Here is a 54118-nt window from a genome sequence, read left to right as displayed (position 1 = left end):
TCGGGCCCCATCTCTTCGGCGGCCTCGCGGATGGCGAGCATCGACGCCTCGCGAACCACCGCTTCCAGTTCCGCCCCGGAGAACCCCTCCGTCTCGGCCGCGAGGGCAGACAGGGAGATGCCGTCGGCGAGCGGCTTGCCGTCCGTGTGCACGTCGAGAATCGCCTCGCGGGCGTCGTGGTCGGGGTTCGGCACTTCGACGTGCTGTTCGAGACGGCCCGGCCGGAGGAGGGCGTCGTCTATCATGTCCCGCCGGTTCGTCGCCGCGAGGACGACGAGGTTCGGGTTCTCGGTGATGCCGTCCAGTTCTGCGAGCAACTGGGAGACGACCCGTTCGGTCACCTCGTTGCCCTGTCCGCGGTGGCTGGCGATGGCGTCGATTTCGTCTAAGAAGATGATGCTCGGTGCGGTCTGACGGGCGCGCTCGAACAGTTCTCGCACCGCTTCCTCGCTCTCGCCGACGTAGCGGTCCATTATCTCCGGCCCGGCGACGTGGATGAAGTTCACGTCGCTTTCGCCCGCGACGGCGCGCGCGAGCAGGGTCTTCCCGGTTCCCGGCGGGCCATAGAGCAGGATGCCGCTCGGCGGGTCCGTCTTCGTCACGGAGAACAGGTCGCCGTACTCGAGGGGCCACTCGATGGCCTCGGTGAGCGTCTGTTTGACCTCGCCGAGTCCGCCCACGTCGTCGAACGACACCGCCGGCGACTCGGCGACGTACTCCCGCATCGCGCTGGGTTCGACCGTCGCCAACGCCGCGTCGAAGTCGCTCTGTGTCACCTTGGCGTCCTCGCTACGTTCGGTGTCATCGCCCTCCCGGTCCGAGCGCTCACGCGGTTCGCGCTCGCGTTTGGCCCGCAGCGCCGACATCGCGGCCTCCGTCGTCAACGACGCGAGGTCGGCCCCGACGAAGCCATGGGTCTGGGCGGCGATGCGGTCTAGATCGACGCCGTCGTCGATAGGCATATCCCGCGTGTGGACGTCGAGAATCTCCCGCCGGCCGCCCTCGTCGGGGACGCCGATTTCGATCTCGCGGTCGAAGCGGCCGCCGCGGCGCAGGGCGGGGTCGACGGCGTCGACGCGATTGGTCGCGCCGATGACGACCACCCGGCCCCGGTCTTCGAGGCCGTCCATCAACGTCAGGAGTTGGGCGACGACGCGGTTCTCCATGTCGGCGTCGTCGTCCCGGGAGCCAGCGATGGAGTCGATTTCGTCGACGAACAGAATCGCGGGGGAGTTCTCCTCGGCGCGGTCGAACGCCTCGCGCAGTCGCTCCTCGCTCTCGCCCTTGTACTTCGAGACGATTTCCGGGCCGGAGATAGTATCGAAGTACGCGTCCACCTCGTTGGCGACGGCGCGGGCGATGAGCGTCTTCCCGGTGCCCGGCGGGCCGTGCAGGAGGACGCCGCTGGGCGGGTCGATACCCAGCCGTCGGAACTCGTCGGGTTCCGAGAGGGGCATCTCTATCATCTCCCGGATGCGGTCGAGTTCCTCGTCTAAGCCACCGATGTCCTCGTAGCTCACGCCGGTCTCCGTCGCCGCCGGTCCGGCGTTTTGTGGCTCCGTAGCGCCCGTCTGGTGGTCGCTCGTGTCACCGCCGGAGTCCTCGGTACGTGGGAGAAGGGAGACGTCAGTCCGGTCGGTGACGCGGACCGGCCCGTCCGGGTCGGTCGAGAGGACGCGGAACGTCCCGAGGCCGTCGATGTGGGTCCGCTCGTCGGCCTGCACCATCTGGTCGACCAGTCGCGTCCGCACCATGTGTTCGTACTCGTCGGTACCCGGCAGGGGTTCCATCGGCTGGATACTGATGGTGTTCGCCTCGGTGACAGAGCCGGCTCGAACCGTCACCGTGTCGCCGATATTGACCCCGGCGTTGGCCCGCGTATCGGAGTCGATGCGGACCGTCGACCCGTCGTCGTCGCCGGGCCACACCTTGACGACGGTCATCCGCTCGCCCTCGATGATGACCGGCGACCCGCTCAGCACGCCGAGTTCGCTCCGCACGGACTCGGGGAGGCGCGCGATGCCGCGGCCGGCGTCGCGTTTGTGCGCTCCCTCGACAGTGAGTTCGATACCGCCGTCGCTGGACCCGCTCATGCCGTCGGCTAGCCGTCCGGTCCTCTTGAGGGTTCCCGTTGTGTCGCGGGAAAACAATTTACGCTCGGCCGTCGGACAGACTCACATGGTTGTCACTACCGAGCGCGACGAGATGACATGGTACAAATGCGAGACGTGCGGGCTAATGTTCGACGACCAAGACGACGCGCGACAACACGAAGCCAACTGCGACGACGAGGACCCGTCGTACATCCAGTAGCGACCGAGTCGGTTTTGCAGCGGGCAGGCCCCGACGGGCCGTTTCGGTTCGAGTAGCGGTGTCCGGAGACGCTGTGTTCGTCCGGGTTACGAGCCCTCCGGAACGATTTCGTAGCTCCGCTCGCCCATCTCGTCCTCTTCGAAGACGAACACGCGGCCGTCGGCCACCGAGAAGTCGACGTCGACCTCGACGCGCATCTGGTGGTCCCGCACCGTCACACCGGGGAACAGTTCGTCTTCTTCGCCGTCCGTCAAGATGACCCGACCGACGCCGCTCTCCTCGATGATGTCGTCGTGGGTCCGCAGGTCGTTGACGTAGACGAGGATGCCCGACGTCTCCGTCGAGTCGGTGATGAGGACGTGCGTGTCTTTGCCCGGGGACGTCCGGACGCGCTCCTCGGCTTTCGCGGGAACGCCGTGGTAGAAGGCGGTCCGTCCGTCGAGGTACTCGACAGCGATGCCGTCTTCGCTCAGTTCGACAGAGAGGGTGTCCGGCGGCACGTCGGAACGGTTGCTCATACGCCCCCTTGCCCTCGCCGGTGGAAAAACGGCTCGTTGTCGTCGTGGCCGGTTCCGCAGATGGTAAATAGCCCCGGACAGGAGAACTGAGCGATGGAAGGCACGGCAGCAGCACCGGCCGCTGGGACGGTGCTCAACGCGCTGGCGACCGGCCGCGGGTCGGCGTTCGCCATCGACGAGTACACGACGGCGACCGTCGAAGTGTCGACGGACGACGAGAGCGTGACCGGCGAGGTAGCCGGTGCCCCGGACGCCGATACGCGCCTCGTGGAACGCTGCGTCGAGTACGTCCTCGACGCCCACGGCGGCGCAGTCGGGACCCCGCCGGCCGTCGGCGGCCACGTCCGCACGGAGAGCGAGGTGCCGATGGCCTCCGGGCTCAAGAGTTCGAGCGCGGCGGCCAACGCCACCGTGATGGCGACGCTCGACGCTCTCGGCGCCACCGACCGGATGACACGGGAAGACATGGCGCGGCTCGGCGTGATGGCCGCCCGGGACGCGGGCGTGACTATCACCGGCGCGTTCGACGACGCCTCGGCGTCGATGCTCGGCGGCGTCACCGTCACCGACAACGACGCCGACGACCTGTTGGCCCGCGACGAGGTGGACTGGGACGTGCTGGTCTGGACGCCGCCGGAACAGTCGTTCTCGGCGGACGCCGACGTGGAGCGCTGTCGCCAGATAGCGCCCATGGCCCGCCTCGTCGAGGACCTCGCGCTGGACGGGGCATACGAGCGGGCGATGACGGTCAACGGCCTCGCGTTCTGTGCGGCGCTGCAGTTCGACACCGAACCGCTCGTCGAGGGGCTGCGACACGTCGAGGGCGTCTCGCTGTCTGGGACTGGCCCCTCGTTCACCGCCGTCGGCGACCGCGACGCGCTCGAACAGGTACGCGAATACTGGGCGGAACGACCCGGCACGACGCTGTTGACCACCACACAGACGGAGGGAACCCACACAGTATGAGTTCGAACTCGAATACGAGCCCGGAGGATATGTCGCTAGATGAACTGCGCGACGAGATTCGCACTATCGACCGCGAGATAGTCGAGAAGATAGCCCAGCGGACCTACGTGGCCGACACTATCGCGGAGGTCAAAGCCGAGAAGGACCTGCCGACCACCGACGAGGAGCAAGAACAGGCCGTGATGGACCGCGCCGGCCAGAACGCCGAGCAGTTCGACGTCGACGCCAACCTCGTGAAGGCGATGTTCCGGCTCCTCATCGAGTTGAACAAGGTCGAGCAGCGCGAGAATCGGTAGCCGGAAACGGCTCCCGCAGTCCATCTATCCGCGGCTTACTGTTTCGCCTCTTCTGGCGACCGGATACGGGTGAACCGGTCCACGAAATCCGTCGCGGTACGATTAGCAGCGAATCAGTTGCTCGCAGGAAAATCACTCCATAGCTCGAGCGTGAGAGTCCCGACTCTCGACCGACCAACCCGTCGTCCGGCTAGGACGGTGACGCCCGCGAGCGTAGCGAGCAGTACAGTCACGCCCCACCCGACCGGGAGACCTCCGTCGGGTCTGCCAGTCGCTGTTCTGACGCTGCCGCCGTGACCGTCGTGGCGACCAGCCCGAAGACCAATCCGCCGAGGCCGTCTTCGAAGCCCTCACTGAACGCCGGCCCGTTATCGCCGCCGAGACAGCCAGCGCCGGCGACTACACCGGCAGTCGCGCCCGCTCGGAGGACATCACGTCGTAACACACTCCGTCGTGACAGCGAAGCTGTATAAAATCGAGGGGCACGCGCATCGGAGTGTAGTTCGGCAGCGACCGCTTCGGCGGACCAGTACGCCCCGTTTTCCGGGTATTCGGTCTCCGTCCTTCTCGAAGACACGCGTCTAGCGATTGCAAGGGGAGTTGCGGACCGCGTTCAGTACTCCCAGAGGCGATGCACTCGGTCCGCGATGTCGGGGTACTCCGCCTGCAGGGTCTCGACGCTCGTCTCGCCGCCGACGTTGACGACGTGGACTTCCCCACGCTGGCCGCCGTAGACGTCCTGGAAGTCGTAGACGACGCCGACGACGTCCACGTCGTCGTCCACGTCGTCGCTCTCGACGAGGAACTCCACCTGTCGGTCGACGTTGTACTCGACGAGGCGGTTGATAGCGCCCTCGCGGTCCACGTCCGCTGGCAGCGCCTCGACGCCGCCTTCGAGGTGTGGTTTCAGGAGGCCGATGCAGTGTTCGATGCCCGGCGGTTCCGAGAGCCCGTCGGTCAGGTCGTCGTACGTCGCGGTGACGGCCCCACACCCGGTGTGGCCGACGACGACGGCCGTCTCGGTGCCGGTGTGTGCGAGGGGATAGAGGACGTCGCCGGAGACGACTTCGCCCGCGTCGGTCCGTTGGACGACGCGGTTGCCGATGTTACCACACGTAAAGAGATGACCGGGGTCGTCGTTCCCGAAGATAGCGTCCTGCAGCACCCGGGAGTCAGAACAGCAGACCGTGACTGCCTCGGGGTGCTGTGCGTCCTGTACGTCGTCGAAACGGTCGTCGAACCTCGCGGCGTGGTCCGCGTTCCCCTCCAGCAAACCGAGAAGCGTGTCGTTCATACAAGATATCGCAACGGCCGTCTGTATAGTAGTTCCCTCTCGTGCAACCGTCTGACCGGTGGTGTCAGTATGAGCGAGCGCCCGGTCGAGTATTAACAACCACTAAGCGCCACATCGTCCAACCACAGACGATGCCATTACACGGCGATGCCCTCGGGTTGTTCCTCGGCGCGGTCGCGCTCGGCGCCGTCCACGGTATCGAACCGGGACACGGGTGGCCAGTCGCCGCCTCCTACGCCCTCGACCAGTCGAACAAGTGGCTCTACGGCCTCGCGGCGAGCGTCATCATCGGCGTCGGCCACCTCGTCAGCAGTATCGCGATGGTGGCCGTGTTCTTCTACGCGAAGTCGTACTTCCGACTGACGCAGGTCAACGAACCCGTGGTGGTGGCACCGGGCGTCGAGATAGGCGGTCCGGTGAGCATCGTCGCCGGCGTCCTCCTGCTACTCATGGGAGTCCGTGAGTACCGACACGGCCGCCCACGCGGCCACGGAGGGGACGGCCACGACCACGAGGGCCACACGCACGACAGTGCCGGTGCGCTCTCGAAATTCGACGACGGGCACGCGCACGTCGACGAGGACCACAGTCACGCAGGCGGGCACGCCCACGGCGGCGGCGGTCTGCTCGGGAGACTGACCGCCAGACTCCCGTTCCGCGGCGGCCACAGCCACGACCGCGACGACTTCGAGGACGCGACCGACCGCGGCCTCCTCGGTATCGCGTGGTTCGCCTTCCTGCTGGGGTTCGCCCACGAGGAGGAGTTCGAGATAATCGCACTCTGCTACGGGTCGGCACACTGTCTCGAACTGATGACGGCGTACGCGGTGACCGTCGTCGTCGGCATCGTCGGCCTGACCGTGCTCTTGCTCGCCGGCTACCAGCACTTCGAGGAGACGGTCGAGCAGTACACGGGGTACCTCCCGGTGTTCTCGGCCGTCGTCCTCTGTGTCATGGGACTCGGGTTCGTGACGGGGCTGTTCTGACTACGCCGTCGCGAACCGGTAGGTGTCGTAGCCGGCGTAGGAGACGAGAAGGACGCTCGCGAGGACGGAAGCCAGTCCCACGACCAGCCCCAGCCGCCAGTAGGTCCAGATGCCGGCCCCCAGCAGTGTCCCGGCGACGAGAAACAGGACGGTGAGTCGGACGACGCGGAGGATGTCGGCGTTCACGGCTATTCGTTCACTGGACGCGGACAAATAGCTTGCCGGGAAGCGGGATCGACTCAACGGCCGGGGAGCAGTCCCTCGACCCGGTCGAGGACCGGCGACAACTCCGTCGCGAGTGCGTGCCGTTTCAGCAGGACGAACCCGGTGAAGATGACCACGAAGCCGGCCACGTCCAGTAGTTCGAGCGTCTCGTCCAGCGCCAGCCACCCCGAGACGGCCGCGAATATCGGTGCGGCGTAGGAGACGAGGTTTATCTCGATAGCGCCGAGGCGAGCCAGCAGGTCGAAGTAGACGACGTAGCCGATGGCGCTCGCGAACACTGCCAGATAGACGAGGGCGGCGACGCCAGCGAGAGAGAACTGTGCGTCCGCGAACGACTCGGACGGCAGGCCGAGACTGATGGTGTGGAGCAGGGCGGCCCCGATGACGTTCGACCACGCCACCATCCCCTCGGGCGAGATGTCGCCGTCGAGACGCTGGACGAGGACGCTCCCAAGCGCGACCGAAGCCGCCGCGAGCAGGACCAGCCCCGGCCAGACCGCCTCGCTTCCCAGCGGGTTCGACGACGTCGGACGGGCGACCATCGCGACGCCGACGAACCCGAGTAACAGGCCGATAGTGCCGACGACGGTCAGTCGCTGGTCCGGGAGGAACAGCCGGGAGAACACCGTCGAGAGGATGGGGCTCATCCCGACGAGGATGGCCGCGACGCCGCTGGTGACACCCGTCTCGCCGACGAAGAGGAACGCGTTGTACAACGCGATGATGAGGACCCCCTCGACCACCAGCGTCAGCCAGTCCGCGCGGGTCCGCGGGAGCCAGTAGTCGCAGGTGACCGCGGCGTAGCCGACCATCAGTACGGCGGCGAGGTCGTATCGAAGGGCGGCAAACAGCACCGGCGGGAACGCTTCCAGTCCGGCCTTGATAGCCATGAACGACGTGCCCCACACCGCGGCGAGGAGGACGAACAGCACTGCCGACCGTCGCTCGCTCATATCGGGGAGTACGACGGCGAGAGCATAACGCTGGTCATCACCCTCCTCATACTGGTGGCTGTAAGTTCGTAACGATATTCGCCACCCCGGGGTGGCGAAGTACTTCAGTGCCACCAGTATCAGTCGAGTGCGTGCCACACCGTCGCCGAGAGGTACAGCGAGGAGAGGGCGCCCACCGAGACGACCAGCCAGTACGTCGCGAGTCGGTAGACGACGACGCCAGCGGCGGCCAGTTCCGGCGGCGCACCGGTCAGGACGGAAAGCACCGCGGTGAGTCCGATTTCGGTTCCGCCCAGCCCACCCGGCGTCGGGAGAAGCGTCGCGAGACCGCTGGCCGGCGACAGGAACAGGGCGAGACCGATCGGGAGCGCGACGCCGACGGCGCTACAACCGAGGAAGAGCGCAGACGAGAACGCCAGCCACCCCCCGACGGCGAGCGCCGACGCGAGGACGAGTCGTCGCGTGTCACCCGTCGCGGTACCGAAGGACACGAGAAAGGAATCGACGCCGTTGGTGACGCGGCGGGGCGCCAACGAGCGGTGCACGCGCATCGAGATGCGGCCGACGGTTGCCCTGACGAGTGCCGCCGTCCGTTCGACGAGCGTCGCGACCACGTGACGCCTGTACGCGAGAACGGCCCCACCGACGACGAGGGCGAAGACGACGAGCGCCAACATCGCGAGGACGACGGGGCCATCGAGGCCGGGGAGCGGACTGACGAGCAGCGCCACCAGTCCAAGCGTCGCGACGCCGAGCGACCCCGCGAACACGAGCAGTTCACTCGCCGTGACGGCCGCGAACACCTCTCGAAACCGCCGATCGAGGTCTTCGGCGAGGACGTACGCCAGAATCGCCGACCCGCCGACGTTGCCCAGCGGGAGCACCTGCTTCCCGAACGTCCCCGTGAGATAGCCCAACTGGACGCGTCGTCGCGGGAGCGACCCGTCGATGCCGTCTATGACGGCCACGGTGGTCAGGCTCCAGCAGAGCTGTGCAAGCAGTGCCATCAGGCCCGCGAGCGCGACGAACCGGACGTCGGCACCGGCCAGGGCCGCGACCGTAGCGGAGACGTCGAGCGACAGGAACAGCAGGCCAAACAACGCGAGTGCGACACCGGCGCCCAGCGCCAACCGTTCGTACCCCGCTCGTTCGGCTCTGGCAGTCGCCATCGCGTTGTGTTGGGCCGCCGATCCGTATCAATCTACGGGCACTCTTCGCTCTCGTAGGTCTCTGCCAGCGCGTCCAGCGCCTCGTGGTGCTCGGTCGTGTGGGGTGCGGTAAGCGGCGAGACGCTCACCTTGCCGTCGACGACGGCGCGGCGGTCGGTCCCCTCGGGATCGGGGATGTCGCCGTCGGCCATGTGCTCCCAGATGCGGTCGTGGAGCGTGACGGCGTCGTCCTCGCGGACGGCGTCCATCTCGTACAGTCGCGAGGGGCGCGTGACTTCGAGCGGGGCCGGCCCCCACTCGGCGACGGGCGCGTTCACGTTGAGGTAGTCACACTGCTCGAAGACGCCGGCACCGAGTGCGTGATCCGCGAGATACGAGGTGGCACTGACCGCCTCGCCGTAGCTCTCGCCGTTGGCCTCGATGTCCGAGAACGCGGCGTCTTCGCGGACCGGGATGTACATCGAGACGGCGATGGCCGGCACGTCGAAGAACGTCGCCTCGACGGCGGCGCTCACCGTGCCCGACCGACCGAGCACGTACGCGCCGAGGTTCGCACCGCGGTTACAGCCGGCGACGACGAGGTCCGTCTCGGGGACGAGCGCCTCCAGTCCGGCGACGACGCAGTCGGCCGGCGTCCCGTCGACGACGTAGCCCATCTCGTGGTCTCGAACCTCGACTTCGTGAGAGATAGCGCGGCCGACGGCGCTCTGGTCCTCTGCGGGCGCCACCGCGGTCACGTCGCCGACCTCGGAGAGTCCGTCGTACACCGCTCGCAACCCGACGCTCTCGATGCCGTCGTCGTTCGTCAGCAGGATGGTCGGCTCGTCCATACGCCGTCTGGGGCCGTCGGCGAGAAAAACCCACTGCCCGGGCGTTCCGCCTGCCGATTGCTTGTAATTCGCCTACGCCTCGCTATCGCGCCCGGTCGACGGTCGTCTCGCCGTCGACGACGACGTTGTACGCGCCCTCGTCGTCGTTCCAGAGGACCAGCGCGTTCTGTAGCGAGAGTAGGTCACCGTAGTCGGCGTCCCGCAGGTCGTCGTTCAGCAGCGAGGGGTCGGTGACGACGGCGAAGTGGTCGACCTGCTGGCTCCCGTCACCCAGCAGATACAGCGGGTTCGAGTCCCCTTCGGAGAGGTCGCGACTGAGTTTGATTGCAAGCAGGTTCACCCGGTCGGTGACGTAGTTCTCGGCGTCGGCCATCGGTGCGTGCGTGCCGCGGTCCGGCGCCATCTCGATGGCCCGTTTGCCGTCTTTCCGGAGGACGCTGTAGGCGTACTGGACGTCGACGTTGACGAACTCGCGGGTGCCGCCTGCGGCGTCGTCCAGCCGTTTCTGCATCGACGGGATTTCGAGGTCGGGCTTGCGGTCGAACGACCACGACTCGCTCTCGGGCGTCTGGTGGGGCCACAGGCGGACTGTGGGCGCGTACACGTTCGCCGGACCGTCGTCGGTGACGGCGCGCTCTATCTCGCGCAGGCCCGTCGCGGTGTTCCGGTCGGCGGGTTCCAGCGCCACCACCGTCCCGTCGTCGGCAAGCGCGTCGAGGTAGCGTTCCACGACGGCCACCGGGTCGTCGAGTTCGTTGAGGACGTTGCCGAACAGCACGAGGTCGAACGGGCCGCCGTCCTCGACGGCGGCGTCGAGGTCGAACGCCTCCGCTGTCTCCCGGTGTATCGAGACGTCGACGTTCGGCCCGGGGTCGTCGAGCATCGTCTCGAGTACGTCGGCGGCGGCGCTCGGTTCGACAGCGTGGTAGTCCACGAGCGCCTCGTCCGGCAGGAGGTCGAGCAACCCGAGCGCCGGCCCACCGACGCCGGCACCGACGTCGAGAACGCGGAGTCTGGTGGGGAGCAGGCCCTCGGCCAACAGGTCCGCGAGGACGTACTGCGTGACCGCGTAGTAGTCGGGCAGGTGGTAGACGGCGTAGCCGTGGGCCGTCAGGTCGTCGTAGGCCACGTCGTCGCGCCGGAGGTACCGCTCTTTCACGTCGCGGATGCGCTCGCGGAGGCGGTCCCCGCTGTCGCCGCGCTCCCAGTCCGGGCCGTAGGCGTCGGTGAGCAGACTCTCGACCCGCCGGTCGTACGCCTCGGGGAAGCGCTCGACGCCGTGGAACGGGCCCGCTGGGGAGAGCGCTCCCTCCGGCGCCGGGACGAACGTGCCGTCGTCTTGCTCGACGAGCGCGAGGTCGACGGCCTCCTCGCGGAGCACCTGTCGGACGACGGCCGGGTGTGGCTGGCCGTCCACGTACTCGAATATCTCCTCGGGGTCTATCGGCCGGACGTTCCGGAGGTACTGGGCGTTCTCGCGTATCTGCTGGCGCGTCTCGGGGTTCATGAGAGCTCCTCGTACAGCGCGGTGAACGTCTCGGCGTCGGCGTCCGCGATCTCTCGGGCGGCCTCGGCGACGCCGTCGGCGCCCTCGAAGGTCGCCTGTATGTCGGCGTAGACGTGGGCGTCGCCGCCGGTGACCTGTCCGACGAGGTCGGCGAGTCCGCCAGAGACCGGCGTGTGGAACCGGTCGGGCACGTCGTCGGCGGCCATCGCGTAGGCGAGGACCGCCGCGTGAGCGCCGGCCTGTACCGTCTCCATCGCCTCGTCGTGTTCGGCCGCCGTCGTCTCGAAGGTGTCGTTGCCGGCCGCTGTGAGGGCACCGAGGACCGCGTCGACGGCGTCGCCGCCGGCGTCCGTGACGACGGCGACGTTACCGGGAGCGTTCTCCGGGGCGAACAGGGGGTGGAGGCTCGCCCGGCCGAGGTCGGGGGCCACAGCTTCCATCGCCGCGAGCGGCCCCGCCATGCTGCCGGTCACGTCGACGACGGCGTCGGTCGCCAACGGCGCGTATTCGCCGACGGTCTCCTCGGCGACGGGCATCGGCACGGCGACGCAGATCACGTCGAATCGCTCCGCCGTATCACTGGGGACGGCGCGGCCGCCGACGGCGTCGGCCGCCCGGCGTGCCGCGTCCGCATCGAGGTCCGTAAACGCGAGTGTCGCGTCGGCGTGGTCCCGGAGGGTCCGGCCGAACCAGCGGCCCATAGACCCGGCGCCGACGACGAGACAGTTCATGCGACGAGCGTAGCCCGGCGCCTCTCAAAAGCCGTTCGGTCACTGCCGGCACGCACGTATATGACGACTGACGAAGGTGGCGTAGACGGCCGTCGAATCGCTACCCGGAAGGCGACTCATCCCTCCTAAACGCTTATCCGTCGGCCCCGAGTCGTCCGAGGCATGAAGCGCGTTCGATTCCGCGACACCGCGGGGAACGTCCGTGGCGGCCGATGGACCGTCGAGGACGGGGAACCGGTCGTCACGGCGGCCGCCGGTCCGTACGGGCGAATCGCCTTCGGCGACGAGACGTACGCTCCCGACGAGGTGGACATCCTTCCACCGTGTGAGCCGACCAAGATCGTCTGCATCGGCCGCAACTACGCCGACCACGCCGACGAGATGGGCAACGACCTGCCGGACCGGCCGATGCTGTTCCTGAAGGCGCCAAACGCCGTCGCCTCCCACGGGAGCCACCTCACCCTGCCGTCGGGGAAAGAACGCATCGACTTCGAGGCGGAACTGGGCGTCGTCATCGGCGAACAGTGCAAGAACGTCAGCGAGTCCGGTGCGATGGACGTCGTCGCGGGGTACACCTGCCTCAACGACATCTCGAACCGCGACGATCAAGAGATCGAACAGAACTGGGTCCGCGGGAAGGCATTCGACAACGCCTGTCCCATCGGCCCCCTCGTGGCGACGCCGGAACACGTCCCGGAGGACGCCACCATCGAAAGTCGCGTCAACGGCGAGGTCAAACAGTCCTCGTCACGGGACCACCTCATCTTCTCCGTCGAGGAACTCATCGCCGAGATCACCGAGTACATGACGCTAGAACCCGGCGACGTCATCGCCACCGGCACCCCCGAGGGCGTCGGTCCGCTCGAAGACGGCGACGAGGTGGAGATAGAGATAGAGGGCATCGGGACGCTGAAACACTCCGTGAAGATCCCCTGACCCGCGATTCCCCGATTCTGTCGGCCGTACGGCGATGGTAACGCCTAAGTTTAGGGTCGCCTAATCGACGCCGAGATGGATCGGACGCCGGCATCACGGGCGGACGTTTGCGTCGTCGGCGCGGGGCCGGCGGGCGCGCTCGTCGCGAGCAGACTCGCCAGCGACGGCCACGACGTGGTCGTTCTAGAGGCCGGTCCACGGTTCGACTTCGCGGAGCGAGAGCGGCGGATGGAGGCGGCAATCCGGCCCGCCCACGACGGGTCAGTCTGGGATATGGGCGGCGAGCGCGACGCTTTCTCGGCCAGCGGCGAGCAGTACTATCCGCTCAACGTCGCTCGCGTGAAGGGCGTCGGCGGGTCGACGCTTCACTGGCAGGGGATGGTGATGCGCCTCCACCCCAGCGACTTCGACGGGGGCCACGACAACGACGACCCGGCGTGGCCCATCGACTACGACGACTTGCGGCCGTACTACGCCGACGCCGAACGGGCGATGGGCGTGGCCGGCGACGCCGACAACCCGTTCGCACCGCCGCGGGACGGCCCGTACCCGCTGCCCGGGTTCCCGCCCTCGTACAGCGATTCGCTGTTCGCCGAGGCCTGCGAGTCGCTGGGCGTCTCGATGCACGGCGTCCCCAACGCTCGCAACTCGGAGTCCTACGACGGGCGGGGTCCGTGTGTCGGCTACGGCACCTGCCAGCCAGTGTGTCCGTCCGGCGCGAAGTACGACGCGAGCGTCCACGTCGAAGACGCCGAGGCCGAGGGCGCGACGGTCCTCGACCGCGTGCCGGTCCAGCGCCTCGAAACCGACGCCGACGGCCGTGTGAGCGCGGCCGTCTACGCGACGCCGGACGGCACCGAACACCGACAGGAAGCGCGCGAGTTCGTCCTCGCGGCGGGCGGCGTCGAGATCCCGCGCCTCCTCTTGCTCTCCCGTTCGGAAGACGATCCCGACGGCCTCGCGAACTCCTCGGGTCTCGTCGGGCGGTACTTCATGGATCACCTCTTTGCCGGCGCGGGCGGCACGCTGGACGAGCGAACGCGCCAGAATCACGTCGGCTTTCTCACCAGCGAATGTCACCAGTTCTACGACGACCCGGGACAGGCCGTCCGGCGAGTCGACGACGGTGAGACGGTCGTTCCGGCCACCGACGAGCCACTGTCGCCCATCAAACTGGAGTTCCTCAACTACGCCGGCCCGTCACCGGTGGAACTCGCCCTGTCGGCCGACGAGTGGGGCGATGCCCTGCTGGACGGTCTCAGAGACGCCTACGGCACCAGCATCGCGATGGGCGGACTGGTCGGCCAGCCACCGCGAAAGGAGAACCGGGTGACCCTCGACACCTCGACCACCGACGACCACGGCAACCCCGTGCCCGACATCCAGTGGTCGTGGGGACCACGCGCCGAGCGCTCCATGCGGCGGGCCAACGACATCCAGCACGCGATTCTCGGCGAGTTGGGCGTCGACGTCTCGTGGACCGCCGGCCCCGACGGCGAGGGGTCCGGCCCGGCCTACCATCACATGGGAACGACACGAATGGGCACCGACCCAGAGACGAGCGTCGTGAACCCGCAGTTACGGGCCCACGACGTCGAGAATCTCTCGGTGGCGTCCTCGTCGGTGTTCGTCACCGCCGGGTCGATGAACCCGACGCTGACCATCGCCGCACTGGCGCTGAAGTGTGCCGACCACGTCGGCGAACGGCTCTAGTAGTAGAGGCCGAGGATGGCGCCGGCGTTGACCAGCAGGAGGACGGCGACCAGCGACGCGCCCAGCAGGAACGGTCGGGCGTTACGGGCGGGTTCGCGGACTTTCTTCTGGGCGAACCCGTCGGCGAGTTTCGAGGCCCCGACTTCGACGAGGCCGGCCAGCGCGAACCAGAGGACGACCATCGTGACGACGAGGTGGCCGCGGCCGGTCCCGGTCAGCGACTCGGTGGTGTACCGCGTCGCCGCGAGGTGCCCGCCCGTGACGAACAGGAGCAGTGCGCTCGCCCGCGAGACGGTCTGTAGTTTCCCGGTTATCGCCGAGAGCGGACCGGGACGGGTGTCGCCGTCCATCGCCGTCGGGAGGACGGCGTAGGTGGTGAACAGGACGCTGCCGGACCAGAGGCCCGCGAAGAGAAGGTGTGTCGCGAAAATCGCGGCATCGACTGTGCTCATGCCCGTGGGTTGGACGCGGGCCTCTTGAACGCCCCGAAACAGGCAGGCGACGGTGCGTCAGGAGCCGTCGAACGCGTCCTCGAACGCCTGCACCTCGCTGGACGTGTCCAGTTCCTTTGCGTCCGGTGAGTCGACGCTCGTCGGTTCCCCCGTCTCGGCGTCGCGGTCTAACTGGTCGATGAGGTGGACGAACGACCCGGGGTCTGGGACGAGGAAGATACGGAGCGAGAAGGCCACGTCGCTGTCCGCGATGTCGACCAGCGAGTCGAGGACGATGGTCAGCGAGTCACGGCGGACGTGTGAGAGCGCGTCGTCGGCGACGGTCATCGCTTGGGCTTGCTCGATGGTTGGCGTCCCCATGTCGATGGTCGTCTCAAGCGTGTTCGCGATGCCGTCGATGAACCCGGAGGTGAGGATGTTACACATCTCCTGTAAGGCCGACTCGTGGAGTTGCGTGAACTCGGACTCGACGTCCATCCCGGTCATCAACTGGGCGATCTCGGCGGCCGTCTCCGTCGAGAACGTCATCATGAAGACGCCGTAGGGTGGTTCGGCGAGTCTGACGCGAGCGCTGTATATCTCGCCAGTACCCATCTCGGTGGGGATGTCGCCCGGTTGCACGAACGAGAGGCTCTTTATTTCGACGGACGCGTCGACCCCGGCCAGCGTCGAGAGAGAGTCCGCGACGCTCTCCGACCCCTCCTTGATGAGCCGGTTGATGACCGTCAGTTTGCGGATGTCGATGAGAAGTGGCATCGCCTACCGACACGTCATAGCACACCGTATTATTACTTTTCGGTGGTAGTGAACCGAATCCCAGCGGCGGTGTGCGCCCGACTGAACGCCTTCCCGGCCTCTGTAGGTGGGCACGCTTAAGCCGCCCCACCCGCTTGGCACATCCATGCAACCACGAGACCTCTCCGCTCACACTGTCTATAGGGCGGGTCGCGGTATCGAGGAAGTCGCCCGGGAACTCGGTCTCGACCCGGACGAGATGGTAAAGCTCGCGTCGAACGAGAACATGTTCGGCCCGAGTCCGCTGGCCGTCGAGGCCATCCGGGACTCGGCCGAGCGCATGCACTCCTATCCGAAGTCCTCCCACGCCGACCTCGTCGAGGCACTGGCGTCGCTGTGGGACGCCGACCCCGAACAGGTGTGGTTGGGCAACGGCGGCGACGGGGCCCTCGACTGTCTCGCTCGCGCGATGCTGGAACCCGGCGACGAGGTGCTCGTGCCGAAACCCGGCTTCGCCTACTACGCGATGAGCGCCCGCTACCACCACGGCGAGGTCAACGAGTACACGCTCTCGAAGGCCGACGACTTCGCACAGACCGCAGAGACGGTGTTGAAAGACTACGACGGCGAGCGTATCGTCTATCTCACCAGCCCGCACAACCCGACCGGCGCGGAGTTCACCACCGAAGCCGTACGGACCATCGCCGAGGAGACGGACGAGGAGACGCTGGTCCTCGTCGACGAGGCCTACGGCGAGTTCGCCGACTCGCCGAGCAAGCGGCCCCTCCTCGACGAACGTGAGGACGTAGCGCTCCTGCGGACGTTCTCGAAGGCCTACGGCCTCGCGGGAGTCCGTCTGGGCTACGCCCTCGTCCCCGAAGAGTGGGCCGACGCCTACGCCCGCATCAACACCCCGTTCTCGGCGAGCGAACTGGCCTGTCGGGCCGGCCTCGCGGCGCTCTCCGACGACGACCACGTCGACCGCTCCGTCGAGACAGCAGCGTGGGCGCGCGAGTACATCCACGACGAACTCGCGGCCGATACGTGGGACAGCGCGGGCAACTTCGTGCTCGCCGAAGTCGGTGACGCCGCCGCCGTCGCCGAGGCCGCACAGGAACAGGGCGTCATCGTCCGCGACTGTTCTTCGTTTGGCCTCCCCGAGTGCATCCGCATCACCTGTGGCACAGAGGAAGACACCGAACACGCCGTCGCGGTCCTGAACGACGTCATCGAGGTGGTCGAGGCGTGAGAGTCGCAGTCACCGGGACGCCCGGGACGGGCAAGACCACCGCGACAGCGCGACTGGACACCGGCCTCGACGTCGTCCACCTCAACGACGTCATCAAATCCGAGGGGTTCTCGACCGGCGTCGACGAGGAACGCGGGAGTCTGGTCGCCGACATGGACGCCGTCGCGGAGTGGCTGGACGGCCGCGACGACGTCCTCTTCGAGTCACATCTGGCCCACAACTTCGAGGCCGACCGCGTGGCCGTCCTGCGGGCCCATCCCGACACCGTCGTCGACCGCCTGCGCGGGCGCGGCGACTCGGACTCGAAGGCGTACGAAAATGCGGAGTCAGAAGCCCTCGACGTCGTCCTCTCCGAGGCCGTCCACCACCACGGCACCGACAGCGTCTACGAGATAGACACGACCGACCGGGACCCGGACGCGGTGGCCGACGCCGTCTCGGCCGTCGTCGCCGGCGAGGTCGAACCGAGCGCTGGCACCGTCTCCTACGTCGACTGGCTATGACGTTGGACAGGTTCCGCTCGGTCGCAGACCGGGCGCTCGGGCCGTTCGTCGGGGCCGCAAAGACCGTCGGTCTCTCGCCCAACGGCGTCAGCGTCCTCGCGTTCCTGCTCGCCGGGGCGGCCGGCGGCGTCTACGCCGTCGCCTCGCAGGACCCCCTGCTGTACCTCGCCGGGGCCGTCTTCGTGTTCCTGAACGGGTGGCTGGACCTCGTCGACGGGGCGCTGGCCCGCGAGATGAACGTCGCCTCCGACGCGGGCGACCTGCTCGATCACGTGCTGGACCGCTACGCGGACATCGTCATCATCGTCGGCCTCGCGGCCGGCCTCGGTCGGTGGGCGCTGGGTATCGCCGCCGTCACGGGTGTCCTGATGACCTCGTACCTCGGCACGCAGGCGCAAGCAGTCGGCCTCGACCGCGTCTACGGCGGTCTACTGGGCCGCGCGGACCGACTCGCCCTCGTGGGAATCGTCACCGGTATCGCCGCGTTCGCGAACCCGACGGCGCTGAACGTCACGCTCGTCGGGTGGCTGCTCGTCGTCTTCGCCGTCGTCGGACACGTCACCGCGCTCCAGCGGTTTTACTACTCGATGCAGGCGCTGGAGTAGGGGCAACGCACCATTTATACCGCGCCCTCTCCAACCCTGCGCTATGGTACAGTGCGAGATGTGCGGCAAGGAGGTCTCCGCTCCCAACCGTGTCAAAATCGAGGGGGCAGAACTCGACGTCTGCGACGAGTGTACTGACTTCGGGACCGAGGTGAAGACGCAGGACTCCTCGTCGTCTACGTCGACGAAGTACTCGACGTCGTCGAGTAGTTCCGGGGGGTCGTCCTCGTCGTCGAGTTCGTCGTCTACCTCGTCGAGCGGCGGCCGACGCCGGGACATGTTCGACGAGATGGACGAGATAGCCCAGGACTTCGACGACCAGATTCGACAGGCCCGCGAGTCGGCGGGGCTGAGCCAGAAGGACCTCGCCCAGCAACTCAACGAGAAGGCGAGCCTCATCCGAAAGCTCGAACAGGGCAACTCGCTCCCCAGCGACGACGTGCGTACGAAACTGGAACGCGCGCTCGGCATCGACCTGAGCGCGGGCGGCAGCACCGACGAAACCGAGTGGTCCGGCGGTTCAAGCAGCGGCGAGTACACCCTCGGTGACGTCGTCGAACGGAAAGACTAGAGACGCAGATCCTTCTCTTCGACGTCTAACTCGGCGGCCAGCGTATCGACCCGTTTTTCGATGTCGGCGATCTCCGACTGGAGTCGTCGATACTGTTCGCTTCCGTCGAGTTCGGCCTGGGTCTTCTCCACCTGCAGGACGTTTCGCTTCAGTTTCCGGGACGTGAGCCGCTGGAGTTCTTCGTTGTACGTCGCGATTTTGTCGAGTCGGTCGACGACGTCGGTCAGGTCCTCGCGTGTGACCGGCTTTACGAGGTAGTCGTCGACGCCCATGTCGATGATGTCGAAGTCGGGATTGACCGCTGTCACCATGGCAACCCGACAGTCGAGGCTCCGCTCCTCGATCTCGGCGAGCACCTCGTTGCCGGAGACGACCGGCATCCGACGGTCGAGCAAGACGACGTCGACGGTGGGTGAGAGCATCTCGATGCCCTCCTCACCGCTGTATGCCGTCTCGACGTCGAACTGGTCCGAGAGGTAGTCCGTATAGAGGTCGGCGAGGTGCTGTTCGTCTTCGACGATGAGTACGGTCGGCGTCTCGTCCTCGGAGGTCACGACTTGTCTCTGCGGGTGTTTACAGTCCAGTATCTTAACCCCACTCATCCGTCGTTCCTGTGGTGCGTACGCTCTCGCAACCTATTTGCCGGCGGGCCCCGGTGGATGGTGTATGTTCGTCCTCGTCAATCTGAAGGCGTATCCGTGCGACCCAATCGAAGTAGCGACCGCCGCGGCCGACGTCGCCGACGATTCCGGCGTCCGTATCGCCGTCGCGCCGCAGGCCGCCCACCTGAGTACGGTGGCCGAGACGGGCGTCGAGACGTGGGCCCAGCACGTCAGCCCCAACGAACACGGGAGCCACACCGGCAGTACGCTCGCCGAGGCCGTCGCCGACACCGGCGCGGCCGGGACCATGCTGAACCACTCCGAGAACCGTCTCAAACTCGCCGACATCGACGCCTCGCTGGACGCGGCCGAGCGCGCCGACCTCGAAACCATCGTCTGTGCGAACAACCCCGACCAGATCGGCGCCGCCGCGGCGCTGGGCCCCGATGCCGTCGCCGTCGAACCGCCGGAACTCATCGGTACGGGCACTCCCGTCAGCAAGGCCGACCCCGACATCGTCACCGGCGCTGTCGACGCCGCGGCACGCGTCGACGGTGACGTCGACGTCCTCTGTGGCGCCGGTATCTCGACGGGCGAAGATCTCGTCTCCGCCTCGGACCTCGGCGCGAGCGGCGTGCTCCTCGCGAGCGGCGTCGCGAAGGCCGACGACCCGCGGGCCGCGCTCGAAGACCTCGTCGCACCGCTGAACTAACCGTCGAACGCGGTCACGCCTCGCCGTGACCGTCGAGTACGTCGCGTTCGATTCGCGTGGCGTAGTCTTCTATCGTCGACTCGTCGAGCGTCTCGTCGCTCTCCTCGCTGACCAGCGCACGGAGTCGGTAGTCGTACTTCCCGCGACCGACGTGTTCGACGAGGCCGCGGAGCCGTAGGGTCCGGTTCCGGGCGTACGCGGCGGTTCGGTCCCCGTCCCCGCCGGCGGAGAATTGGGCGTTCAACGGCGTGCCCGGCCCGTGTTCCCGGTAGTAGGCCAGCATCCGCAGCGTCTTGTCGCTCATCTCCGCGAGGTCTGCGACGACGTCGGCGACGACGGCGGGCCGGTCGGTCGCGTCGCCGTCTGCCGGGTCGTCCCCGCTCTCCTCGTCCTCGACTGCAGCCATCGCCGCCGCGAGGGCCGCGTCGGCGTCGCCGTCGTCCTCGGCGTGTCCGCTCGTCGCTGTGCCGTTCGCCGACGCACCGTTCGCCGACGCACCGTTCGCCGCCGGCGCGGACCCGTTCGTGGCGACGCCGTCGTCGCTCCCGCCGTTCATCGCTACGCCGTCGTCGCTGAAGGCGCTGAACGCGTCGCCGAACCCGCCGCCCGACGTGGCGTCTGTCTGTGCCTCGTCTGTCTGTGCCTCGTCGGCCTGTACCTCGTCGGTTCCGTCCTCTGATGGTTCTGAGAACCGCTCTCGCTGCCGACGCATCTCCTCCTGTGCGGTACGACCGGGGTTGTAGCCCTCGACGTGGCCCACCAGTGCCTCGGTGAACTGCTCGGCCATCCGTTGAAGGTCTCTGGCGTCTTGCAGTTCGGTTTCCAGTTCGGCGATGCGTGAGTTCTTCTTGTCCAGTTCCTCGCGGAGTTCGTTGATGCGGTTCTCCGTGGCCTGCTTCTCTTCGCTGATGGTCTCCAGTTCCGAGACGAGGTCGTCGCTGACGGACTTCAGTTCGGGCCGCTCGAAGTCGTCGAGGCCGGGCGTGGCACCCGCGTCGAACGTCTGCTTGCGGTGGAACTGGACCCGGCGGACCTGTTCGGCCCAGTCGGTCATCATGAACGCTTCGCCGTCGTCTAAGTCCTCGACGGCGTCGGCGTAGTTGTTGTCGAGGATGCGCCCAACGACTTTGGTGTCGTTGTTCCACGTGAGTCTGTGCCACACCAGCCAGTCGCACTGGGTGATGTAGTCTTTCTTGACGTCGGCGGGTCGCTGGCTGATGCCGACGATACCGAGGCCGTGTTTGCGACCCCGCTTGCCGATTTTGATGAGCATCTTCCCGACTTCGCCCATCCCGCCCTTCTCGGGAATCCACTCGTGGCACTCCTCGACGAGCATCAGAAACGGCTGCTTTTGCTTCTTCGCCTTGGCGAACAGTTGTCTGGCGACGGCCGTCAGCAGGGCCTCTGCCTCCTCCTCGTCTAGAAACGACGAGACGTCGAGGATGATGGGGACGTTCTGTTCGAGGGCCAACGACGCTATCTTGCCCGCGTGTTCCTCGGTGACCTGTATGTCACACTCCTCGTCGCCGCCGACGTGGAGGATCTCGTACTCCTCTTTCAGGCCGTAGTACTCGCCGTCGATATCGACGATGAGGAGGCCAAAGCCGTTGTCCAGCAACTTCTCGGCGACGACGCTCGCCGTGTTTGACTTCCCCGACCCGGACTTGCCGGTGATGAACCCCCGCCCGGTCAGCAGTTCGACCACCGGAATATCGACGGACTGACCCGGGTCTTCGGTGCCACCGGGACCCGCGCTCGTGTCCGCGACGGTGATGTGTTCAGTCTCTGCCATGCGTTCTTGTCGGGACTGAGCATCTCACTGCCCATAACTCTCCGTCAGACGCCAGTCAGCCATTCGACCAGTCGTATCGGTGAGAGGTGAGCAAGGGCTATTGTGCTGGCCCTCCTCCGTGCCACCGAGTGGCAGTAACGACCACATGACCCGCTACGACACCCACGTCGAGGACGGTATCGTCTACGTCGGCACGGGCGACGGGCCACTGGAGGTGGCGCCGCTCTCGGACGTTCTTGCCGCCGTCGGCGGCCCGGCGTGGACGATAACCTACACCGACGCCGAGAAAGATCGGTACCCCGAGATGGAGACGGACGACGAGGGACTGGTCGTCGACGTGGTGGATATGCTCAACGCGATGACCCATAGCGAACAGTTCGTCCAGACGCTCGCGGCCCATCCGACGACGGTACCCGATGCAGACACGATATCGCCGCGCGCGGGACTGTTCGTCGGCAAGTTACTGGAGAACTTAGAGAACGGCGTCGCCTGAGACCCGGTCAGTCGAAGTCGTCGAGCGACACCTGTCCGTCGCGGTTCGCCGACGACGCGTCCTCGTCTCGTCCCGCCGCCGTGTCGTCGAACTCGGTGAGGGAGACCTGCCCCTCCGAGTCGCTCTCGGGTGCCGCTCCGTCCGCCGTCGTCTCGCTGTCGCCCGCCGACGCGTCCGCTCCGTCGAAGCCGCTGAGACGTACCTGTTCGCCCACCGAGAAGTCTAAGTTCGAGACGCGGACGCCGACCTTCCGGACCGCGGCGTCCTCGAACTCCGTCAGCAGGTCCAGCGCCACCGACTCGACGAGGTCCGCGTCGTCGACCGGACCGGGCAGCGACCGCGCGCGGGTGTTCACGTCGAACGGCGGTTCGACGACCTTGATGCCGATAGTCTGGTAGCGGGCCTCTTTGCGATGGGCACGGTCGGCGACGGCCGACGCGAGCGTCTCGATTTTCTGGCGCTTCTGGTCGGCGTCTTCGACGGCGTCGGTGAACGCCGACTCGCGCGAGAGACTCTTCGGGTCGCCCTTCGGCGTGACGGTTCGCGTGTCCTCGCCGCGGGCGTAGCGCCGTATCTCCAGCCCTCGCTCGCCGAATCGCTCGGCGACCGTCTCCGGGTCGGCCGCGGCGAGGTCCCCCGCCGTCTCTATGTCCAGCGCCGCGAGTTCACGGGCCGTCACCGGACCGACGCCGTGGACCTCCTCGACGGGGAGGTCGGCGAAGAACTCCCGGACGTCTCCCGGCCGGACGACGACGAGGCCGTCGGGCTTGTCGTGGTCGCTGGCGACTTTCGCGGCGCTCATCGTCGGCGCGACGCCGACGCTCGCGACGACGCCCACCGCCGACTCGATGGTCGACTTCAGCGTGTCAGCCCACGACTCGGCCTCGTCCCACGACACGTCGTCGGTGACGTCTAGGTACGCCTCGTCGATGCTGACCTCGCGTACCATCTCGGCGACGTCGTGGAGGATGTCCTTGACCTCGCTCGCGACGGCCTCGTAATGGTCCATGTCCACCGGACGGTAGTATCCCGCCTCCTCGACCGACATCTCGGGGTCTTCGGCGGCTTCGACTTTCCGAGGGAGCCGTTCGAGCGCCTCCGAGATAGCCATCGCCGACTCCACACCGAACTCCCGTGCTTCGTAACTCGCCGTCGCGACGGCGCCGTGGGCCTCCCCGTTCTCGTAGCCCATCCCGACGACGAGCGGTTCGCCTTCGAGGGCGGGTTCCCGTCGGCGTTCACAGGCCGCGTAGAAACAGTCCATGTCGACGTGTGCGACCACTTGGTCGGTCGCCGAGGTCCCGGGAAGCCGCGCGGCGTCCATGTTTGAGGGTACACACGCGGGCCCAAAACGTCTCCGCCCGACGACGAGTCGCGGTCACTCGGTGTCAGAGTCAGAGACGTACACGCGCGTCAGCCCGGCGAGCCGGTCGAGGTTCGCGCGAAGCGCCGCCGCCTGTTCGTCCGTCACTGCGGGCGTCAGCGTGACCGTAACTTGCCCGTCGAACGGGTGGGCCTCCAGTTGGCTCCGGGCCTCGAAGAGACGACCGTAGCCGTCGCTCCCCCACTCGACGTCGGTCTTGAACACCATCGCGCCGAAATCGCGGCCGTAGTTCGCCTCGGCCTTCGTAGAAAGCGTGTCGAGTCGCTGGCCGATGGACGAGAGTCCACGGGTGTCTGGGAGTGCCAGCAGGACGTCGGTCACGGGGTAGGCCGGCTCCGCCGCGAAGTCCGGTGCGTACGCGCCCGGGTGGCGCTCCAGTTCCGGGCCCTCCCTCACTCGATAGGCGACGAGTCTGGGCAGGCCCCCGTCGTACAGGTGAGCCTCGACGCGCGGGGCCATGCCGGCCCCTATCGGCGGCGTCTCGCCGACTCTGAGAACCGCGGCCAGTACACTCATGCGTACGAGGACACGCGACTGTCACCTCAACCTATCGTCGCGGTAAAACGAAGCGACGTCGGCGGGGTGGCCTAACCCGCCGACGACAGTTGGCCGCCGATGCCAATCCCGGAAGCTACAGCGGTCGTTCCCGCTGGGAGCTCGGGGGCTCCATGCTAACGTTGCACACTATCCCACTTCAACCTTACTCAGACAGAGTGACAAGTGACGGGCCGTATCAGACGACGTCGTCGAGTTCGACGGTGCCTTCGTCGACGTCGTCCCAGTCGTCGCCCATCCACTCACGGAGACGGTCGGTGACGCCTGCGAAGTCGTCGCCGTCTTCGAACTGTTCGACGAGTACCCACTGTTCCCCGGGTCTGTCGAACCCGAGACTGTAGCCGCGTTCGCCCTCGACGATGACGACGAACGCCGTCACGATGTCGAGGTCCGGGAAGAATCCGACCGGCGCGACGCCGTACTCGTCGTGCTGGGCTTCGAGAGCCTTGACCTCGGCCGTCGACAGCGGTCGCGCCGGGAGTGAGTCCCTGATAGTGGTCATCGGTTCACTGTCGCCACGAGACGCCCAAAGCGATTTCGGGACTGGAACACCCCTTCGCTTTGGGACCGACTCGGCCGTCTTTCCTTCGTAGCCAGCGGCCCGGGACCGCCGCTGGAAGGCGTTTTCCGTCCCCGCCGCCGGCGTGACGGCGTACTTCGGCTTGCCACGCTGAGGACGTGCTTCGGTATCTGAATACACCCCCTCGAAACCGCGACACTGATAACATCGGGAAGCGAGAGACACACCGCAGTCTTGCGGTTGTAGGTGTTTGAGTAAGGGAGTGGGGTCGGAGGGGCCACTACTCCGGCATAAATCGCCAGTATCGGCCGTTAGCGCGGTGAATTTGGACTTACTCATTGTCGGAAATTGATAGGTCCCCGAGGTAGTCGCGGCGTCGCTCTTCGAGCTTTTCGTCACCAGTGGCAACGTCGTAGTGTCGACGAATGACCGCGGGCGTCGAGTTGACCCGTTCGGCCACGTCCTCGATGGGCATCCCGCAGTTGAGTTGCCACGTGATAGAACCGGTACGCACCTGATGGGGTGAGCGAGACGATGGACAGCTACCCGAATAGTTTCGTTCCCGGTAGTTGCACTTTGGACGTTCGCGGCCGTGCGGACAGCCGGTGTAGACACAGGGCTGTGTTCCGAGATACGACCACGCGCGAACCGTCGTCTTCGACGGCCTCGCCTGCCGGGCGGAGAACAGCGGCCGCCTGCCGTGTTCGTCGCGCTTGTCGAATCGCTCCCGATGGATGTACGTGTCCAGCACGTCGACGACCTCAGGAGGAATCGCTACCGGTCGCTCACCGTCCTTCCCGTTCTTGAGCCGGGTTCCGGTCTGCGGGCGATTGACGAAGCGCAGGATTCCCCTCTCGTTGTCGTAGTCCTCGAAGTCGAGAGCACGTATGCCGCTCAAGCGACAACCAGTGAACCACAGTACTTCGAGAAGCGTATGGCGCGGAGTCCCGTACCACGTCTTCGACTCACGATAGTACGCGAGCAGCGAGGAAGCATCGTCGGGCGCGAGTTTGATTTCACTCCGTTCGTCCTCGGCGGAGAGTTTGGGAATCGGAACCTTCTCTTCTAACTCGGTGTCCACGGCGTCGATGCGACCGAGGTATCCGAGCAGTTGCTTCACTGCCATCATCTTCCCCTTCACCGTGACCGGGGCGTCCTCAGTGAGCGAACGGCGATACTCGTCGAGGAGCCAGCCGGACAGTTCACCGACGGATTCGACCGGTTCCTCTTCGCACCACTCCACGAACGGCGTGAGCCTGTTGGAGTAGCTTCGAATCGTGGAGTCGGTCGAATCCATCCGGCACTCATCGAGAAACCGCTCACGGGCTTCACGTGGTGAGAGATCCGAGGGCGAGGTCGGCTTTCGAGTCACTCGAACACGACCCCCAAGAGTTCGCGGAGATCGTCGCCGTCCGTGCGATTACCGGACTCACCAGATCGTTCTGGAGAGTCACCGGAAACAGCTACCATCCTGTTGCAGTTCGGACAGGGATGACGGCGTTGATGCGAAATCGCATCAGCGTGGGTGTTGCATCGCTTCGAAAATTCACAGTTGGGACAGCGAACTGTGAACCCGGCGCGCGGCCGAACGTCGGGTTTTTCATCTGCCGAGACGACTGTCATCGTGCGGGGCGTGCGCCCCGTGCTGGTTCCGTACGACATGATTGCCGGTCGGAGCCACCTTCTGGGCCGTGTTGCAGCACGGCCCGGTTCTCAGCCACTGAGAGCCATCAGTGGGTGGCCCACAAAAACATGGTTACTTGCAGAGTGCATAAATGTATCGGACAACCACATAAAGCCTCGCAGGTATCTAATGTATAATTAGACTAAATTAGGTAGTCGGGAGTAAATGAGTTATTCAAATGCGTCTATCGGGTTCGTGGCAGAGTGTTTGGGATGACCGTATCCTCGAATGGATGAGAGAGAATGAGGGTACAGGGACTCCCAAGGAAATCCATGACAGCGGTTTTGTCCGGGTTTCTCGAACGCAAGTCGGTCGCCGGATGAAGAAACTCGCTGAGCATGGTCTCTTGACCCACGTCGGTAACGGAGCATACGTTATCACCGACGAGGGGGAGGCATACCTTGATGAGGAGTACGACGCCGAAGAAGGCGTCTATACCAACGGTAATGGGCCAACGGAATCCGCATCGACGAGCGAACCAGAGACAAACGACGTGTAATCGCCCTCCACCATGACGATTCGAAAAACTGCCCGCTGGCAACGGAGCATCGACGACCGAATACTCGAACACCTTCGGGATGACTCACTGTCGACAGCCAAACAGATGGCTATCTGTGACAACATTCACGCGACAGAAGCGCAGGTACAGGATCGGTGTCGAGTGTTGGCCGATGCGGATCTGGTAGCATTTCTTACTGAGGATCAGGATTTTGTGGAGCTAACGACCGAGGGTGAGCAGTATCTGGAGGGCAAGGTCGACGTGGAGTTGTATCCATATCCGCGACATCCGAAGGCGATGGAATAATAATACTATATTACAATTAACAGATGTGTTCCCCTTCGTAGAAATGCGAGAGCAGAATGAAGAGATTTGGCGATATATAGATTACCCCACATTCATGTGGATTGTTCAAACAGAACAATTACATTTCCATCAAGCAAGTGATTTTTCGGACACATATGAAGGGAAGTTTCCACAATTTATCAAGGATGTGTATCAAGCCCATTGGGGAGATAATTTTGAAGATGGGAAAGAATTCATACAGTCAACTAGAGATATAACATTTCTAAATTGTTGGCACAAAAACTCCTACGAATCAGCCGCTATGTGGGAGCAATATAGTACCGCTGGGAAAGGCATCGCTATAAAAACAACCCGGAAGAAATTATTGAAAAGCATCAATTACGATCTGCCAGAAAAATCAATAACTGCAAGAGATCTAGATGTTATTTATATCGATTTTGAAAAAGGATATGATGATTTGGAAGAAGATCAATTAGACAAGCTTGACGAATCTATTGACATAGATAGATCAGGGATGGAGACTTCTCAGCTATATAGATTCAAAAGAAGAGAATACGATTACGAAAATGAACTCAGAATATGTCTTCAATTCAACTATCTAATAGATGGTGATGACGATTCAGGGCAAGAAAGCCCGTTTGAACTTAAGAAATCAGAATCTGACTATGGTCCGAGTGAGATCCCGGTAGATTCTTACTTATATTTACCAGTTGCAGTTGACGAACTCATAGATGAAATATATGTAAAGCCAAATATGGATGAGTGGGTGGTTAATTCAATAAAAGAAGCATTAGATAGTAGGGAAGATTTAGACTTATCTTCGGCAGATGTCACACGGTCAGATTTGGACGAATTTTGAAACATTCGATACTAAACACGATTAACACCCATAGGTGGATGGGTGGGTTGGTGGGTAGAGAATGTATGCGTCAATATTATAACTGAAAGTGGATTTTAGCGACGGACAGAACCGATTGAATCAGGTGATCAGCCTAATCAGAAACGGAACGCAGCTTACTCATCGGTCATCGCTCGCTATAGGACCATTGTCACAAAGCAGATCGAGCAATTCCGACCACTCAACATCTTTTTCGAATAGTCCTGCTCGAAGATTCCACGCCCAAGGGGCGGCGTCGTCAGGATCGTAGCCGACGGCCTTCTCGATCTCTTCGAGACTACCACCGAACAATCGGTCAGTCGGCGCGTCAGTGTCAGCGGGCCACGTTTCGAAGAACTCGGCGCTCTTCTTTGCGGCCTTGTACATCGCCAGCGTCGACAAGCGCTTACGCTCAGGATGGAGGTCCTTCCCAGTGTGAACAACGACGGCCTCCATGTCGACGCCGATCTTTGCGTATCGCTTCGCCAAGGGCGTGTACTGTTCGGCCACTTCCCGGCGGTTGGTCCGGGCGTCGAAGTGCGTCGAGCCTTCGTCGATCAGGATAGCCTTCGGTCGGTCGCGGTGTTCGAGCAGCTGCACCGCGAGGTCGTGCGCCGAGGTGACGACGATATCTGTCGCGTCCCACGTCCGGACGTTCGAAAGGACCAGGAGGTCATCGAGGTCGAGCGCCCGCAGCGTGATCAAGAGGATGGCCGTGTTGGTCTTGCCCGTGTTCGGGTTGCCTGCGGCCGTGACGAACGCCGGAGCGCCGTTGTTCTCGATCTGATTCAGGAGCATCATCGGAAGCCGCAGCGCCGAGGCGTCGAGGTCCTGTTCCGTGACACCAACGATGTGGGACATGACTGAACCGTTCCCGGTGGCGACGGCCTCCGTCGCCGTGTCGGTCAGGACCTTCTGGGAGATCACCGAGCCGAGGTCGGTGCCTTCGAACGTGGAGCTACCTACCGGTGAGCGGTCGGTTTCCCGCATCGCAGTCTCGACGAACGACAGCGCCGCGCGGTCCTGGGCGTCCTCGACGATACCGGTATGCGGAAGGAGCCGTTCGTCACCGTCGAGGTCGCCGCGTACCTGCTCGTAGAGTTTCGCCGCGGTTAGGAGATGTTCGTCTACGTCACCGTTCATAGGTAACCAGCCCTCCATAGCTGGAGCCACGCAGCGAGAGACGAGACACCGGCCAGAGCGGCACCGAGGAATTCGACGGATTCAGTCATCGGCGGGCACCTCACCAGATTCAGCAGTGTCCTCGACGAGACGATCTCGAAACGCGTAGGCGAAGCCAATCAAGGGAATCACGACAGAGACAGCAGGGAGGGAGCCGGGCACAGGGCGATATGCCGGAACGTAGACCGTTTCACCGGAGTTCTGTGCCACTTCCAGCGGCACATCAAGCGCCTGTGGCGGGACCGACCAGAGACCGGCCCAGAAGCCGACTACGAACGTCACAGCAGCAGTTACCACTACGAGACTTTTCTCACGATGGGATAGGTTGAGTTCAGTCATCAGCGGGAACACCTCCGTCACCGGCACCGGCGAGGTCAGCAAGGTCTTCGTCGAGGTCGATGCGAACACCGGGGATGTCCGACTCCGGGGAGTCGTCCTCTTCCGACCGGCGTATCTTCCGTTCGATACCGAACTGTTCGATTGCGCTATCAATCTCGTCAGTCAACCCCTCGCCTTCGTCGGGTAGCGTCCCACGCTCGAACGTCGAGACGACCCGGAGAACGGCTTTCCGCGTCGCGTTACGGATGATAGCGAACGCCTGCGTCTCGATGGCGAAGCCACGTTTCGCGTCGTCCTCCAGCTGGCCGCGACACTCCTCGACGGCCTGGAGAGTGCGCAGTAGTTCACGGTCGGTGAGGGTACCACGCCAGCAGCCTTCGACGGTCTGCTCGGCGAGATCGACGCGCTTGCCGAACGCGAGGTTGGGACTCACCCAGTCGAGTTGCCCATCCTCGACGGACCACTCACGGAATCGCTGGCCGGGCATGCGGAAGATACCGCCTTTCGTCCGTCGAGCGTCAATGTCGACGAGCCAGATGTAGTTCGGGTCCCACAGTAGCGATCGGACTTTCTTTGCCGTGGGTCGGCCGATGAGGATGACCGTGATCAGTCCGGTCAGGCCAATGATGCGGAGGTTTCGCGGGAGGTCGTACCCGAGAACCGACGCAATCACGAACAGGACGATACCGACACCAGCACCGATAGCCAGCAGGTGTTCGGAGAGCCACCGGAACGCCCGGTAGGTCCGTGACCGGTCCGGGCCGGGGTCGGCGTTGTGCCGCATCTCCTCGCGGTCGAGGTCGGGGTTCTCGTCGCTCATGCCAGTCGCTCACCTCGCTGGGACGCACCGATTTTAGCCGAGACTGCTTCGTAGAGGACGGCGATCATGACGCCGAGAGCGCCGCCGAGACCGGCGTCACGAACGTCCGAGCCGGACCACGGCCCAGTGATCAGGAACGTGCTGGGCTTGCGCAGATAGTGCCACTGGTTGTTCTGCTCCATGGACTCAGCGGTCCAGAACGAGACGCCACCAGGGGACGCGATACGAACCGTCGTGATCGTGTCCTCGTCGAGGACGAACGCGCGAGCAGTGACGGTTCCACTCTCAGAGCTATCAGCCCGTGGTGCGACACTGATCGATTTGAACTCCGAGGACCAGAACTTGATGATCATCTCGCCGTCCTCGTAGCGGTACGACGTGACCACTACGTCGGAGTCAACGACGAGTTCTGCGTCCGGTGCGCCGGACGGAGCCGAGACTGTCGAGTTCGAGGGCGTCGTGGTTGGCGTCGAGGTCGCTTGCTGTGCGCTGGCGACACCAGCGAAGGCGATGCTACTCAGGACGAGGATGATGACGATGTGCGATTTCATGTGAAGGAAAGTCGGTCAGTTCACCAGAACGTCCACGAATCGACGAACTGGGATTCTATCCAACTGATCGTAGGGTCGAGGACGCTCGCCGACAGGAGGTCGATGGCTGGTCCCAACACGTCGACGCCCGACAGCTGCAAGGCGACGAGGACGCCGCCAAACAGGTACAGTCGGGGGTCGCGGGGTACGAGTGAGAGGAGCAGCCACCAGACCATCAGTATCGCCTCCTGTTATCGCTGGATGCGTAGGCTGCACCTGCGAGAGCCACTAGAAGGACGAGTACCAGAGCCGAGTTCGAACCACCGAGTAGACCTCCGCCGCCGGAAGCGCGAAGGTTCTTTTCGCGGGCCTCGATCTGTGCGCGGCGATAGGCGAGATCATCGTAGAGTTCCTTGAGTTCGGAGACGTTGGTGGTTTTGTAGACAGTTTTCTCGATGGTGACGTTTTGGACCCGCTCACCGTCCGTCGTAGTGATGTTCTGGACGGTGAAGTTCTCCTGTAGCTCGACGATTCGGTCAGCCGTGACCACATATTGGGTGCCGCCAATAGCGGTGGGGTCGTAGGTCTGATTCGCGGCGAACTGCCCGCTCGCAGGGTTTTCCGGTGAGAATAGGATACCGCGGTGACTCTCGCCGGTCTCTGTGGTGATGTTGAAGCTCCCCATCTGGTCGAAGTTCTCGGGGCTGTTCTGTCCCAGAACGGTCAACGTCGAGGCTGCCCAGCCTTGGAACTGAGGGCCGGCCGAGCGTTCGTTGACGAGAATGTACGGGTCGATGAGGTCGGTAGAGTTGAGCTCACCTGACTGGTAGGCGTCGTACGTATTATTAGCGAGTATTTCGATCTGGGCGCTGGCGTTCTGGTGTTGAGCGTCGATCTTGTTGTAGTTGGTGTTGAACCGCTGGTAGTCGAACGTCTGCGTGTGGTTCCCCGTATTGGGATCGGTCACGGAGAACCCGGCTGCGCGGGCGTCACCACCGGCAAATGAGTAGCCGTCAGGGTCGAGGATAGACCACTTGTCGGACCGCACGACCGACCCTTCGAACTCCACTTCGGAGTAGATGGTGTGGACGGTCATCGTGGTGCCGTTGAACAGCGAGACGGTCCGCGTACCGTACGTGAAGTTCGCTTGCTGGTGGTCGACGATATCGCCTTTGCTGGTCCCTGTCTGGTCGTGGTAGCCAGCCACGAAGTCGCCAGAGACGCCGGACTCGTTCGTAGCGACAGCCTTCAGATATGCGTGTTCGGCACGGGACTGTTTGAACTCGTTGACGAGTTCGACTTGCCAGGGGAGATAAAACTCGTCGATAGCGTCTTTCCCTTCTTGTACCGCAGCGGCCTTACTGGAACCATTGTTGAGTGCCCGGACGTAGGCGTTCTTGCCTTTGATCAGAGCGACTGTTTGGGCGTCTTCGAGATGATTTTCAGTCTGTGTGAGCGTGCGGTCGGTAGCGGCCTTCTGGTTCATCGCAGACTGGTAAATGTCGCTCTCGACCTGTGCAGCGTCCGTGCCGGTGGTGTTGACCGTCGTCGTGCCGGGCTGCACCTCACAATCGAGCATGGTGAACCGGGGGTCAACTGACTCAGATAGCTGCTCGTGCAGGTTGCAGATGCGGTTGCGGTCGCCGCCGGTCCCTCCGAGAATCTTCACACGGTTAGGTGCAAGAAGACGCCGTTGGTAGCCAGCGAAAGAGGCGTTCCCGCTTCCGCCGGAGACGGTGACATTGATTGTACTGTACGCGCCTTGATTGGCGATTGCCAACTCGTCGGCGGAGAACGGAGCGGTGACGGTCTTTCGCTCCAACACGTACGTCGACGGACTACCGGTGTCGCCGGTGGACCACTCGATTGTGACGGTCCCAGTCATGTCGGACAGATTGACGGCTGCGACGCCAGGCACCGGGTTCGGGTTATCGCTACCGTCGAAAGTGTAGGTCTGCGTGTCGGTCTGTGCGTCTGCTGGACCGACGAGTGACGGCCCGACGCCTACGAGAGCCGCAGACCAGATCAGCAACGCAGACAGGGCAAGGGATCGGAAGCGAGTCATCTTACTTAACAGCGACTCCCCAGCTGACGACAGTCATGGAGAACGCGATCTGCATCCCGAGCGGGTCGCCAATCTGCAGGAGGAGGTCCGTCACCTCGACGGTGAAGTAGTCACCGAGAATGACGAGCGGCCCGAGTGCGATAGCAACCTTCTCCAAACCGTCGTAGTACTGGAACTGTTTGGTCTCGGAACTGGCGAAGGCGACGATCCACGCACCGAGGGACACCATAATGGCGTGATCAGCCGTGAGCGTATACGACAGCCACTCCAGCGTGATAGTCCCGATACCACCGAACTGGTAGAGGGACGCCGCGAGGAACGCTCCCGAAAGGACCATTGGGACCTTGCGAACATTCAGGTAGTCGTTCATCATCCCGCTGGCCTTACGCTGGTAACTCACTCAGCGTCACCCCGTTTGAATCGGACTGCCTTTGGGTTGTACTCGATCTCTTCGCCGTCGTCGTTTGTGAACGAGTCAGTCTCTTCGGAGGTCTTGACAGCCATCAGTGAGCCGACGACCAACTCGTTCAGTAACTGCTGCCGCTGGGACCAGTTCAGACTGTACGGTCGCCCGTCGATTTCGACAACGCCGTGATCCTGCGCATCGAGGCGAATATCGGTAATCTGCCCACCGAACTGTTCACCAGCATCTGGGTTGATCCACTCGGAGTTGCTGTCGACTTCTTCGGGTTCGTCGAGATCGTCGAACGTTACTTCCGGCGTTCCGCTACTGTCGGTTGACATACTACATACCAATATTCAAGATATATCTAGTATAAAGTAGACAGCAGGAGATACAGAGTGAATCTTTATATGTGAAAAGCAGTAGAGGCACGGAACCGGCAGGAAATCACATTTCCAGAAGTTCGTCATTGAACGCGGATAGAGTCGCTACAGGAATCACATTCGAAGAGAGATAAGCACTCATCAGAAAGTTGTTTCTCATATTGATAGTGTCCTGATTCACAGGATTGACAATCATCGTTGAGACGAGGGTTCTGAAAACCACTTTGAGATCCAATATGATACTCAGTATCGTCCCAACTTTCAGTATCAGTAAAGACCTCGGTCATTTGAACGCCATTGCCAGGACTGGCAGAGCGAAGTTCACCGTCTATCTCGATTGAATGAACGCGCCACTCGGGAACGCGCTCTTGGTTAAGCCAGTCGGGTTGGTGTTCGGGGTCATCAAGGTCGGGACGCTCAAAGCCAGCCAAAAACCCGCGTACGAGGGCTTCAGCATGGTTCTCAGGCAGATCCGACTGAAGCATTCCTAACAAACCAGCAACACCAACGTTCGGATGACGCTGCACCTTCTGTTCAATCCGTTCGATATATTCGACAGCCTCGTTTTCAAACGCGTTCTCAGGAACGTATGCATCGTCAGGAATCGGGACAGTCGCATCTACTGCACCTTGGTACTCTGCACAGAGAGGACACTTATTCGAGCCATCGGGGTGATTGCACTGACGGTCTACTGTAGTCGGTTCACAGGCACGCCATGCGTCGATCCAATCATTCCATAGTTCGGTGGAACCACCGTCAGAGAGGATTTCATGACTTTCACCGGAAGAGGGGTTTAGACGGTGGTCCGTGAGCGTACGGGACTGGTCGATACCATGAGGAGAGCCACACTCAGCACACTCAACGGTGTTAGTCCCTTTATCCGAGACAGTAAGCCGGTCGCCATGTTCACCTTCAAGATCAGAATGTGGTGACTCGTGGCGTTGTCGACACCGGTCAGCGATAGCAGCCCATCGAGCCGAGTCAGATCGAGAGACAGTCCGTATATTTCCGGCAGTCATCGCAGCTGCCCAAGCGATATACGAAGGAGATCGTTCGAATAGGTCAAGCGGATCAATAGAGGCGTAATCGGCTACGTATGCAGCGAGGTTTTCAACGGACTCGGGATCACGGACGGAAACAGGGGTATCGCAGTCGTCACAAGCACCCTCAGCCGCGTCCCAAGGGTTTGGAGCGGAATCAGCATGTTCGGCACACGGCGTATTCGTATGCGCGTCGAGTCCGGCACCCTCGGTTGCGGATACATGGGTTTCCATAATAGGTGCAAAGTCGGACTGAGTGATTTGCCCGTCTACGACGATAATCGCATGTTCGTGAGCGTAGCACTGATTTTGACCAGTACCGGGGTGAGGCTCTAAAACACGCCAAAACTGCCACTCATCGCTATCGAAGCCGAGCTTATCGAGGACGTACCGGAGTTTCTGATAGACCTCTCGCCACGGATTGCGGACCCGATTGGCATGATCAACAGGGCCGACACGGGTATCGTCAGGAACGGAAGAAGCCGAGCGAGTCAGAAAGGCGACAGACGGGTTATCGAACGTAGCGGCAGTTTCACCTCCGGAGGGACGTTCACCACCGGTAAGTTCGCGAAGCCAGCCCTGACACTGAGCATAAAATTCGCGTTGATAGTCGGGCGACCAGCGATCAGAAGCCGAGAAACTGAATTTCGTATATTCGGGATCACGGGGCCAACCGTATTGGAGGTTAATTGTTGTCTTGCGGGTCTGTTCGTGCGATTCAAGCAGATTTGCGACTGCTTCAACCCACGAAACACCCTCAACTTCCGAGACTCGCTCACCACGGACGGATTTGCGAGCGACCCAGGAATCAGCAGCATCAGCAGGAGATACCGAGAGTCTATCAATAAGCTCAGAATGGGCTTCAGAAACGTGTTCAGACGGGTTCTGAAAAGAAGGGGAGAAGGAGGATTCACACCGACCACAGTAATAGAGAACGTCCGAATCCCATGATTCAGTTACACACTCAGTATAATCTTCTCGAACAGGAGTCCCTTCCTCAAAGGCGACGGGCACGTCAACGAGGTCGGGGCATTCTTCGATGAAAGACCAGAGAACATCATCGGCCGAAGGGAGATCCCGATCATCAGATTCGTCAGTCGGTGTATCAGGGCTTGAGGTGTCTGTTTCACACTTATTCTGATTGGTTTGCCGAGAGCCGCACGCCTCAGAGTGCCCCTTACTCATCGAACTCAGAAGAAGAAACAGCGTTCACCAACGACCGCACCGCACCGGACCCACGTTCCGGGCCTTCGGCCGGGCTTTCGCGTTGGGATGGGTCCTCCCTACGGTCGTCCCGTGCGCTCTCTCGGTCAGTCGGACCCCCATGTGAGGGGGTCGCTCCCTCCACTCGCTCGCTTGTGTTGGATGGAGAAGCCTGCTGGTCGAGGAGGTACTGCTCAACCTCCTCTAAGATTGTGTCACGGAAGCAGTCTTGACAGAGGTCGGACTGCGCACGGTCAGTTTCAGAGTGATTGATGCAGATCTCGCCGCAGCTATCGCAGTCGTAGTGACGGTAACTCGGCCAGTCCGTCATCGAATCACCTGCCCTTCTTTCGAGACCGAAGTTACGCCGGGTTCGTTGAGACGTTCGAGAGCGACCGAACAGCGAGCGCAGGGAGTAGGGGCGAGTTCGGAAGCGCTGTTATCGCACCATCGACACTGAGGACGAACAGGGAGGTCGCCCGTCATCGCCGGTCACCATCCTCGACGCGCTCGATAGCTCGACGAACATCCTCGTCGGTCGCCTCCAGGAGACGAGACGCACGAACGAATTCATTGCGAGGATACGGCCAGTTCTCAGGAGAGGGAGTGTTTGTCACGAGAGGACACCCCCATTCAGGTGGTAGTTCGAGTGTTCGTCCGGAGGACGGGCTTCGAGGTTTTCCGGGTCGTTGTTCCAGCGATCTTCGTCGACGTGATGAACGTGCAGGTCAGACCAGAGATCGTCTATTTCGCCGTGCGCGTATGCGGTGAGCCGGTGGAGGTACAGGTAACGGTCATGTCCGGCGTTGGGATCCCACACTCGAACACGAGGATAGTGATCGAGGTCGAACTCTACACGGGGTGAGAAAATCACGCCGACCACCCCAAACTACCAGATATCTTACTATGATTTTCGGCCGTTCTGAGAACGTCGAAAACAGCGGCTACATGTCTGCTACCTTTAGAAAACTTGAAGAACGCTATGGGGTCGGAGGGATTTGAACCCCCGATCGGCTGATATCTCCGTCCTGTGCCTCGGAACTCCAGAGGGTCATCGTCGCGAACCGATGATCAGTCGGTCGCTCAGTATATCAGCCCTTGGAGTTTCGTCCCAGGCACGTGGCCTCTGGAGTCAGCCGCCTTCCCGGACTAGGCCACGACCCCGCACTCCGTCGTTTACCGAGTTACCGTAAAGGGATTTCGATTGCCCGCCGGTGTTCAGTCCCGGTCGGTGTCGGACCAGTCACACTCTTGGCACTTGTAGCCGGTGACGAACTCCAGCGCCGAGGGCATATAGCCCACGGAGACCACGTTCTCGCCACAGTCCGGGCAGTCGCGGTCGGCGTCTTCTATCGGTTCTGCGTCCATCACGCTCTCGCCTTCGATGAGTTCGGCGAGGCTCTCGGGGGTCTGCATCCGTCCCTGAACCACGCGATTGTCGGCCATATCGGAACGGAGAGCGTGAGACGCCTAAGCGTTCCCCCTCAGAGCCACGGCGCGCGTTCTTGGTCCGGATCGTACTCGACGGCGGCGCCGTCGTCGGTTCGCTCGTCCGCCGCGACGCCCTGAGAGGCCCCGCCGTCGGCGAACGCGGCCGTGAGGTCGATGCTGTCGGGGCGGTACTCGCTGTGTCGCTCGCGGGCGTTGTCGGGGTCGAAGGATAGTACCGCCGTGACGGCGAGGACGGCGAGTGCGACCGGTGCCGTCGTCGGCATCAGTCCCAACACGGAGAGTGCGAGGACGCCCAATGCGACGGCGCTCCCGAAGCGGAACCGGTCGATGTCGACGGCGTTGCGGAGCCACGGACTCGCCAGTGCGACGACGAGGGCGAACCCGACGCCGATGCCGGCCGTCGCCGCGGCGCGGGCCATCGTCGCCACGTCGGCCGCGACGACCAGCGACGCGCCCGCGGGGTCGAGGCTCGCAAGCAGACCCAGTCCCACGATGATGGCGGGCCGGGGCAGCACTTCGCCGATGCGGGCGCTCGCCGTCTGGGCCGCGATGGCCATGATGACGATGCCGGCAAAGCGCTCGAAGATGGCCAGACGAACGATTCCGGCGATAGTCGGTGCGATGGCCGCTTCGAGGACGGCGACGGGGAGCAACAGCGCACCGATCAGCAGGACCGTCTTGGCCTGTTCGCGAGGGCCGCCCTCCATCTCTGCGAGGACGACGGCGACCATCGCGGACCCGCCGAAGACGAGCAGGCCGACTTCGAGCATCCCGGTCCACGTCGTAAGCGCGCCCGCGAGGACGAGGACGGGGAAGATGCCGTCGACGAGCGGGAGTCCCATGACCGTCGCCAGCAGGCGACCGCCACGACCGACGCGTCGCTCTATGTCGAGTGCGACCGGATGTCTGGAGCTACTCATCGCGAGTTACGGACGGGGATGCCCCTGTTCCCGATGGGTGTCTACGGCGCCGACCCGACCGACGGTCGATTGCCACCCCTTCGACTTCCCGAAACCCACCCAAAATGTGTTCGACGCCGTCGAGTACGTCGATTGCAGGCCGCTGGCCTCGGGGGTGGATTCGGTGAGACGCATGTCTATAACTATCTTTCACCGGAGTATAAGCGTTGTGTGAGATTCGACCCCACACCTCGTGAAACGTGCGAATCAGCCCCACACAACTGGACAGTCGTCCCGCGACGACGCCGAAGACCGGACACCGCGGTGTGGCACCCCGACCCAGTCTCGGCCAGTCTCGCAACGTTTTTGCCCGGCCGTCGTGGACGGCTTACATGGCGAACGATTCCGATCCTTTCTCCGAGAAACTCCGCGTTCCGGAGGCGCTGACCTTCGACGACGTACTGCTGCGACCGAAAGAATCCCGCGTCGAACCCGACGAGGCCGATACGACGACACGCGTCTCGAAGAGCGTCCAGGTGAACGTCCCCGTGCTGACCGCCGCGATGGACACCGTCACGGAGAGCGACATGGCGATCGCCATGGCTCGACAGGGTGGTCTGGGCGTCCTCCACCGCAACATGGACGCCGACCAGATGGCCGCCGAAATCGAACGTGTCAAGCGCGCCGACGAACTCATCATCCGCGACGTCGTCACCGCGAGCCCCGAACAGACGGTCAGTGAAGTCGACGAGATGATGGACCGGAGCGGCGTCTCCGGCGCCCCCGTCGTCGACGACGAGAGCGGCGAAGTACTCGGTATCATCTCCGGGACCGACATCCGTCCGTACCTCGAAGTCGGCGAGTCCGACGCCGTCACCGAGGCCATGACCGACGAAGTCGTCACGGCCCCCGAGGACGTCACCCCCCGGGAAGCGCTCGAACTGATGTACGACCACAAGATAGAGCGCGTCCCCATCGTGGACGACGAGAACCGCCTCGTCGGCCTCGTGACGATGAAGGGCGTCCTCCAGCGCCGCGAGTACGACGAGGCCGCCCGCGACGAGAACGGCAAGCTGCGCGTCGGGGCAGCCGTCGGCCCGTTCGAAGTCGACCGCGCACAGACCGCCGACGACGCTGGCGCGGACATCCTCTTCATCGACTGCGCTCACGCGCACAACGCGAACGTCATCGACAGCGCCCGCGAAATCAAGGCCGAGGTCGGTGCCGACGTCGTCGTCGGCAACATCGGCACCCGAGAGGCCGCCGAGGCCGTCGTCGACTTCGCCGACGGCGTGAAGGTCGGTATCGGCCCCGGCTCTATCTGTACGACGCGCGTGGTCACTGGCTCTGGAATGCCCCAGATTACGGCCGTCGCACAGGTCGCAGACGTCGCCAGCCAGCACGACGTCCCGGTCATCGCCGACGGCGGGATTCGCTACTCCGGTGACGCGATCAAGGCTATCGCGGCCGGTGCGGACGCCGTGATGCTCGGGTCGTACTTCGCCGGCACCGACGAGGCACCGGGCCGGGTCATCACGATGAACGGCAAGAAGTACAAGCAGTACCGGGGCATGGGCAGCGTCGGCGCGATGAACGAGGGCGGCGGCGAGCGCTACCTCAAAGAAGAGGACGAAAACGAGGAGTACGTCCCCGAGGGCGTCGAGGCAGCGACGCCGTACAAGGGGTCGCTCGCCTCCGAACTCCACCAACTCGTCGGCGGGATGCAGTCCGGGATGGGCTACGTCGGTGCCGAGACGATTCCGGAGTTCAAAGAGCGCTCGGAGTTCGTCCGCGTCTCTGCGGCCGGCCAGCAGGAGAGCCACCCCCACGACGTGATGATTACGGACGAAGCGCCGAACTACAGTCCCGACAACTGACTCGGCGCTCAGCCTCCGATCGAGACCGGGTCCGTTTGTTCGCCGGCGGGGTCCGTTACGAGCACGCGTCCGGCGTCGACGGCTCATACTGGTGGCTGTAACAAACTGGAGTAATTCGCCACCCCGGGGTGGCGAATATCTGTACGAACTTACAGCCACCAGTATCAGTCGTAGTAGTCGTCGTCGAGCGGTAGGTCCACGTCGACGCCGCGTACCGACTCCACCGACGCGGACAGTGCCAGCGTGTCGCTACACTCTGGACACACTGTCGCGACGTCGACGTACAGTGTGCCATCTCGTTCGTAGATGTCGAGTACGTCCGCGTCGGCGGGATAGAGGTACTCGGCCGACACCTCGTGTTCGTGGTCGCTGGCATACTCCTCGGACAGACACGGTGCCATACACCGGCCACGACATAGATGTTTGCGGCGAGACCCGAGGCGACGTCGAACGCAACATACTCCCCAGTCGGTTCGTTACTGGGGGCCATGCTCCCCTATGAGTGTTACGTCGGCGGGAACGCGGCGTTGGGTGACCAGGCACGCGCAGTCCGCCGTGCCGTCTTCATCGAGGAGCAAGGCGTCTCCGAGGCCGAGGAGATGGACGACAAGGACGACGAAGCGACCCACGTCGTCGTCACCGACGGCGACGACCCAGTCGCGACCGCCCGCTTCCGGTTCGTCGACGAGACGACCGCTCGGATCGAACGGGTCGCCGTTCTCGAATCCTACCGTGGTGAGGGACTGGGAGTCCGCGTGATGGACGCCGCCGAGACCACGGCCCGGGAACAGGGCGCGACGTCGGCGTTCCTGCACGGGCAGTCGCGCGTCGAGGGGTTCTACGAGAAACTCGGCTACGAGGCCGAGGGAGAGACGTTCGAAGAGGCAGGGATTCCTCACGTCGAGATGGGCAAGCCGCTGGAGTGAGCACGGTCGGTGCTACTTGCGGCCGACAACGAGGTAGACGACGAGCAACTCTATCGCACCGGGGAGTTGCAACAGTGGGAGGGACATACGGGATTCCACTCGGGACACCGACAAATGTTTTCGGGTGCCGGGAAGCCGGACGGGTCGGGTCGGCAGGGACGAGACACCCGCCGCTCACGCGTTTGGTTCGGTACAGGAAAGCGGGCCGGAAGGGATTTGAACCCTCGACCGACGGCTTAAGAGGCCGTCGCTCTGCCAGACTGAGCTACCGGCCCTGTCTGCACTCATTGGTTGCGGAGGCCCTTGTAAATACGTTTCCTTTCGAATCGGCGGACGTCACCGGCCTGCAAGCAGGGCGCGGCCGCCAGACCCGAGACGCGGACCAGCGCTCTCACCGAGACGGTGTGATATAAGTACGTGCCGTCCACACTCACACGCAATGAGTGCAGCCAGCGGCATCACGATGGCCTCAATGTCTACATACGCCATTCTGGGGTGTGGAAGCGTGGGCCACGCCGTGGCGGAGGAACTCGTCGACGAGGGAAAAGACGTCCTCATCCTCGATGCCGACGAGGGACGCGTCGAAGCTCTGCGAGACCAGGACCTCAACGCCCAGCAGGCGGACATCGCCGAGCAACACGTCGTCGAGACGGTCCGAGAGCGCGACGTCGTTCTCATCATGTCCCCGGACGTAAACGCCAACGCCGAGGCGGTCAAGAACATCCGAGCGGCGGACGGCGACCAGTTCATCGTCGCCCGGGCGGACGACCCCGTCTCGGCGGACGAACTCACCGAACTCGGGGCCGACGTGGTCATCAACCCGTCGGCGGTCATCGCCGACTCGGCGCTTCGGGCACTTGAGACGGGCGAGTTGGAGTACAAAGCCTCGCAGTTGAGCGACGTCATCGACGCCACCGAGGACCGGATGGCGATTCTCATCCACCGCTCGCCGGACCCGGACTCCATCGCCTCCGCGGCCGCACTGCGCGCTATCGCCGCGAGCCGTGACGTCGAGGCCGACATCATCTACGAAGGCGAGATCGGCCATCAGGAGAACCGCGCGTTCGTGAACCTGCTGGGCATCGAACTCGATTCCAGACGATCTGTCTCGCTGGAGGACTACGACACGTTCGCACTGGTCGACGTCGCGAAAGGCGGCGAACCCGACATCGATTCGGTCGACATCGTCATCGACCACTACGAACACGACCACGAGCACGACGCCGCGTTCTCCGACATCCGGCCGAACGTCTCGGCCACCTCGACCATCCTCACGAAGTACATCCAGGAACTGGACCTCACGCTCGATCAGACCGTCGCGACGGCGTTGCTCTACGGCATCCGCGCCGAGACGCTGGACTTCAAACGGGACACCACGCCGGCCGACCTGACGGCTGCCGCGTACCTCTACCCGTTCGCGGACCACGACACGCTCGAACAGGTCGAGTCGCCGTCGATGAGTCCGGAGACGCTCGACGTGCTGGCCGAGGCCATCCGGAACCGCGAAGTACAGGGGAGCCACCTCGTCTCGAACGCGGGGTTCATCCGCGACCGGGACGCCCTCTCACAGGCCGCACAGCACCTCCTCAACCTCGAAGGGATCACGACGACGGCGGTGTTCGCCATCGCCGACGACACCATCTACCTCGCCGCTCGGTCGAAGGACATCCGGATGAACATCGGGAAAGTACTCTCGGACGCCTTCGGCGACATGGGCGAGACGGCCGGGCACTCGACGGACGCGAGCGTCGAGATTCCGCTCGGTATCTTCACCGGACTGGACACGAGCGACGACAACCGCGATACCCTGCTGGAACTGACCGAAGAAGCCGTCAAGCGAAAACTGTTCGAAGCGATGGGCGTCGATAGTTCGAGCGGCGAAAGCTCGAACGGGAACTAGGCGGGAACCTCTTCTTCGTCTTCGTCCCCCTCGGCGTCCGGTTGTCGCAGACGCTCTACGATGTCGTTGACGATGACGACGTCGCCGACGGCCTGTACCCAGCGATACGGGACGATGGCGCCGCGAGACGAGCGTGCGTCGGCACCGAACAGTTCGTTGTTGAGTTGGTGGAGGGCGAGACCCGTGACCGCCTCGTGGTCGAGGTCCAGACGGATGTCCTCGACCTCGCCGACGAACACACCGTTCTTCGAGTACACCTCTCTGCCGACGAGCGTCGTAATCTCCTGTGGAGCGCTCTTGTGGTCCATACTCACCTGCTGGGCCGGACGGGTCTTAAACTTTCATTGCGCGTCAGACGCTCGTCTGCGACCGAGGTGGCGCGGGCCGTGACGTCCCCGACGCGTCGAACGCCGCCGTATCCGCTCTCAGAGGTGATCGGTTCTGGGACGGGCCTACAGCGGCCGGACAGACGAAGCGGAGACACTCGGGACGCTTTTCAGGAGACGAACCTAACGGAGCCACGATGCCGGAGGTATCCGCCAGTATCGACGTCCCAGCGCCGCCGAGCGTCGTCTGGAGAGTGTTGACCGACGTCGACGCCTACCCGCAGTGGAACACGCTGCTGTCGGTCGACGGCGAGTTCGCCGTCGGGGAGGCCGTCGCGGCGCGACTCTCGGTGCCCGGACTGCCGACAGTATCGTTCAGCCCGGAGATTACGGTCATCGAGCCAGCACGTGAGCTACGCTGGCGGTCACGTCTCTTCGGGTACGACGCCGAACACAGTTTCCTGCTCGTACCGCAAAACGACGGGACTACCCGGTTCGTCCAACACGAGACTATCGACGGACCGTTCGCCGGTCGCATCGTCGACCGCCTCGGTCGCCGGATGCGTCGCGGATTCGAGCAGATGAATGTCGGGTTGCGCCGACGTGCCACCGAACTCACGGAGCGGTGAGTGCGGTCGTGTACGCCACCGACACACCGACAGAGCGGTTAAGCATCGTGGTTGCGTAACACGCGGCATGGCGGACGCGAGCGAGACAGAGTCCACCGACACGCCGATACACGTCGAGAGCGAGGCGCACCTCGACGAACTGGTGGCGGACACGTCGGTCCTCCTCGTCGACTTCTACGCGGACTGGTGTGGTCCCTGCAGGCTACTCGAACCGGCGATAGAGACCGTCGCCGCGGACACGTCGGCAGGCGTCGCAAAAATCGACGTCGACGAAGCACCGGCGCTCGCTCGCGAGTTCGGCGTCCGCGGCGTGCCGACCCTGCTGTTGCTTGCCGACGGTGATCCGGTCGAGCGACGGGTCGGTCTCGAAGACGAGACGACGCTCAGAACCCTCATCGACGAACACCGCCGGTAGTGTCAGCACGCCCATACCGCGGTTTCAGTTCCGGACTCGTGAGGGGGACTCCGGGAACCACGGCCACCTGAGACGTGGTTGTCGTGCCGGAGACGGCGGACATCGAGTAACCGACTGACCTCGCGGCCGCTCCCGTCGTGGGAGACCTGTTGTGCTGGGGCATCGTCGCCCCGATACGCCCAGTGTACGCGGGTATTTCGGTGCGTCCGAGTTCGTCGCCGGGTTACTCTTCGACACCGGCGTCGCGTACCGGGCCCCGGTCGTCACGGGAGGTCTCGCATCGGTTCCTGCCGCGCTACTGGTCGGACAGAGCAGCGCCTCTGTCCAGTCCGGGACAGAAGCGCCCGTGACGGGCGGCGAGTTCACCGACGGTCGACTTCGACGTCGAACGAACGGCGAAGCCGTTCGTACGTCTGGTCGTCGATAGCGTCCCTGACGAGCGTATAGACGCCGTAAATCTCGTGGTTGCGCGCGAGTGTAGCCACGTGGTCGAAGAATCGAAGCACGCGGTCCTCCCTCGCGTACAGCAGGAATACGTTCAGGTTGTCGAACACTAGCCACCCGCGGCCGGCCCCGAGTGAGTTCACCACGCGCGAGAGTCGCATACTGAGTCCCGTCAAGTCGTCCGGGACTACCGGGGCACTGGTCAACATCGGCCCGTCGTAGTCCACTTCCGACCCCGTTATCGGAATCTGTCCGACACGACTCAGGTCCGCACCGGCGTCGTCGAGGACGCTGGCGACGTCGTCCGGTGCCGTCGAAGACACCACGAGGAGGTTCGCGTAGGCACTCGGCGGCAGTTCCCTGAAGGGGGACTGCATCGTATCGAGCGACAGGAGCGCCTGTGCCCCCGGATCGAGTCGTAACTCGCGGACACCGGTGGTGTCCCTGTTGCTGCTCACTGATGTCTCCCGCTTTCATCTGGTACTGGCACGTCCCCCAGCACCACGCTCGAACACATTCAACCCCACCTTGCAACTCAAATCTGCATGGTCGTATAAATACGTTCTGCACGACTCACCGCAACACTCATCCCGATCGTGTCGTGAGTGAACGTATGCCATCCCTGGTCGTCCACTACGCGTTTGTAGGGCTACTCGCGGCGACCGTACTCGGTGCGGCCTTCGACAGACGCTCGCTGTTGCTCTCGCTCGTCGTCGTCACGATTCCCGACGTCGACGCGTTCGTCGCGCTGTTCTCGCAGTTCGGCCACCGGACCGCGACGACGAACCTCGTCATCCCGGCGATACTGGCGGGCGTGCTAGCTATCGACAGCTACGTCCGCGAGGAGTCGTACGTCCGCAGTCGATGGGGCGCCTACGGCGTGCGGGTCGCGTGGTTCTGCGTCGTCGTCTACGCGGTCGGACACGTGCTGTTCGACGCCGTCACCGGCGGCGCCAACCTTCTGTGGCCCATCCACGACGAGTTCTACGTCTTCAGGGGGAAACTCGAACTGTCGAGTCAGCGGGGCATCGTCCAGACGTTCGTCGACTGGAACACCGGTGGAGGTGCCAACGACGGGGGCGGCGGTCCGTCACTCCGGTCCATCGGTAACACGAGCACCGTCCAGATGGACACCGGCGTCGACCCGACGCCGGGCCAGCGCGAACCGGAGGGCGTCGACCGGATCTTCCCGGTCGCTCGCGGTGGCTGGCAACTGTACCTCCTCGTCACGGGGACGCTCGCGACCGCGGCCCGCTTCGTCTTCGGGCACGACCTCCCCGAGGAGTGACGCCCGTTTCGACTCTTTCATGTAGGCGGTGGCCCACCGGGCAGGCATGGGATTCGAGGTGCATCGCCGACTCAGTGTCGCCGACGCCGTCACGCTCGTCAACGCCGTCGTCGGGTTCGCCGCCGGGGCCGTCGCCTTCGCCGACCTCCATCTGGCCGCCCGCCTCCTCCTCCTCTCGGTCATCGTCGACGCCTTAGACGGCATCGTCGCCCGCAGTAGCGACAGTTCGGAGGTCGGGCCGCTACTCGACTCGATAACCGACGTGGTCTCCTTCGGTGTCACGCCGAGTCTGTTCGTCTACGTCCTGCTGACCGACGCCTTCGGCGGTATCGAGGCCGGAACGCCCCTCGTCTTCGTCGGCCTCGTCCTCGTGGCGTCGCTGTACGCCGTCCTCTCGGTGGTCCGGACCGCGTTCTACTCGACGTACTTCGACGCGCCCGACGAGCGGCCGGGGATGCCCAACTCGCTCGGTGCAATCGTCCTCGCGACGGCGTATCTGGCCGGCGTCACTGACCCCGTCGTCGTCGCCGCCGGCGTGGCCCTCCTCGCCGTCGCACAGGTCGCGCCGTTCGATTACCCTAAACCGGGCGTGAAGACCGTCGGACCGATGGGTGTGGTGCTGTTTGGCTCCGTCGTCGCACCGACGGCCCTCGGTCGGGCCGCGCCGAGACTCATGCTCGCCATCGCGCTCCTCTTTTTCGCGCTGGGCCCGCGGTACTACTGGCTCGACTGACCTGACTCCCCCCCGGACAGCCGTGCAGCGAGAAAGTCCTGCACCGTCTCGTTGAAGACGGCAGGCTGTTCGAGCATCGCGAGGTGTGCGGCGTCGGGGATCACGGCGAACTCGCCGGCAGGTATCTCGCTGGCCAGTCGCTCGTGGTACGACCGGGGCGTGAGCGTGTCGTGTTCGCCACAGACGGCGAGCGTCGGGACCCCGATTTCTTCGAGGCGCCCGGTCACGTCGAACTGGTGACTGGTCAGAAAGTCCCGCCGGGTGACGGCCTGTCCCGTCTCGCGCATCTCCTCGCGGGACCGGGCCGCCAGTTCCTCGTCGGCGTCGTGAAAGAGACGGTCACGGCCGTGCAGGAACGCGACCGCGCGGTCGAAGTCCGTCTCCAACCAGTCCCTCAGCCCGTCGAACACCGGGAGCGTCGGGCCAGTCCCCACCAGCACGAGCGCCTCGGGTCGCCAGTCCGTCTCCAGCGTGACCCACTGGGCGACGGCGCCACCGAGTGAGTTCCCGACGAGGACGTCTGCGTCGACGGCGCGGGCGACGGCGACGACGTCGGCCGCGTAGGCCGCGAGCGTCTCGGGTCCCGGCGGGGAGTCGATATCGTCGGATTCCCCGTGGCCGCTCAAGTCGAGGGCCGCCGCAGGCCGTGTGGGACCACTCGGCGCGTACTGGTTCGCCCACACGCGATGGGTCGCCCCGCTCCCGTGAACGTACAGTGCGACCGGCCCGTCGCCGTCGCCGCTGCTCACTCGGTACGCCGTTGTCCGCCCGTGGTGGGCGACTGTTTCCATGCGTGCACGGACGAGCGGCGGGAGAATAAAGCCATCCGACGACGACCGAAACGGTGTGAACCGCAAACAGTCAACTTTCTCGATGTAGCCGCCGTATGGCGCATTTTGGCGAAAGGTATAAATACTTGTCTCACTTACTCGTAGTTAGGATGAGTTCAGAACAACAGTTGTTCGACGAGACGCCGCTCCGCCGATTCGAGTACGACGACAGCGTCGTGCTCGCGGCGGACGTGGGTGCCTTAGACGATGCCAGCGTCGACGTCGTCGACGGCACGATCATCGTCGTCGCGGGTGACGAGCAGTACGAACAGGAGGTCCCGGAGGCCGCCGACGGACGAGCGTTTATCAACAACGGGGTCCTCACTATCGAACTGTCAGACGAGGAGGACTCTAACTGATGAAACTCACTGTCAAACCCCTCAAACAGAAGGACGCCGGACGTGGCCTCGCCGCCATCGACAGAGCCGCGATGGACGAGATGGACCTCGAGAACGGCGATTACATCGTCCTCGAAGGTAAGCAGGGCAACCGCGCCGTCGCGCGCGTCTGGCCGGGCTACCCCGAGGACGAGGCACAGGGCATCGTCCGCATCGACGGGCAGTTGCGCCAGGAGGCCGGCGTCGGTATCGACGACGGCGTCACCGTCGAAAAGGCCGACGTCAAGCCCGCTACCAACGTCACGGTCGCACTTCCCCAGAACCTCCGGGTCCGAGGCAACGTCGGCCCGATGATTCGGAACAACCTCAGCGGACAGGCCGTCACGCAGGGCCAGACGGTACCCGTGAGCTTCGGTCTCGGGCCGCTCTCGTCGATGTCCGGCCAGAAGATTCCGCTGAAGATAGCCGACACCGACCCCACGGGAACCGTCGTCGTCACCGACTCCACGGAGATTCAAGTCAGCGAGAAGCCGGCCGAACAGATTCGCGGTGAAGAGGGAGCGGGCGACCGTGGCTCGCCCGACGTGACCTACGAGGACATCGGCGGCCTCGACAGCGAACTCGAACAGGTCCGGGAGATGATAGAGCTCCCGATGCGCCACCCCGAGCTGTTCCAGCAGTTGGGCATCGAACCCCCGAAGGGCGTCCTCCTGCACGGCCCGCCGGGCACCGGGAAGACGCTGATGGCGAAGGCCGTCGCCAACGAGATAGACGCGTACTTCACGACCATCTCCGGGCCGGAGATCATGTCGAAGTACTACGGCGAGAGCGAGGAGCAACTCCGTGAGGTCTTCGAGGAGGCCGAGGAGAACTCCCCCGCCATCGTCTTCATCGACGAAATCGACTCCATCGCCCCCAAACGTGGCGAGACGCAGGGCGACGTCGAACGGCGCGTCGTCGCACAACTCCTCTCGCTGATGGACGGCCTCGAAGAGCGCGGGCAGGTCATCGTCATCGGCGCGACCAACCGCGTCGACGCCATCGACCCCGCCCTGCGCCGTGGCGGCCGCTTCGACCGCGAGATCGAAATCGGTGTCCCGGACAAGGAGGGCCGCAAGGAGATCCTGCAGGTCCACACCCGCGGGATGCCCCTCTCCGAGGAGATCGACCTCGACAGCTACGCCGAGAACACCCACGGGTTCGTCGGCGCCGACCTCGCCTCGCTGACGAAAGAGAGCGCGATGAACGCGCTCCGGCGCATCCGCCCGGAACTCGACCTCGAATCCGAGGAGATCGACGCCGAGGTCCTGGAGAAGTTGGAGATCAGCGACGACGACGTCAAGGACGCGATGAAGGGCATCGAGCCCTCGGCGCTACGGGAAGTCTTCGTCGAGGTGCCCGAAGTCACGTGGGACTCGGTCGGTGGCCTCGAAGACACCAAAGAACGACTCCGGGAGACCATCCAGTGGCCGCTGGAGTACGGCGAGGTGTTCGAGTCGATGGATCTAGACGCCGCGAAGGGCGTCCTGCTCTACGGCCCGCCCGGCACGGGGAAGACGCTGCTGGCGAAGGCCGTCGCCAACGAGGCCGACTCGAACTTCATCTCGGTGAAGGGCCCGGAACTGCTGAACAAGTTCGTCGGGGAGTCCGAGAAGGGCGTCCGCGAAGTGTTCAGCAAGGCCCGTGAGAACGCCCCGACCGTGGTGTTCTTCGACGAAATCGACTCCATCGCGACCGAACGCGGTGGCGGACAGACCGACTCCGGCGTCGGGGAACGGGTCGTCTCGCAACTGCTGACCGAACTCGACGGTATCGAGGACATGGAAGACGTCGTGGTCGTCGCGACGACCCACCGCCCGGACCTCATCGACAGCGCGCTGTTGCGACCCGGTCGGCTGGACCGACACGTCCACGTGCCGGTGCCCGACGAAGAGGCCCGACGGGCCATCTTCACGGTCCACACCCGCGACAAACCGCTCGCAGACGGCGTCGACCTCGACAGTCTCGCCCGACGGACCGAGGGCTACGTGGGCGCCGACATCGAGGCCCTCTGCCGCGAGGCGTCGATGGCCGCGACCCGGGAGTTCATCAACAGCGTCGACCCCGAGGACATCGGTGACTCGGTCGGGAACGTCCGCGTGACGATGGACCACTTCGAGCACGCGCTCGACGAGGTGGGTCCGAGCGTCACCGACGAGACGCGCGAGCGCTACGCCGAAATCGAGAAGCGCTTCGACACCGCCGAACCCGACCTCGAAGAGGAAAAGGTCGGCCGGACGTTCCAGTAGTCCGACCCCCGAGTTTCGCACGTTCCGTGTACCTGCCGCCACGATGAGTGGCGCCGCCGGACCAGTTTTTTAACGACCGCGGCCGCACTTCCGGCAATGGCCGGGTCGACAGACGTCGCGTCCGAGCACGCTCCCGACGGGTACGAGGACGAGGACGGTCACGAACACGAGCACCGGAGTCGCTGGCCGCTGGTCGCGGCCGTCGGCGCAGCGACGTTGTATCTCGGTGCCGGTCTCTTCTTCGTCGGCGGGGACCTCGTACCGTCGGTTCTCCCGACGGTACTCGCCCCCGTGGGTGCCGTAGGGCTCGTGGTCGGCCTCGCCGGATGGGCCAACGAGGCGTTCGTCGCGGACTATCGGCAGTCGCGCGGCGGCGAGTCGGCCCTCTACAGCACCACGATGGTGCTGTTTCTCGCCTCCGACGTCGCGACGTTCTCGGCCGGCTTCGTCTACTACGCGTTCGTCCGCGTCGGTGCGTGGCCGCCCGACCATCTCCCGCCGCTGCTGGGGTCGCTCGTCCTCGTCAACACCGCGTTGCTGGTCGCCAGTAGCGTCACGCTCCACTACGGACACGAGGCGCTCGAGGCAGGGAACCGACAGCGCTACCTCGGGTTGCTGGGCGTGACGCTGCTGTTGGGTGTCGTCTTCCTCGTCGGGCAAGCCGTCGAGTACTACGAACTCGTCGTCGAGGATAGCTTCACCTTCTCCAGTGGGATTCTGGGGAGCGCCTTCTACGGTCTGACGGGCCTCCACGGCCTCCACGTGGCACTCGGTGTCCTCCTCATCGGTATCGCGTTCGGGCGGTCGCTCCGCGGCCACTACACACCGGACCGAGACACGGCCATCCGGACGACCTCGCTGTACTGGCACTTCGTCGACGCCGTCTGGATAGTGCTCGTTCTCGTCCTCTACGTCGGATCGACGGTCTAACTGTCGGCGGACGCTTCGAGTGCGACCAGTTTTCGGTACAGCGGCGGCGTCAGTATCCCGACGACGCCGAACGCGATGGCGAACACGCCGAGCGGGAACTGTAGCGGCGCGGCGTCGAAACAGGGGTTCTCCGAGACGACGGTGACGTAGTGACGCTGGCCCTCGTAGCGGACTATCGACCCGTTGCGGAACTGGACGGCGTTCGGGAAGTCACCCGAGACGTGCGCCTCACCCCGCGGGTCCGAAAGGGCTTCGGTAAACGCCGTCTGCTCGGCCGTCGAGAGCTCCTCGAACTCGAACCGGGCCACCTGCGGCGTCGTCTCGTTGAACCGTCGCTCCGTCGCCTCGGGCCCCTCGACGGCTATCGTGGGTTCGCCGCAGGTGCTGATCTCGTCTTGGATGAGCGCGTAGCCACCCGGCACGGCGGCGCCGATGCCGACGGCGACCAGCAGGACGCCGACGAACGGCGCGAGGTAGGTAAACAGCACCGACTCGGGTTGGTCGCTCATCGGTCAGCCCTCCATCTCCCGCGACTTACGTCGCCGCGAGCGGAGGTACTGGAAAGTCACGGTCAGTCCCAGCCCGTAGGCCCAGTGTGCGACGAGGACGAAGCCCAGATAGCCGACGAGCGCCAGTCCCCGCTGGCCCGTATAGAAGGCGATGGCGAACCCGGTCGAGATGAGCGTCGCGAACACCAACCCCGTCTCGAACAGCAGTCGCCCGGGGAGGTACTCCTGGAACGCGAGAAACAGCAGCGGCCACGTCACGGTGCCGCCGACGAGGAACAGCGCCGCCCCCAGCGCCGGGTCCGCCGGCAGGCCGACGAGTTCGGCGATCTCACCGAAGGAGACGGGGTCGAGGACGTCGACGACGATGGCGGTGCCGATACCGCCGGTCATCAGCACGGTGCCGACGAAGCCACCGGCGGCCGCCATCGACGCGTTCCGGTAGACGTTCTCGGCGACGGTCCCGACCCCGCCGAGGAGGCCGAGCGGTTCCATCTCCGGCGCGTACGAGCGCCGCGTGGTCGTCGGCTGGGCCGGTTCGAGGTCGTACTTCTCGACCATGCGCTCCTCGAACCACTGCCACTCGCGCGTGAACTGGTTGGTGGCTTTCAGTTCCCACGGGTCCGTCGTCTGGACCACGTCCCCCTGCCAATAGGACACCAGCATGTTGTAGAGCCACATGAGCGCGCTGAGGCCGACGACGTAGGCACCGACGGTCGCTATCTGCTGGGCGAGTTGGTACTCCGGCGGATAGATCGCCTGCCGACGGGGCAGGCCCAGTCCGCCGATGACCAGCAGCGTCATGAACGTCACGAACGCGCCAAAGACGAGGAGTGTCGCCTGGAACTTCGCGAGACGCGTATCGTACCACCGGCCGGTGATGAGGGGGTACCAGTAGTAACTCGCCGCGATCATCAGGAAGGGGATGATGCCGACGACGATGAGGTGGAAGTGGCCGACGACGTAGTAGGTGCCGTGATACAGGACGTCGATGGGGACGACTGCGAGGAAGACGCCGGTGACCCCGCCGACGATGAACGTCGAGATGCCGCCCGCACAGAGGATGAACGGGGCCGTCAGTGCTATCTCACCGTCCCACATCGTGGTGATCCAGTTGAACACCTTGATGGCGCTGGGAACGGCGATAGCGATGGAGATAGCCATGAACGACGCCTTGAGTCGCGGGTCGACGCCCGAGACGAACATGTGGTGTGCCCAGACGCCAAAGGAGAGGACCCCGAGTCCCAGCGTCGAGTAGACGACGAACTTGTAGCCGAACAGTTTCCGGCCGACGAACTTCGGGAGGAGCGTACTCATCAACCCAGAGGCCGGGAGAAAGAGGATGTACACCTCTGGATGGCCCCAGAACCAGAACAGGTGTTGCCAGAGGATGGGGCCGCCGCCTTCCGTCGCGAAGAACGCCGTCCCGAGGTTCCGGTCCAGCAGGAGCATCACCAGCGCGCTCCCGAGGAGTGGGAACGCAAACAGGGCGAGGCCGCTGGTCACGAGCATATTCCACGAGAAGATGTCCAGATTCGCCCACGTCACGTCGTCGGCCCGTTCGTAGACGATAGTAGAGATGAAGTTGATGGCGCCCACCGTCGTCGCGATACCCGAGAGGTGGAGGCCGAGCAACAGCAGGTCTATCTGCGGGTTCGGTTGCTGGACCGACAGCGGGGCATACAGCGTCCACCCGACGCTCACCTCGCGGACCGTAAGGAAGAAGGCGATAGCGTCATCGGGGAGGAACAGACTGAGAAACTGCCCGCCGACCTGCACGAGTAGCCCCATCCGCACCAGCAAGAGAGCCGGCGGTAACAGCCAGAACCCGATGGCGTTTACGCGCGGGAACGCCATGTCGTCGGCGCCGATGAGCAGCGGGAGGACGTAGTTCCCGATCCCGAAGAACACCGGCAGGACGAAGAATATCAGCATCGTCAGGCCGTGCGTCGTAAACAGCGCGTTGTACGTCTCGGGCGACCAGATGTCCGCGGGCGGGGTGAGCAGTTCGGTCCGCAGCATCATCGCGTCGACCCCGCCCCACAGGCCCGCGACGGTGCCAAAGGCGATGTAGAGGAGGCCGATGTCTCGGTGGTTCGTCGTGGTCAGCCAGCGATACATCTGTGACCGGAGACGGCCGATCTCGAACTGTATCTCCTCGCGCGTGGTGTACCCGCCGTCGCTCTCTGGGCGTGCGCTGTGGCGAGCCTTGAACCAGAGTGTCAGTATCCCCAGTGCGAGAACCGCGAGGGCGGACCCCTCGACGACGGCCCGGTTCATCCTCGTCCGTCCGAGAAGCCGCCGGCAGTCGGGGGGCGAACAGTCCAGCGCGACATTGACACACACTGCCAGTCCCACGCTGATAAAACTACCCGACGACGGGGTAGCCGACGGAC

61 protein-coding genes and 2 tRNA genes (1 of these 63 running past the window's edge) are annotated in these 54118 nt (G+C 64.1%); 24 read left to right on the top strand and 39 right to left on the bottom strand.

Annotated features, from left to right (window positions below; all coding sequences use genetic code 11):
* Window positions 1–2093 carry the 5' portion of a CDC48 family AAA ATPase gene (locus NDI85_RS01535; RefSeq protein WP_188995158.1) on the bottom strand. It extends 82 nt beyond the left edge of the window, so 2093 of the gene's 2175 nt are visible here — the first part of the coding sequence; it begins with the start codon at window positions 2091–2093; its stop codon lies beyond the left edge, outside the window.
* A gap of 85 nt (window positions 2094–2178) precedes the next feature.
* Between NDI85_RS01535 and NDI85_RS01530 the strand changes: the two genes are divergently transcribed.
* Window positions 2179–2313, top strand: coding sequence for a hypothetical protein (locus tag NDI85_RS01530; protein ID WP_255491942.1), 135 nt, complete (start codon window positions 2179–2181; stop codon window positions 2311–2313).
* An 86-nt stretch (window positions 2314–2399) separates the two neighbouring features.
* On the opposite strand, the gene NDI85_RS01525 is transcribed toward NDI85_RS01530, so the two are convergent.
* Window positions 2400–2831 (bottom strand): DUF5796 family protein, encoded by a 432-nt coding sequence (locus NDI85_RS01525; RefSeq protein WP_188995160.1) that lies wholly within the window; start codon window positions 2829–2831, stop codon window positions 2400–2402.
* 93 nt (window positions 2832–2924) lie between these two features.
* On the opposite strand from NDI85_RS01525, the gene NDI85_RS01520 reads away from it, so the two are divergent.
* Both NDI85_RS01520 and NDI85_RS01515 read left to right on the top strand, forming a co-directional pair.
* On the top strand, window positions 2925–3797 hold the full coding sequence (locus NDI85_RS01520) for a shikimate kinase (RefSeq protein WP_188995162.1): 873 nt from the start codon (window positions 2925–2927) through the stop codon (window positions 3795–3797).
* On the top strand, window positions 3794–4093 hold the full coding sequence (locus NDI85_RS01515) for a chorismate mutase (protein WP_310914717.1): 300 nt from the start codon (window positions 3794–3796) through the stop codon (window positions 4091–4093). Before NDI85_RS01520 ends, NDI85_RS01515 begins: the two co-directional genes overlap by 4 nt.
* Window positions 4094–4322: 229 nt before the next feature.
* On the opposite strand, the gene NDI85_RS01510 is transcribed toward NDI85_RS01515, so the two are convergent.
* Both NDI85_RS01510 and NDI85_RS01505 read right to left on the bottom strand, forming a co-directional pair.
* On the bottom strand, window positions 4323–4538 hold the full coding sequence (locus NDI85_RS01510; protein WP_310914716.1) for a hypothetical protein: 216 nt from the start codon (window positions 4536–4538) through the stop codon (window positions 4323–4325).
* Between the two features lie 168 nt (window positions 4539–4706).
* Entirely contained in the window at window positions 4707–5387 is a 681-nt protein-coding gene (locus NDI85_RS01505) for a carbonic anhydrase (RefSeq protein ID WP_310914715.1), read from the bottom strand.
* 131 nt (window positions 5388–5518) lie between these two features.
* Between NDI85_RS01505 and NDI85_RS01500 the strand changes: the two genes are divergently transcribed.
* Window positions 5519–6373: a hypothetical protein gene (locus NDI85_RS01500; protein WP_188995172.1), complete on the top strand. Its 855-nt coding sequence runs from the start codon at window positions 5519–5521 to the stop codon at window positions 6371–6373.
* Here NDI85_RS01500 and NDI85_RS01495 read toward each other — a convergent pair whose 3' ends face one another.
* The 6 genes from NDI85_RS01495 to NDI85_RS01470 all read right to left on the bottom strand — a co-directional run bounded on the left by NDI85_RS01495 (window position 6374) and on the right by NDI85_RS01470 (window position 11788).
* On the bottom strand, window positions 6374–6559 hold the full coding sequence (locus NDI85_RS01495; RefSeq protein WP_188995174.1) for a hypothetical protein: 186 nt from the start codon (window positions 6557–6559) through the stop codon (window positions 6374–6376). It lies immediately after the preceding gene.
* Between the two features lie 53 nt (window positions 6560–6612).
* Entirely contained in the window at window positions 6613–7551 is a 939-nt protein-coding gene (locus NDI85_RS01490; protein ID WP_188995176.1) for a DMT family transporter, read from the bottom strand.
* Window positions 7552–7670: 119 nt separating this feature from the next.
* Window positions 7671–8720: a lysylphosphatidylglycerol synthase transmembrane domain-containing protein gene (locus NDI85_RS01485; RefSeq protein ID WP_188995177.1), complete on the bottom strand. Its 1050-nt coding sequence runs from the start codon at window positions 8718–8720 to the stop codon at window positions 7671–7673.
* Between the two features lie 32 nt (window positions 8721–8752).
* The gene (surE, locus tag NDI85_RS01480; protein WP_310914714.1) at window positions 8753–9550 is read right to left on the bottom strand and encodes a 5'/3'-nucleotidase SurE; all 798 of its coding nucleotides are present in this window, start codon (window positions 9548–9550) and stop codon (window positions 8753–8755) included.
* Window positions 9551–9632: 82 nt separating this feature from the next.
* Window positions 9633–11057, bottom strand: a complete 1425-nt coding sequence (locus NDI85_RS01475; RefSeq protein ID WP_310914713.1) for a methyltransferase domain-containing protein — start codon at window positions 11055–11057, stop codon at window positions 9633–9635.
* A complete protein-coding gene (locus NDI85_RS01470) occupies window positions 11054–11788 on the bottom strand; it encodes an NAD(P)-binding domain-containing protein (RefSeq protein WP_310914712.1) in 735 nt (244 codons plus the stop codon). The genes NDI85_RS01475 and NDI85_RS01470 overlap by 4 nt, the downstream gene beginning before the upstream one ends.
* Before the next feature lie 162 nt (window positions 11789–11950).
* Here NDI85_RS01470 and NDI85_RS01465 point away from each other — a divergent pair, with 162 nt between their 5' ends.
* Both NDI85_RS01465 and NDI85_RS01460 read left to right on the top strand, forming a co-directional pair.
* On the top strand, window positions 11951–12724 hold the full coding sequence (locus NDI85_RS01465) for a fumarylacetoacetate hydrolase family protein (RefSeq protein ID WP_188995185.1): 774 nt from the start codon (window positions 11951–11953) through the stop codon (window positions 12722–12724).
* 75 nt (window positions 12725–12799) lie between these two features.
* On the top strand, window positions 12800–14437 hold the full coding sequence (locus NDI85_RS01460) for a GMC family oxidoreductase (protein ID WP_188995186.1): 1638 nt from the start codon (window positions 12800–12802) through the stop codon (window positions 14435–14437).
* On the opposite strand, the gene NDI85_RS01455 is transcribed toward NDI85_RS01460, so the two are convergent.
* Together NDI85_RS01455 and NDI85_RS01450 are read right to left on the bottom strand one after the other, a co-directional pair.
* Window positions 14434–14889: a transporter gene (locus NDI85_RS01455; RefSeq protein ID WP_188995188.1), complete on the bottom strand. Its 456-nt coding sequence runs from the start codon at window positions 14887–14889 to the stop codon at window positions 14434–14436. The two genes, NDI85_RS01460 and NDI85_RS01455, sit on opposite strands and share 4 nt — an antisense overlap.
* 57 nt (window positions 14890–14946) lie before the next feature.
* Window positions 14947–15645, bottom strand: coding sequence for a chemotaxis protein CheC (locus NDI85_RS01450; protein ID WP_188995190.1), 699 nt, complete (start codon window positions 15643–15645; stop codon window positions 14947–14949).
* A 145-nt stretch (window positions 15646–15790) separates the two neighbouring features.
* On the opposite strand from NDI85_RS01450, the gene hisC reads away from it, so the two are divergent.
* From hisC to NDI85_RS01430, 4 genes are read left to right on the top strand one after another with little or no spacing between them, the layout of a single operon-like run.
* Window positions 15791–16873, top strand: a complete 1083-nt coding sequence (hisC, locus tag NDI85_RS01445) for a histidinol-phosphate transaminase (protein ID WP_310914711.1) — start codon at window positions 15791–15793, stop codon at window positions 16871–16873.
* Window positions 16870–17376: an adenylate kinase family protein gene (locus NDI85_RS01440; protein ID WP_310914710.1), complete on the top strand. Its 507-nt coding sequence runs from the start codon at window positions 16870–16872 to the stop codon at window positions 17374–17376. Before hisC ends, NDI85_RS01440 begins: the two co-directional genes overlap by 4 nt.
* The gene (locus NDI85_RS01435; RefSeq protein WP_188995196.1) at window positions 17373–17981 is read left to right on the top strand and encodes a CDP-alcohol phosphatidyltransferase family protein; all 609 of its coding nucleotides are present in this window, start codon (window positions 17373–17375) and stop codon (window positions 17979–17981) included. The genes NDI85_RS01440 and NDI85_RS01435 overlap by 4 nt, the downstream gene beginning before the upstream one ends.
* Before the next feature lie 43 nt (window positions 17982–18024).
* Window positions 18025–18552: a multiprotein bridging factor aMBF1 gene (locus NDI85_RS01430; RefSeq protein ID WP_188995198.1), complete on the top strand. Its 528-nt coding sequence runs from the start codon at window positions 18025–18027 to the stop codon at window positions 18550–18552.
* On the opposite strand, the gene NDI85_RS01425 is transcribed toward NDI85_RS01430, so the two are convergent.
* Window positions 18549–19154, bottom strand: a complete 606-nt coding sequence (locus tag NDI85_RS01425) for a response regulator transcription factor (protein ID WP_188995200.1) — start codon at window positions 19152–19154, stop codon at window positions 18549–18551. The genes NDI85_RS01430 and NDI85_RS01425 overlap by 4 nt on opposite strands.
* A gap of 64 nt (window positions 19155–19218) precedes the next feature.
* Between NDI85_RS01425 and tpiA the strand changes: the two genes are divergently transcribed.
* Window positions 19219–19866, top strand: a complete 648-nt coding sequence (gene tpiA, locus NDI85_RS01420; protein ID WP_310914709.1) for a triose-phosphate isomerase — start codon at window positions 19219–19221, stop codon at window positions 19864–19866.
* A gap of 13 nt (window positions 19867–19879) precedes the next feature.
* On the opposite strand, the gene NDI85_RS01415 is transcribed toward tpiA, so the two are convergent.
* On the bottom strand, window positions 19880–21658 hold the full coding sequence (locus tag NDI85_RS01415; RefSeq protein WP_310914708.1) for a helicase HerA domain-containing protein: 1779 nt from the start codon (window positions 21656–21658) through the stop codon (window positions 19880–19882).
* Window positions 21659–21803: 145 nt separating this feature from the next.
* On the opposite strand from NDI85_RS01415, the gene NDI85_RS01410 reads away from it, so the two are divergent.
* Window positions 21804–22151 carry a hypothetical protein gene (locus NDI85_RS01410; RefSeq protein WP_166970312.1) on the top strand — a complete coding sequence of 116 codons (348 nt, stop codon included), beginning with the start codon at window positions 21804–21806 and terminating at the stop codon, window positions 22149–22151.
* A 7-nt stretch (window positions 22152–22158) separates the two neighbouring features.
* Here NDI85_RS01410 and dinB read toward each other — a convergent pair whose 3' ends face one another.
* The 4 genes from dinB to NDI85_RS01390 all read right to left on the bottom strand — a co-directional run bounded on the left by dinB (window position 22159) and on the right by NDI85_RS01390 (window position 25907).
* Window positions 22159–23475, bottom strand: a complete 1317-nt coding sequence (gene dinB / locus NDI85_RS01405) for a DNA polymerase IV (RefSeq protein WP_310914707.1) — start codon at window positions 23473–23475, stop codon at window positions 22159–22161.
* Window positions 23476–23529: 54 nt separating this feature from the next.
* Complete coding sequence (locus NDI85_RS01400; RefSeq protein WP_310914706.1) at window positions 23530–24051, bottom strand: hypothetical protein; 522 nt, start codon at window positions 24049–24051, stop codon at window positions 23530–23532.
* A 217-nt stretch (window positions 24052–24268) separates the two neighbouring features.
* Window positions 24269–24592, bottom strand: coding sequence for a hypothetical protein (locus tag NDI85_RS01395; protein WP_188995210.1), 324 nt, complete (start codon window positions 24590–24592; stop codon window positions 24269–24271).
* A 349-nt stretch (window positions 24593–24941) separates the two neighbouring features.
* Window positions 24942–25907 carry a tyrosine-type recombinase/integrase gene (locus tag NDI85_RS01390; protein WP_310914705.1) on the bottom strand — a complete coding sequence of 322 codons (966 nt, stop codon included), beginning with the start codon at window positions 25905–25907 and terminating at the stop codon, window positions 24942–24944.
* A gap of 565 nt (window positions 25908–26472) precedes the next feature.
* On the opposite strand from NDI85_RS01390, the gene NDI85_RS01385 reads away from it, so the two are divergent.
* Both NDI85_RS01385 and NDI85_RS01380 read left to right on the top strand, forming a co-directional pair.
* Window positions 26473–26793, top strand: coding sequence for an ArsR family transcriptional regulator (locus NDI85_RS01385; protein WP_396275498.1), 321 nt, complete (start codon window positions 26473–26475; stop codon window positions 26791–26793).
* 400 nt (window positions 26794–27193) lie between these two features.
* The gene (locus tag NDI85_RS01380) at window positions 27194–27958 is read left to right on the top strand and encodes a DUF2971 domain-containing protein (RefSeq protein WP_310914703.1); all 765 of its coding nucleotides are present in this window, start codon (window positions 27194–27196) and stop codon (window positions 27956–27958) included.
* 159 nt (window positions 27959–28117) lie between these two features.
* On the opposite strand, the gene NDI85_RS01375 is transcribed toward NDI85_RS01380, so the two are convergent.
* The 14 genes from NDI85_RS01375 to NDI85_RS01310 form a co-directional block, all read right to left on the bottom strand.
* Entirely contained in the window at window positions 28118–29119 is a 1002-nt protein-coding gene (locus NDI85_RS01375; RefSeq protein ID WP_310914702.1) for a hypothetical protein, read from the bottom strand.
* A gap of 81 nt (window positions 29120–29200) precedes the next feature.
* Window positions 29201–29497, bottom strand: coding sequence for a hypothetical protein (locus NDI85_RS01370; protein ID WP_310914701.1), 297 nt, complete (start codon window positions 29495–29497; stop codon window positions 29201–29203).
* Complete coding sequence (locus NDI85_RS01365) at window positions 29490–30317, bottom strand: hypothetical protein (protein ID WP_310914700.1); 828 nt, start codon at window positions 30315–30317, stop codon at window positions 29490–29492. Before NDI85_RS01365 ends, NDI85_RS01370 begins: the two co-directional genes overlap by 8 nt.
* On the bottom strand, window positions 30314–30868 hold the full coding sequence (locus NDI85_RS01360; protein ID WP_310914699.1) for a hypothetical protein: 555 nt from the start codon (window positions 30866–30868) through the stop codon (window positions 30314–30316). Before NDI85_RS01360 ends, NDI85_RS01365 begins: the two co-directional genes overlap by 4 nt.
* Before the next feature lie 20 nt (window positions 30869–30888).
* Window positions 30889–31083: a hypothetical protein gene (locus NDI85_RS01355; protein ID WP_166967346.1), complete on the bottom strand. Its 195-nt coding sequence runs from the start codon at window positions 31081–31083 to the stop codon at window positions 30889–30891.
* Window positions 31083–32912, bottom strand: coding sequence for a hypothetical protein (locus NDI85_RS01350; RefSeq protein ID WP_310914698.1), 1830 nt, complete (start codon window positions 32910–32912; stop codon window positions 31083–31085). The genes NDI85_RS01355 and NDI85_RS01350 overlap by 1 nt, the downstream gene beginning before the upstream one ends.
* A gap of 1 nt (window position 32913) precedes the next feature.
* Window positions 32914–33312 (bottom strand): hypothetical protein, encoded by a 399-nt coding sequence (locus NDI85_RS01345; RefSeq protein WP_310914697.1) that lies wholly within the window; start codon window positions 33310–33312, stop codon window positions 32914–32916.
* Window positions 33309–33656: a hypothetical protein gene (locus NDI85_RS01340; protein ID WP_310914696.1), complete on the bottom strand. Its 348-nt coding sequence runs from the start codon at window positions 33654–33656 to the stop codon at window positions 33309–33311. Before NDI85_RS01340 ends, NDI85_RS01345 begins: the two co-directional genes overlap by 4 nt.
* Window positions 33657–33781: 125 nt before the next feature.
* Entirely contained in the window at window positions 33782–35923 is a 2142-nt protein-coding gene (locus NDI85_RS01335; protein ID WP_310914695.1) for a hypothetical protein, read from the bottom strand.
* A gap of 631 nt (window positions 35924–36554) precedes the next feature.
* Entirely contained in the window at window positions 36555–36761 is a 207-nt protein-coding gene (locus NDI85_RS22270; protein WP_396275512.1) for an HNH endonuclease, read from the bottom strand.
* Between the two features lie 163 nt (window positions 36762–36924).
* A tRNA-Trp gene (locus NDI85_RS01325) sits at window positions 36925–37105 on the bottom strand.
* 54 nt (window positions 37106–37159) lie between these two features.
* Complete coding sequence (locus NDI85_RS01320; RefSeq protein ID WP_166970437.1) at window positions 37160–37387, bottom strand: DUF5795 family protein; 228 nt, start codon at window positions 37385–37387, stop codon at window positions 37160–37162.
* Between the two features lie 38 nt (window positions 37388–37425).
* Entirely contained in the window at window positions 37426–38313 is an 888-nt protein-coding gene (locus NDI85_RS01315) for a DUF5794 domain-containing protein (RefSeq protein WP_188995212.1), read from the bottom strand.
* Window positions 38314–38319: 6 nt separating this feature from the next.
* Complete coding sequence (locus NDI85_RS01310; protein ID WP_188995214.1) at window positions 38320–38487, bottom strand: hypothetical protein; 168 nt, start codon at window positions 38485–38487, stop codon at window positions 38320–38322.
* A gap of 197 nt (window positions 38488–38684) precedes the next feature.
* On the opposite strand from NDI85_RS01310, the gene guaB reads away from it, so the two are divergent.
* Window positions 38685–40169: an IMP dehydrogenase gene (gene guaB / locus NDI85_RS01305; protein ID WP_188995215.1), complete on the top strand. Its 1485-nt coding sequence runs from the start codon at window positions 38685–38687 to the stop codon at window positions 40167–40169.
* Between the two features lie 164 nt (window positions 40170–40333).
* On the opposite strand, the gene NDI85_RS01300 is transcribed toward guaB, so the two are convergent.
* On the bottom strand, window positions 40334–40570 hold the full coding sequence (locus NDI85_RS01300; protein ID WP_310914692.1) for a hypothetical protein: 237 nt from the start codon (window positions 40568–40570) through the stop codon (window positions 40334–40336).
* Between the two features lie 87 nt (window positions 40571–40657).
* Here NDI85_RS01300 and NDI85_RS01295 point away from each other — a divergent pair, with 87 nt between their 5' ends.
* Window positions 40658–41095, top strand: a complete 438-nt coding sequence (locus NDI85_RS01295) for a GNAT family N-acetyltransferase (protein WP_188995217.1) — start codon at window positions 40658–40660, stop codon at window positions 41093–41095.
* A 201-nt stretch (window positions 41096–41296) separates the two neighbouring features.
* On the opposite strand, the gene NDI85_RS01290 is transcribed toward NDI85_RS01295, so the two are convergent.
* Window positions 41297–41370 (bottom strand) — tRNA-Lys (locus NDI85_RS01290).
* Window positions 41371–41534: 164 nt separating this feature from the next.
* Here NDI85_RS01290 and NDI85_RS01285 point away from each other — a divergent pair.
* Window positions 41535–42995, top strand: a complete 1461-nt coding sequence (locus tag NDI85_RS01285; RefSeq protein ID WP_188995219.1) for a DHH family phosphoesterase — start codon at window positions 41535–41537, stop codon at window positions 42993–42995.
* Here NDI85_RS01285 and NDI85_RS01280 read toward each other — a convergent pair.
* Complete coding sequence (locus tag NDI85_RS01280; RefSeq protein WP_166970453.1) at window positions 42992–43303, bottom strand: PRC-barrel domain-containing protein; 312 nt, start codon at window positions 43301–43303, stop codon at window positions 42992–42994. The two genes, NDI85_RS01285 and NDI85_RS01280, sit on opposite strands and share 4 nt — an antisense overlap.
* Window positions 43304–43518: 215 nt before the next feature.
* Here NDI85_RS01280 and NDI85_RS01275 point away from each other — a divergent pair, with 215 nt between their 5' ends.
* Together NDI85_RS01275 and NDI85_RS01270 are read left to right on the top strand one after the other, a co-directional pair.
* Window positions 43519–43950, top strand: coding sequence for an SRPBCC domain-containing protein (locus NDI85_RS01275; RefSeq protein ID WP_188995221.1), 432 nt, complete (start codon window positions 43519–43521; stop codon window positions 43948–43950).
* Between the two features lie 67 nt (window positions 43951–44017).
* Window positions 44018–44365: a co-chaperone YbbN gene (locus NDI85_RS01270; protein WP_188995223.1), complete on the top strand. Its 348-nt coding sequence runs from the start codon at window positions 44018–44020 to the stop codon at window positions 44363–44365.
* A 362-nt stretch (window positions 44366–44727) separates the two neighbouring features.
* On the opposite strand, the gene NDI85_RS01265 is transcribed toward NDI85_RS01270, so the two are convergent.
* Window positions 44728–45267 carry a hypothetical protein gene (locus tag NDI85_RS01265; RefSeq protein ID WP_188995225.1) on the bottom strand — a complete coding sequence of 180 codons (540 nt, stop codon included), beginning with the start codon at window positions 45265–45267 and terminating at the stop codon, window positions 44728–44730.
* A gap of 155 nt (window positions 45268–45422) precedes the next feature.
* Between NDI85_RS01265 and NDI85_RS01260 the strand changes: the two genes are divergently transcribed.
* Window positions 45423–46097 carry a hypothetical protein gene (locus NDI85_RS01260; RefSeq protein WP_310914691.1) on the top strand — a complete coding sequence of 225 codons (675 nt, stop codon included), beginning with the start codon at window positions 45423–45425 and terminating at the stop codon, window positions 46095–46097.
* A gap of 46 nt (window positions 46098–46143) precedes the next feature.
* Window positions 46144–46830 carry a protein sorting system archaetidylserine synthase gene (locus NDI85_RS01255; RefSeq protein WP_188995229.1) on the top strand — a complete coding sequence of 229 codons (687 nt, stop codon included), beginning with the start codon at window positions 46144–46146 and terminating at the stop codon, window positions 46828–46830.
* Here NDI85_RS01255 and NDI85_RS01250 read toward each other — a convergent pair.
* Entirely contained in the window at window positions 46815–47621 is an 807-nt protein-coding gene (locus NDI85_RS01250) for an alpha/beta hydrolase (protein ID WP_310914690.1), read from the bottom strand. The two genes, NDI85_RS01255 and NDI85_RS01250, sit on opposite strands and share 16 nt — an antisense overlap.
* 149 nt (window positions 47622–47770) lie before the next feature.
* On the opposite strand from NDI85_RS01250, the gene NDI85_RS01245 reads away from it, so the two are divergent.
* The 3 genes from NDI85_RS01245 to NDI85_RS01235 all read left to right on the top strand — a co-directional run bounded on the left by NDI85_RS01245 (window position 47771) and on the right by NDI85_RS01235 (window position 51216).
* Window positions 47771–48019 (top strand): hypothetical protein, encoded by a 249-nt coding sequence (locus NDI85_RS01245; protein ID WP_188995233.1) that lies wholly within the window; start codon window positions 47771–47773, stop codon window positions 48017–48019.
* The gene (locus NDI85_RS01240; protein WP_310914689.1) at window positions 48019–50286 is read left to right on the top strand and encodes a CDC48 family AAA ATPase; all 2268 of its coding nucleotides are present in this window, start codon (window positions 48019–48021) and stop codon (window positions 50284–50286) included. The genes NDI85_RS01245 and NDI85_RS01240 overlap by 1 nt, the downstream gene beginning before the upstream one ends.
* 96 nt (window positions 50287–50382) lie before the next feature.
* A complete protein-coding gene (locus tag NDI85_RS01235) occupies window positions 50383–51216 on the top strand; it encodes a heme-copper oxidase subunit III (RefSeq protein ID WP_310914688.1) in 834 nt (277 codons plus the stop codon).
* On the opposite strand, the gene NDI85_RS01230 is transcribed toward NDI85_RS01235, so the two are convergent.
* Both NDI85_RS01230 and NDI85_RS01225 read right to left on the bottom strand, forming a co-directional pair.
* Window positions 51213–51725 carry a hypothetical protein gene (locus NDI85_RS01230; protein ID WP_188995239.1) on the bottom strand — a complete coding sequence of 171 codons (513 nt, stop codon included), beginning with the start codon at window positions 51723–51725 and terminating at the stop codon, window positions 51213–51215. The two genes, NDI85_RS01235 and NDI85_RS01230, sit on opposite strands and share 4 nt — an antisense overlap.
* Before the next feature lie 3 nt (window positions 51726–51728).
* Window positions 51729–54002, bottom strand: coding sequence for a DUF6789 family protein (locus NDI85_RS01225; RefSeq protein ID WP_188995241.1), 2274 nt, complete (start codon window positions 54000–54002; stop codon window positions 51729–51731).
* Window positions 54003–54118 lie beyond the last annotated feature (116 nt).

The sequence above is a fragment of the Haloarcula sp. S1AR25-4 genome, assembly GCF_031624555.1.
Taxonomy (GTDB): Archaea; Halobacteriota; Halobacteria; order Halobacteriales; family Haloarculaceae; genus Haloarcula; species Haloarcula pellucida.
Note: the sequence above shows the minus strand (reverse complement) of the source record. Positions and strands in the feature narration are given on the sequence as shown.

Bases quoted from the DNA above. Each gene is read 5' to 3' on its own strand.
- NDI85_RS01435 (WP_188995196.1), top strand. From the start codon at position 17,373: ATGACGTTGGACAGGTTCCGCTCGGTCGCAGACCGGGCGCTCGGGCCG.
- NDI85_RS01465 (WP_188995185.1), top strand. From the start codon at position 11,951: ATGAAGCGCGTTCGATTCCGCGACACCGCGGGGAACGTCCGTGGCGGC.
- NDI85_RS01255 (WP_188995229.1), top strand. From the start codon at position 46,144: ATGGGATTCGAGGTGCATCGCCGACTCAGTGTCGCCGACGCCGTCACG.
- NDI85_RS01390 (WP_310914705.1), bottom strand. From the start codon at position 25,907: ATGGATTCGACCGACTCCACGATTCGAAGCTACTCCAACAGGCTCACG.
- NDI85_RS01490 (WP_188995176.1), bottom strand. From the start codon at position 7,551: ATGAGCGAGCGACGGTCGGCAGTGCTGTTCGTCCTCCTCGCCGCGGTG.
- NDI85_RS01270 (WP_188995223.1), top strand. From the start codon at position 44,018: ATGGCGGACGCGAGCGAGACAGAGTCCACCGACACGCCGATACACGTC.
- NDI85_RS01340 (WP_310914696.1), bottom strand. From the start codon at position 33,656: ATGTCAACCGACAGTAGCGGAACGCCGGAAGTAACGTTCGACGATCTC.
- NDI85_RS01320 (WP_166970437.1), bottom strand. From the start codon at position 37,387: ATGGCCGACAATCGCGTGGTTCAGGGACGGATGCAGACCCCCGAGAGC.
- guaB (WP_188995215.1), top strand. From the start codon at position 38,685: ATGGCGAACGATTCCGATCCTTTCTCCGAGAAACTCCGCGTTCCGGAG.
- NDI85_RS01355 (WP_166967346.1), bottom strand. From the start codon at position 31,083: ATGGTCTGGTGGCTGCTCCTCTCACTCGTACCCCGCGACCCCCGACTG.
- NDI85_RS01430 (WP_188995198.1), top strand. From the start codon at position 18,025: ATGGTACAGTGCGAGATGTGCGGCAAGGAGGTCTCCGCTCCCAACCGT.
- NDI85_RS01455 (WP_188995188.1), bottom strand. From the start codon at position 14,889: ATGAGCACAGTCGATGCCGCGATTTTCGCGACACACCTTCTCTTCGCG.
- dinB (WP_310914707.1), bottom strand. From the start codon at position 23,475: ATGGACGCCGCGCGGCTTCCCGGGACCTCGGCGACCGACCAAGTGGTC.
- NDI85_RS01425 (WP_188995200.1), bottom strand. From the start codon at position 19,154: ATGAGTGGGGTTAAGATACTGGACTGTAAACACCCGCAGAGACAAGTC.
- NDI85_RS01380 (WP_310914703.1), top strand. From the start codon at position 27,194: ATGTGGATTGTTCAAACAGAACAATTACATTTCCATCAAGCAAGTGAT.
- NDI85_RS01275 (WP_188995221.1), top strand. From the start codon at position 43,519: ATGCCGGAGGTATCCGCCAGTATCGACGTCCCAGCGCCGCCGAGCGTC.
- NDI85_RS01525 (WP_188995160.1), bottom strand. From the start codon at position 2,831: ATGAGCAACCGTTCCGACGTGCCGCCGGACACCCTCTCTGTCGAACTG.
- NDI85_RS01515 (WP_310914717.1), top strand. From the start codon at position 3,794: ATGAGTTCGAACTCGAATACGAGCCCGGAGGATATGTCGCTAGATGAA.
- NDI85_RS01530 (WP_255491942.1), top strand. From the start codon at position 2,179: ATGGTTGTCACTACCGAGCGCGACGAGATGACATGGTACAAATGCGAG.
- NDI85_RS01335 (WP_310914695.1), bottom strand. From the start codon at position 35,923: ATGAGTAAGGGGCACTCTGAGGCGTGCGGCTCTCGGCAAACCAATCAG.
- NDI85_RS01415 (WP_310914708.1), bottom strand. From the start codon at position 21,658: ATGGCAGAGACTGAACACATCACCGTCGCGGACACGAGCGCGGGTCCC.
- hisC (WP_310914711.1), top strand. From the start codon at position 15,791: ATGCAACCACGAGACCTCTCCGCTCACACTGTCTATAGGGCGGGTCGC.
- NDI85_RS01385 (WP_396275498.1), top strand. From the start codon at position 26,473: ATGCGTCTATCGGGTTCGTGGCAGAGTGTTTGGGATGACCGTATCCTC.
- NDI85_RS01370 (WP_310914701.1), bottom strand. From the start codon at position 29,497: ATGACTGAACTCAACCTATCCCATCGTGAGAAAAGTCTCGTAGTGGTA.
- tpiA (WP_310914709.1), top strand. From the start codon at position 19,219: ATGTTCGTCCTCGTCAATCTGAAGGCGTATCCGTGCGACCCAATCGAA.
- NDI85_RS01310 (WP_188995214.1), bottom strand. From the start codon at position 38,487: ATGCGTCTCACCGAATCCACCCCCGAGGCCAGCGGCCTGCAATCGACG.
- NDI85_RS01400 (WP_310914706.1), bottom strand. From the start codon at position 24,051: ATGAGTGTACTGGCCGCGGTTCTCAGAGTCGGCGAGACGCCGCCGATA.
- NDI85_RS01485 (WP_188995177.1), bottom strand. From the start codon at position 8,720: ATGGCGACTGCCAGAGCCGAACGAGCGGGGTACGAACGGTTGGCGCTG.
- NDI85_RS01350 (WP_310914698.1), bottom strand. From the start codon at position 32,912: ATGACTCGCTTCCGATCCCTTGCCCTGTCTGCGTTGCTGATCTGGTCT.
- NDI85_RS01260 (WP_310914691.1), top strand. From the start codon at position 45,423: ATGCCATCCCTGGTCGTCCACTACGCGTTTGTAGGGCTACTCGCGGCG.
- NDI85_RS01295 (WP_188995217.1), top strand. From the start codon at position 40,658: ATGCTCCCCTATGAGTGTTACGTCGGCGGGAACGCGGCGTTGGGTGAC.
- NDI85_RS01300 (WP_310914692.1), bottom strand. From the start codon at position 40,570: ATGGCACCGTGTCTGTCCGAGGAGTATGCCAGCGACCACGAACACGAG.
- NDI85_RS01375 (WP_310914702.1), bottom strand. From the start codon at position 29,119: ATGAACGGTGACGTAGACGAACATCTCCTAACCGCGGCGAAACTCTAC.
- NDI85_RS01250 (WP_310914690.1), bottom strand. From the start codon at position 47,621: ATGGAAACAGTCGCCCACCACGGGCGGACAACGGCGTACCGAGTGAGC.
- NDI85_RS01460 (WP_188995186.1), top strand. From the start codon at position 12,800: ATGGATCGGACGCCGGCATCACGGGCGGACGTTTGCGTCGTCGGCGCG.
- NDI85_RS01315 (WP_188995212.1), bottom strand. From the start codon at position 38,313: ATGAGTAGCTCCAGACATCCGGTCGCACTCGACATAGAGCGACGCGTC.
- NDI85_RS01365 (WP_310914700.1), bottom strand. From the start codon at position 30,317: ATGAGCGACGAGAACCCCGACCTCGACCGCGAGGAGATGCGGCACAAC.
- NDI85_RS01245 (WP_188995233.1), top strand. From the start codon at position 47,771: ATGAGTTCAGAACAACAGTTGTTCGACGAGACGCCGCTCCGCCGATTC.
- NDI85_RS01475 (WP_310914713.1), bottom strand. From the start codon at position 11,057: ATGAACCCCGAGACGCGCCAGCAGATACGCGAGAACGCCCAGTACCTC.
- NDI85_RS01410 (WP_166970312.1), top strand. From the start codon at position 21,804: ATGACCCGCTACGACACCCACGTCGAGGACGGTATCGTCTACGTCGGC.
- NDI85_RS01280 (WP_166970453.1), bottom strand. From the start codon at position 43,303: ATGGACCACAAGAGCGCTCCACAGGAGATTACGACGCTCGTCGGCAGA.
- NDI85_RS01230 (WP_188995239.1), bottom strand. From the start codon at position 51,725: ATGAGCGACCAACCCGAGTCGGTGCTGTTTACCTACCTCGCGCCGTTC.
- NDI85_RS01395 (WP_188995210.1), bottom strand. From the start codon at position 24,592: ATGACCACTATCAGGGACTCACTCCCGGCGCGACCGCTGTCGACGGCC.
- NDI85_RS01225 (WP_188995241.1), bottom strand. From the start codon at position 54,002: ATGAACCGGGCCGTCGTCGAGGGGTCCGCCCTCGCGGTTCTCGCACTG.
- surE (WP_310914714.1), bottom strand. From the start codon at position 9,550: ATGGACGAGCCGACCATCCTGCTGACGAACGACGACGGCATCGAGAGC.
- NDI85_RS01500 (WP_188995172.1), top strand. From the start codon at position 5,519: ATGCCATTACACGGCGATGCCCTCGGGTTGTTCCTCGGCGCGGTCGCG.
- NDI85_RS01360 (WP_310914699.1), bottom strand. From the start codon at position 30,868: ATGAAATCGCACATCGTCATCATCCTCGTCCTGAGTAGCATCGCCTTC.
- NDI85_RS01505 (WP_310914715.1), bottom strand. From the start codon at position 5,387: ATGAACGACACGCTTCTCGGTTTGCTGGAGGGGAACGCGGACCACGCC.
- NDI85_RS01235 (WP_310914688.1), top strand. From the start codon at position 50,383: ATGGCCGGGTCGACAGACGTCGCGTCCGAGCACGCTCCCGACGGGTAC.
- NDI85_RS01450 (WP_188995190.1), bottom strand. From the start codon at position 15,645: ATGCCACTTCTCATCGACATCCGCAAACTGACGGTCATCAACCGGCTC.
- NDI85_RS01470 (WP_310914712.1), bottom strand. From the start codon at position 11,788: ATGAACTGTCTCGTCGTCGGCGCCGGGTCTATGGGCCGCTGGTTCGGC.
- NDI85_RS01285 (WP_188995219.1), top strand. From the start codon at position 41,535: ATGAGTGCAGCCAGCGGCATCACGATGGCCTCAATGTCTACATACGCC.
- NDI85_RS01240 (WP_310914689.1), top strand. From the start codon at position 48,019: ATGAAACTCACTGTCAAACCCCTCAAACAGAAGGACGCCGGACGTGGC.
- NDI85_RS01520 (WP_188995162.1), top strand. From the start codon at position 2,925: ATGGAAGGCACGGCAGCAGCACCGGCCGCTGGGACGGTGCTCAACGCG.